At 68.5% G+C, this 55,639-nt stretch carries 56 protein-coding genes (2 of these 56 running past the window's edge); 38 read left to right on the top strand and 18 right to left on the bottom strand.

Translation table 11 applies throughout. The features are described 5' to 3' along the window. A protein-coding gene (locus tag ACZYZ3_RS08400; protein ID WP_463963422.1) for a histidine phosphatase family protein crosses the window boundary here: on the bottom strand, positions 1-440 show its 5' portion. Its footprint begins 310 nt before the window's first position; the window shows 440 of its 750 coding nt (coding positions 1-440); its start codon is at positions 438-440; the stop codon falls past the left edge of the window. Between the two features lie 146 nt (positions 441-586). Between ACZYZ3_RS08400 and ACZYZ3_RS08395 the strand changes: the two genes are divergently transcribed. After that, positions 587-1,711: a glycerate kinase gene (locus tag ACZYZ3_RS08395; protein WP_463963364.1), complete on the top strand. Its 1,125-nt coding sequence runs from the start codon at positions 587-589 to the stop codon at positions 1,709-1,711. A 34-nt stretch (positions 1,712-1,745) separates the two neighbouring features. Here the strand turns inward: ACZYZ3_RS08395 and ACZYZ3_RS08390 are convergent, their stop codons facing one another. Both ACZYZ3_RS08390 and ACZYZ3_RS08385 read right to left on the bottom strand, forming a co-directional pair. After that, a complete protein-coding gene (locus ACZYZ3_RS08390) occupies positions 1,746-2,456 on the bottom strand; it encodes a DUF6766 family protein (protein ID WP_463963363.1) in 711 nt (236 codons plus the stop codon). Position 2,457: 1 nt separating this feature from the next. Then, on the bottom strand, positions 2,458-2,931 hold the full coding sequence (locus ACZYZ3_RS08385; protein ID WP_463963362.1) for a DUF6328 family protein: 474 nt from the start codon (positions 2,929-2,931) through the stop codon (positions 2,458-2,460). A 286-nt stretch (positions 2,932-3,217) separates the two neighbouring features. On the opposite strand from ACZYZ3_RS08385, the gene ACZYZ3_RS08380 reads away from it, so the two are divergent. Then, positions 3,218-4,117, top strand: a complete 900-nt coding sequence (locus ACZYZ3_RS08380; RefSeq protein WP_463963361.1) for an SDR family oxidoreductase — start codon at positions 3,218-3,220, stop codon at positions 4,115-4,117. 70 nt (positions 4,118-4,187) lie between these two features. After that, complete coding sequence (locus ACZYZ3_RS08375; RefSeq protein WP_463963360.1) at positions 4,188-4,706, top strand: hypothetical protein; 519 nt, start codon at positions 4,188-4,190, stop codon at positions 4,704-4,706. 108 nt (positions 4,707-4,814) lie between these two features. On the opposite strand, the gene ACZYZ3_RS08370 is transcribed toward ACZYZ3_RS08375, so the two are convergent. Beyond that, entirely contained in the window at positions 4,815-6,152 is a 1,338-nt protein-coding gene (locus tag ACZYZ3_RS08370) for a uracil-xanthine permease family protein (RefSeq protein ID WP_463963359.1), read from the bottom strand. Positions 6,153-6,367: 215 nt separating this feature from the next. Here ACZYZ3_RS08370 and ACZYZ3_RS08365 point away from each other — a divergent pair, with 215 nt between their 5' ends. Together ACZYZ3_RS08365 and ACZYZ3_RS08360 are read left to right on the top strand one after the other, a co-directional pair. Then, positions 6,368-6,532: a nitroreductase family protein gene (locus tag ACZYZ3_RS08365; protein ID WP_463963358.1), complete on the top strand. Its 165-nt coding sequence runs from the start codon at positions 6,368-6,370 to the stop codon at positions 6,530-6,532. Positions 6,533-6,869: 337 nt separating this feature from the next. After that, positions 6,870-8,033: a GGDEF domain-containing protein gene (locus tag ACZYZ3_RS08360; RefSeq protein ID WP_463963357.1), complete on the top strand. Its 1,164-nt coding sequence runs from the start codon at positions 6,870-6,872 to the stop codon at positions 8,031-8,033. 140 nt (positions 8,034-8,173) lie between these two features. Here ACZYZ3_RS08360 and pgm read toward each other — a convergent pair whose 3' ends face one another. Continuing rightward, positions 8,174-9,847 carry a phosphoglucomutase (alpha-D-glucose-1,6-bisphosphate-dependent) gene (gene pgm / locus ACZYZ3_RS08355; RefSeq protein WP_463963356.1) on the bottom strand — a complete coding sequence of 558 codons (1,674 nt, stop codon included), beginning with the start codon at positions 9,845-9,847 and terminating at the stop codon, positions 8,174-8,176. Positions 9,848-9,981: 134 nt separating this feature from the next. Between pgm and ACZYZ3_RS08350 the strand changes: the two genes are divergently transcribed. Then, a complete protein-coding gene (locus tag ACZYZ3_RS08350) occupies positions 9,982-10,572 on the top strand; it encodes a DUF4190 domain-containing protein (protein WP_463963355.1) in 591 nt (196 codons plus the stop codon). A gap of 61 nt (positions 10,573-10,633) precedes the next feature. On the opposite strand, the gene ACZYZ3_RS08345 is transcribed toward ACZYZ3_RS08350, so the two are convergent. The 5 genes from ACZYZ3_RS08345 to ACZYZ3_RS08325 all read right to left on the bottom strand — a co-directional run bounded on the left by ACZYZ3_RS08345 (position 10,634) and on the right by ACZYZ3_RS08325 (position 15,780). Further along, a complete protein-coding gene (locus ACZYZ3_RS08345; protein ID WP_463963354.1) occupies positions 10,634-10,768 on the bottom strand; it encodes a hypothetical protein in 135 nt (44 codons plus the stop codon). Positions 10,769-10,847: 79 nt separating this feature from the next. Then, a complete protein-coding gene (locus tag ACZYZ3_RS08340) occupies positions 10,848-11,474 on the bottom strand; it encodes a phosphotransferase (RefSeq protein ID WP_463963353.1) in 627 nt (208 codons plus the stop codon). Between the two features lie 4 nt (positions 11,475-11,478). Next, positions 11,479-12,948: a peptide MFS transporter gene (locus ACZYZ3_RS08335; RefSeq protein ID WP_463963352.1), complete on the bottom strand. Its 1,470-nt coding sequence runs from the start codon at positions 12,946-12,948 to the stop codon at positions 11,479-11,481. Positions 12,949-13,135: 187 nt separating this feature from the next. Continuing rightward, entirely contained in the window at positions 13,136-14,248 is a 1,113-nt protein-coding gene (locus ACZYZ3_RS08330) for an alcohol dehydrogenase catalytic domain-containing protein (RefSeq protein ID WP_463963351.1), read from the bottom strand. 92 nt (positions 14,249-14,340) lie between these two features. Next, the gene (locus ACZYZ3_RS08325) at positions 14,341-15,780 is read right to left on the bottom strand and encodes an amidase (protein ID WP_463963350.1); all 1,440 of its coding nucleotides are present in this window, start codon (positions 15,778-15,780) and stop codon (positions 14,341-14,343) included. Between the two features lie 384 nt (positions 15,781-16,164). Here ACZYZ3_RS08325 and ACZYZ3_RS08320 point away from each other — a divergent pair, with 384 nt between their 5' ends. The 3 genes from ACZYZ3_RS08320 to ACZYZ3_RS08310 all read left to right on the top strand — a co-directional run bounded on the left by ACZYZ3_RS08320 (position 16,165) and on the right by ACZYZ3_RS08310 (position 17,817). Then, a complete protein-coding gene (locus ACZYZ3_RS08320; RefSeq protein ID WP_463963349.1) occupies positions 16,165-16,491 on the top strand; it encodes a rhodanese-like domain-containing protein in 327 nt (108 codons plus the stop codon). Between the two features lie 18 nt (positions 16,492-16,509). After that, entirely contained in the window at positions 16,510-17,490 is a 981-nt protein-coding gene (gene pheA, locus ACZYZ3_RS08315; RefSeq protein ID WP_463963348.1) for a prephenate dehydratase, read from the top strand. A 93-nt stretch (positions 17,491-17,583) separates the two neighbouring features. After that, positions 17,584-17,817, top strand: a complete 234-nt coding sequence (locus tag ACZYZ3_RS08310; RefSeq protein WP_463963347.1) for a hypothetical protein — start codon at positions 17,584-17,586, stop codon at positions 17,815-17,817. Here the strand turns inward: ACZYZ3_RS08310 and ACZYZ3_RS08305 are convergent. Beyond that, entirely contained in the window at positions 17,814-18,878 is a 1,065-nt protein-coding gene (locus ACZYZ3_RS08305; protein ID WP_463963346.1) for a diacylglycerol/lipid kinase family protein, read from the bottom strand. The two genes, ACZYZ3_RS08310 and ACZYZ3_RS08305, sit on opposite strands and share 4 nt — an antisense overlap. 78 nt (positions 18,879-18,956) lie before the next feature. Here ACZYZ3_RS08305 and serS point away from each other — a divergent pair, with 78 nt between their 5' ends. From serS to ACZYZ3_RS08285, 4 genes are all read left to right on the top strand, one after another. Next, a complete protein-coding gene (gene serS / locus ACZYZ3_RS08300; protein ID WP_463963345.1) occupies positions 18,957-20,237 on the top strand; it encodes a serine--tRNA ligase in 1,281 nt (426 codons plus the stop codon). A gap of 134 nt (positions 20,238-20,371) precedes the next feature. Beyond that, positions 20,372-21,244 carry an HAD family hydrolase gene (locus tag ACZYZ3_RS08295; protein ID WP_463963344.1) on the top strand — a complete coding sequence of 291 codons (873 nt, stop codon included), beginning with the start codon at positions 20,372-20,374 and terminating at the stop codon, positions 21,242-21,244. A gap of 51 nt (positions 21,245-21,295) precedes the next feature. Further along, positions 21,296-22,228, top strand: a complete 933-nt coding sequence (locus ACZYZ3_RS08290) for a DUF6597 domain-containing transcriptional factor (protein WP_463963343.1) — start codon at positions 21,296-21,298, stop codon at positions 22,226-22,228. Positions 22,229-22,279: 51 nt separating this feature from the next. Further along, positions 22,280-22,672: a DUF1761 domain-containing protein gene (locus ACZYZ3_RS08285; RefSeq protein ID WP_463963342.1), complete on the top strand. Its 393-nt coding sequence runs from the start codon at positions 22,280-22,282 to the stop codon at positions 22,670-22,672. Positions 22,673-22,713: 41 nt separating this feature from the next. Here ACZYZ3_RS08285 and ACZYZ3_RS08280 read toward each other — a convergent pair whose 3' ends face one another. Together ACZYZ3_RS08280 and ACZYZ3_RS08275 are read right to left on the bottom strand one after the other, a co-directional pair. Further along, the gene (locus ACZYZ3_RS08280; RefSeq protein ID WP_069950283.1) at positions 22,714-23,313 is read right to left on the bottom strand and encodes a MarR family transcriptional regulator; all 600 of its coding nucleotides are present in this window, start codon (positions 23,311-23,313) and stop codon (positions 22,714-22,716) included. Next, positions 23,301-23,939 carry a hypothetical protein gene (locus ACZYZ3_RS08275; RefSeq protein WP_463963341.1) on the bottom strand — a complete coding sequence of 213 codons (639 nt, stop codon included), beginning with the start codon at positions 23,937-23,939 and terminating at the stop codon, positions 23,301-23,303. The genes ACZYZ3_RS08280 and ACZYZ3_RS08275 overlap by 13 nt, the downstream gene beginning before the upstream one ends. Before the next feature lie 11 nt (positions 23,940-23,950). On the opposite strand from ACZYZ3_RS08275, the gene ACZYZ3_RS08270 reads away from it, so the two are divergent. Together ACZYZ3_RS08270 and ACZYZ3_RS08265 are read left to right on the top strand one after the other, a co-directional pair. After that, a complete protein-coding gene (locus ACZYZ3_RS08270; RefSeq protein WP_463963340.1) occupies positions 23,951-24,136 on the top strand; it encodes a hypothetical protein in 186 nt (61 codons plus the stop codon). A 253-nt stretch (positions 24,137-24,389) separates the two neighbouring features. Next, on the top strand, positions 24,390-26,816 hold the full coding sequence (locus ACZYZ3_RS08265; RefSeq protein WP_463963339.1) for a phosphoketolase family protein: 2,427 nt from the start codon (positions 24,390-24,392) through the stop codon (positions 26,814-26,816). A 24-nt stretch (positions 26,817-26,840) separates the two neighbouring features. On the opposite strand, the gene ACZYZ3_RS08260 is transcribed toward ACZYZ3_RS08265, so the two are convergent. The 3 genes from ACZYZ3_RS08260 to ACZYZ3_RS08250 form a co-directional block, all read right to left on the bottom strand. Continuing rightward, positions 26,841-27,602 (bottom strand): DUF429 domain-containing protein, encoded by a 762-nt coding sequence (locus tag ACZYZ3_RS08260; RefSeq protein WP_463963421.1) that lies wholly within the window; start codon positions 27,600-27,602, stop codon positions 26,841-26,843. A gap of 37 nt (positions 27,603-27,639) precedes the next feature. After that, the gene (locus tag ACZYZ3_RS08255; protein ID WP_463963338.1) at positions 27,640-28,974 is read right to left on the bottom strand and encodes a carboxylesterase family protein; all 1,335 of its coding nucleotides are present in this window, start codon (positions 28,972-28,974) and stop codon (positions 27,640-27,642) included. A 147-nt stretch (positions 28,975-29,121) separates the two neighbouring features. Continuing rightward, positions 29,122-29,610 (bottom strand): inorganic diphosphatase, encoded by a 489-nt coding sequence (locus ACZYZ3_RS08250; RefSeq protein WP_282378589.1) that lies wholly within the window; start codon positions 29,608-29,610, stop codon positions 29,122-29,124. A 158-nt stretch (positions 29,611-29,768) separates the two neighbouring features. On the opposite strand from ACZYZ3_RS08250, the gene dacB reads away from it, so the two are divergent. The 15 genes from dacB (at position 29,769) to ACZYZ3_RS08175 (ending at position 45,213) form a co-directional block, all read left to right on the top strand. Then, entirely contained in the window at positions 29,769-31,274 is a 1,506-nt protein-coding gene (gene dacB, locus ACZYZ3_RS08245) for a D-alanyl-D-alanine carboxypeptidase/D-alanyl-D-alanine endopeptidase (RefSeq protein WP_463963337.1), read from the top strand. 170 nt (positions 31,275-31,444) lie between these two features. Beyond that, complete coding sequence (locus tag ACZYZ3_RS08240; protein ID WP_463963336.1) at positions 31,445-32,557, top strand: zinc-dependent metalloprotease; 1,113 nt, start codon at positions 31,445-31,447, stop codon at positions 32,555-32,557. 110 nt (positions 32,558-32,667) lie between these two features. Beyond that, positions 32,668-33,705, top strand: coding sequence for a tRNA lysidine(34) synthetase TilS (gene tilS / locus ACZYZ3_RS08235; protein WP_463963420.1), 1,038 nt, complete (start codon positions 32,668-32,670; stop codon positions 33,703-33,705). A gap of 29 nt (positions 33,706-33,734) precedes the next feature. Next, entirely contained in the window at positions 33,735-34,286 is a 552-nt protein-coding gene (gene hpt, locus ACZYZ3_RS08230) for a hypoxanthine phosphoribosyltransferase (protein WP_282378583.1), read from the top strand. 214 nt (positions 34,287-34,500) lie between these two features. Continuing rightward, positions 34,501-36,570, top strand: a complete 2,070-nt coding sequence (gene ftsH / locus ACZYZ3_RS08225; RefSeq protein WP_463963335.1) for an ATP-dependent zinc metalloprotease FtsH — start codon at positions 34,501-34,503, stop codon at positions 36,568-36,570. 9 nt (positions 36,571-36,579) lie between these two features. Then, positions 36,580-37,221, top strand: a complete 642-nt coding sequence (folE, locus tag ACZYZ3_RS08220; RefSeq protein ID WP_463963334.1) for a GTP cyclohydrolase I FolE — start codon at positions 36,580-36,582, stop codon at positions 37,219-37,221. Between the two features lie 11 nt (positions 37,222-37,232). Beyond that, entirely contained in the window at positions 37,233-38,177 is a 945-nt protein-coding gene (gene folP / locus ACZYZ3_RS08215; RefSeq protein WP_463963333.1) for a dihydropteroate synthase, read from the top strand. Between the two features lie 14 nt (positions 38,178-38,191). Further along, complete coding sequence (folB, locus tag ACZYZ3_RS08210; RefSeq protein WP_463963332.1) at positions 38,192-38,560, top strand: dihydroneopterin aldolase; 369 nt, start codon at positions 38,192-38,194, stop codon at positions 38,558-38,560. Then, complete coding sequence (folK, locus tag ACZYZ3_RS08205; RefSeq protein WP_463963331.1) at positions 38,557-39,084, top strand: 2-amino-4-hydroxy-6-hydroxymethyldihydropteridine diphosphokinase; 528 nt, start codon at positions 38,557-38,559, stop codon at positions 39,082-39,084. The genes folB and folK overlap by 4 nt, the downstream gene beginning before the upstream one ends. Then, the gene (locus tag ACZYZ3_RS08200) at positions 39,084-39,605 is read left to right on the top strand and encodes a DUF3180 domain-containing protein (RefSeq protein WP_463963419.1); all 522 of its coding nucleotides are present in this window, start codon (positions 39,084-39,086) and stop codon (positions 39,603-39,605) included. The genes folK and ACZYZ3_RS08200 overlap by 1 nt, the downstream gene beginning before the upstream one ends. Next, positions 39,586-40,098 carry a PH domain-containing protein gene (locus tag ACZYZ3_RS08195; RefSeq protein ID WP_463963330.1) on the top strand — a complete coding sequence of 171 codons (513 nt, stop codon included), beginning with the start codon at positions 39,586-39,588 and terminating at the stop codon, positions 40,096-40,098. Before ACZYZ3_RS08200 ends, ACZYZ3_RS08195 begins: the two co-directional genes overlap by 20 nt. A 36-nt stretch (positions 40,099-40,134) precedes the next feature. After that, entirely contained in the window at positions 40,135-41,715 is a 1,581-nt protein-coding gene (locus ACZYZ3_RS08190; protein WP_463963329.1) for a PH domain-containing protein, read from the top strand. Next, the gene (locus tag ACZYZ3_RS08185; RefSeq protein ID WP_463963328.1) at positions 41,708-42,616 is read left to right on the top strand and encodes a Rossmann-like and DUF2520 domain-containing protein; all 909 of its coding nucleotides are present in this window, start codon (positions 41,708-41,710) and stop codon (positions 42,614-42,616) included. The genes ACZYZ3_RS08190 and ACZYZ3_RS08185 overlap by 8 nt, the downstream gene beginning before the upstream one ends. Positions 42,617-42,630: 14 nt before the next feature. Continuing rightward, positions 42,631-43,530, top strand: coding sequence for a pantoate--beta-alanine ligase (gene panC / locus ACZYZ3_RS08180; protein ID WP_463963327.1), 900 nt, complete (start codon positions 42,631-42,633; stop codon positions 43,528-43,530). Between the two features lie 207 nt (positions 43,531-43,737). Further along, positions 43,738-45,213 (top strand): DHA2 family efflux MFS transporter permease subunit, encoded by a 1,476-nt coding sequence (locus ACZYZ3_RS08175; RefSeq protein ID WP_463963326.1) that lies wholly within the window; start codon positions 43,738-43,740, stop codon positions 45,211-45,213. A gap of 93 nt (positions 45,214-45,306) precedes the next feature. Here the strand turns inward: ACZYZ3_RS08175 and ACZYZ3_RS08170 are convergent, their stop codons facing one another. After that, complete coding sequence (locus ACZYZ3_RS08170) at positions 45,307-46,140, bottom strand: alpha/beta fold hydrolase (RefSeq protein WP_463963325.1); 834 nt, start codon at positions 46,138-46,140, stop codon at positions 45,307-45,309. Between the two features lie 101 nt (positions 46,141-46,241). Beyond that, positions 46,242-46,868 (bottom strand): thymidine kinase, encoded by a 627-nt coding sequence (locus tag ACZYZ3_RS08165; protein WP_463963324.1) that lies wholly within the window; start codon positions 46,866-46,868, stop codon positions 46,242-46,244. 125 nt (positions 46,869-46,993) lie between these two features. Here ACZYZ3_RS08165 and lysS point away from each other — a divergent pair, with 125 nt between their 5' ends. The 8 genes from lysS to dhaK form a co-directional block, all read left to right on the top strand. Then, entirely contained in the window at positions 46,994-48,526 is a 1,533-nt protein-coding gene (lysS, locus tag ACZYZ3_RS08160; protein WP_463963323.1) for a lysine--tRNA ligase, read from the top strand. Between the two features lie 2 nt (positions 48,527-48,528). Continuing rightward, the gene (locus ACZYZ3_RS08155) at positions 48,529-48,717 is read left to right on the top strand and encodes a hypothetical protein (RefSeq protein ID WP_463963322.1); all 189 of its coding nucleotides are present in this window, start codon (positions 48,529-48,531) and stop codon (positions 48,715-48,717) included. A 137-nt stretch (positions 48,718-48,854) separates the two neighbouring features. Beyond that, entirely contained in the window at positions 48,855-49,181 is a 327-nt protein-coding gene (locus ACZYZ3_RS08150; RefSeq protein ID WP_463963321.1) for a histone-like nucleoid-structuring protein Lsr2, read from the top strand. A 397-nt stretch (positions 49,182-49,578) separates the two neighbouring features. Then, positions 49,579-52,071 carry an ATP-dependent Clp protease ATP-binding subunit gene (locus ACZYZ3_RS08145; RefSeq protein WP_463963320.1) on the top strand — a complete coding sequence of 831 codons (2,493 nt, stop codon included), beginning with the start codon at positions 49,579-49,581 and terminating at the stop codon, positions 52,069-52,071. A 136-nt stretch (positions 52,072-52,207) separates the two neighbouring features. After that, positions 52,208-54,343: a S9 family peptidase gene (locus ACZYZ3_RS08140; protein ID WP_463963319.1), complete on the top strand. Its 2,136-nt coding sequence runs from the start codon at positions 52,208-52,210 to the stop codon at positions 54,341-54,343. An 82-nt stretch (positions 54,344-54,425) separates the two neighbouring features. Next, positions 54,426-54,935, top strand: coding sequence for an amino-acid N-acetyltransferase (locus ACZYZ3_RS08135; RefSeq protein ID WP_463963318.1), 510 nt, complete (start codon positions 54,426-54,428; stop codon positions 54,933-54,935). A gap of 120 nt (positions 54,936-55,055) precedes the next feature. After that, a complete protein-coding gene (locus ACZYZ3_RS08130; RefSeq protein WP_463963317.1) occupies positions 55,056-55,304 on the top strand; it encodes a hypothetical protein in 249 nt (82 codons plus the stop codon). Between the two features lie 143 nt (positions 55,305-55,447). After that, a protein-coding gene (dhaK, locus tag ACZYZ3_RS08125) for a dihydroxyacetone kinase subunit DhaK (RefSeq protein ID WP_463963316.1) crosses the window boundary here: on the top strand, positions 55,448-55,639 show its 5' end (the start). Its footprint extends 810 nt past the window's final position; the window shows 192 of its 1,002 coding nt (coding positions 1-192); the start codon lies at positions 55,448-55,450; the stop codon falls past the right edge of the window.

The raw sequence follows: 55,639 nt of genomic DNA, 5'->3' as shown, positions 1-55,639 counted from the left end.
GCCCACGACTCCCCGCCGGGCGGGCGGTAGTAGAACTTGCCCAGCCAACGCCGACGCTCCGCTTCCTGGGGGAGTCGGGCCTCCACCCCGGCCGAGGTAAGCATGTCCAGGATGCCGAGCTCACGGTCACGGAGGCGTTCGTCCAGCAGGACCTGCGTAGTCCAGCCGCCGGTGTGGACTGCCAGTTCCGCCGTCTGGCGCGCCCGGAGATACGGGGAGCTCCACACGGCGGCACGCCCGTCCGCCGGGAACCCGGCGAGCAGGCCGCCCAGCGCCAGCGCCTGCTTGCGCCCGGTTCCGGACAGCTCCACGTCGGCGTCGCGCGCGGGAACATTGATGACGTGTGCCCCGGACTGGTGCGCCAGCGTGGCGGCGACGTTTCCCTGGCTCTCGCCGTGCCGGACGAGAAGAAGCTCGGCCATGCCTGGCAGACCGGTCATTCGCTCGCGGGTCGCAACGTTGTCATTCACTGCTGCCCCCTGGGTCCTTGCTGACTGAAGTGTGGCTGCCACCTTACTACCGGCGCCATCGGCTGTCGCCGGTGTCCCGGCGCCGGCCGCGGCGCCGCGACTGGCAGGATGGACTCATGCGCATTCTGATCGCCCCGGACAAGTTCAAAGGCTCCCTTACCGCCGCCGAAGCCGCCGCCGCCATCGCCGAAGGGGCCCTGCGCGTCTATCCCGACGCCGAGGCCATCCAGTTTCCCGTGGCCGACGGCGGCGAGGGAACCCTCGAGGCGGCCGTCGCGGCCGGGTACGAGGAGCGGCTGAACGCCGTCGTGGGCCCGATCCTGGCACCGGTTGGCGCCGCTTGGGCGATCCGCAAGGATGCCTTCGGCGGGACCACCGCCGTGATCGAAACCGCGCAGGCCTCCGGGCTGGCGCACATGGAACCCACTCCGGCCAACGCCCTGCGCGCGCACAGCTACGGCTGCGGTCAGCTCATCGCCGCCGCCCTCGACGCGGGCGCGACGGAGATCGTGCTGGGCCTGGGCGGCTCGGCCATGAGCGACGGCGGCAGCGGGGCCCTGCGGGCACTGGGCCTCAAACCGCTCGACGCCGCGGGCAATGTGGTGCCGCTGGGCGGCGGCTCGCTCGCCGAGGTGGCGCAGCTCGATGTCAGCGGCCTCGACCCGCGGCTGGGCTCGGTGACGTTCCGGATCGCCGTCGACGTGCAGAACCCGCTCGTGGGCGGCGACGGCGCAGCCCACGTGTTCGGCCCGCAGAAGGGCGCCGACGCGGACGCCGTGGAACGGCTCGACGCCGGGCTCCGCAACTGGGCCTCGGTGCTGCGCCAATCCACCGGCCGGGACGTCAACGTCCCCGGGGCCGGGGCGGCCGGCGGCTTCCCGGCGTCGTTCCTGGCCTTCAGCAACGCGGCGCTGGAAGGCGGCTTCGAACTGGTCGCAGGACTCACCGGGCTGGCCGACAAACTCGCGCAGGCGGATCTTGTAATTACCGGTGAAGGCTCGCTGGATTCGCAGTCGCTGACCGGCAAGGCGCCCATTGCGCTCGCCGACGCCGCCCAAAGCTTCGGCATTCCCGTGATTGTGGTCGCGGGACGGATCCTGGTCACCCCGGAGGACCTCGCCAAGCACGGTGTGGTGGCCGCGGCGCAGCTGCTGGATCTGGCCGGGAGCCCGGACGACGCCGTCGCCAACGCCGCGAAGTACCTCACCTGGGCCACCAGCCAGGTGCTCGAGGGCGCCTGAGCGCCCCGACGCCGGTCTCCCAGGCGCCGGCTTCTCAGACGCCGGTTTCATAGTGCGGCTCCGCGACGGGTTTGGATTCGGGGGAGCCCCGCTCGCGCAGGTACACCGAGGCGCCGACTAGGACGGCGACGGCCAGGAATTCACTCTGCCAGTTCTGGAACGACTCGAACCAGAAGCGGCTCGTTGCCAGGTACGCCAGCACGGTCACGGGCGGCTCTCCGTGGCTCTGCTGCTCGGAACTGTAGTCCTCGCTGCCGCCGACGGCGTGGAGGGCGAAGGAAGCTAGGAACAGCAGCAGGAACATGATCGACAGGGAGTGTTCATAGATCTTGAGGACCCAGCCCCCGCGCCGCACTGGCCACGGGCTGGCGGCCTTCAGGGGCGCGTCCCGGGGGTCCTCATCCTGCGGGGCATTCCCGTCCACGGGCTTCGACTCCGAGGATCCTTTCTGGAATAGGAACACCGTCAGGATGACGTACATGCCCATCTGCAGGAACTCGGACTCCCAGTTCTCAAAAGTCGCCTCAAGGAACGCCCCGGTGCCGAGGTACCCCGGCACCGTCACTCCCGGCCCGCCGTGGGCCAGCTGGTCCTCGCTGTACTCGGCGGCTCCGCTGACGATCATGCCGAGGAAGAAAACCAGGAACAGGCCAGTATTGACCAGCAGGAGGCCGTGCTCCTTTACCCATTCGCCCAGGCTTAACCCTGGCTGGGTGCCGCGTTGTTCTCTTGCCGCGGTCGCCATCTCAGGTCTCCTTTTCGGCCTGCCGGCGGAGCCTGCTCGGCACGTAAACCAGCAGGATCAGCAGCACCGCCAGCAGCACCGCGCCGGCAGTCAGCCCCGCCGCCCGGCCCGCCGTGACATCGAAAACCAATGCTGAGGTGCCGACGCTGAGCAGTCCGATGCCGGCCAGGGAAACCTTCGCGATCCTGTCCGCACTGGACACGAGGGCCGCCCGGAGGTGCAGGCGGAACAGGCGGCGGTGCACGCTCACGGGCAGCAGGATCAGGGCCGTCGTAAGGGCGGCCAGCGCCACGTTGGCCAGGTAGAGCGTGGTCTGGAAATCGTCCAGCGTCTCGAACCTCGACTGGAAGGGCAGGGTCAGGAGGAACCCGGCGAGGATCTGCACGCCGGTCTGCAGCACCCGCAGCTCCTGCAGTAGTTCCATCCAGTTCCGGTCCAGCTTTTCAACGGCGGACTCGTTCCTGCTGCCCTGCATGGACCGTTCCTGCCCGGAACCAGTCGGGGCGGACCCGTCTGGTGCGGACGCAGACTCTGGAAAGGACAACGGAACGCCTCCGGTGGATGAGGAGCAGGCTGCGGTGGCAGTCAACACTCAACCTAGGCGTGAGCTTTGCGAAATTCAACCCGTTACTAAGGTTGCTGATGAATTTCCGGGTAGGGTGGAATTGTTTACTTCGTGCGGTCAGCTTCGCGGGACCGGGTCAGCGCCCGCGGCCCGGGGAGCGGCCCCTGGAAAACCGACACATTTGGGCAGGTGGACTATGAGTGATTCAACCAAACAGCCGGACCAGCCGCGGGACCCCCGGGGCGGCTACTACTCCGGGTCTTTCCCGGAGCAGGTGCAGGAACAGCCGGGCCTTACCGCGCCGATGGACCCCCAGCCGGACCACGGCGAGCAGAGCTACCAGGGCAGTGGCGCCCTCAAGGGCAAGGCGGCGCTGATCACCGGCGGGGACTCCGGGATCGGCAAGGCGGTCGCCATCGCCTTCGCCCGCGAGGGGGCCGACGTCGCCATTTCCTACCTGCCGGAAGAGGAAGCCGACGCCGAGGACACCGCTGCGTGGATCCGCAAAGCAGGCCGCAAGGCGCTGCTGATGGCCGGCGACGGACGCCGGGAGGATTTCGCCACCCGGATCGTGGATGACACGCTCGCCGAGTTCGGCCGCCTGGACGTTGTCGTGCTGAACGCCGCGTACCAGAAGAACCGCGACAGCTTCGAGTCCCTCCCCACCGAGGAGTTCGAGCGCGTTTTCCAGACCAACCTTTATTCGCTGATCTGGACCGCCCGGGCGGCGGTGCCGCATCTGAAGGCGGGCGCGTCGGTCATCACGACGGCTTCGATCCAGGCGTTCAACCCCTCGCCCGAGCTTATCGACTACGCCATGACCAAGGCCGCCCAGGTCGCCTTCACCAAGGCACTGGCCCAGGAGCTCGGCCCGAAGGGGATCCGCGTCAACGCCGTGGCCCCCGGCCCGATCTGGACGCCCCTGATCCCGGCGACCGAGTGGCCGGAGAAGCTGCCGTCCTTCGGCCAGGACACCCCGCTGCAGCGGGCGGGACAGCCGGCGGAACTCGCGCCGGCCTACGTCCTCCTGGCCTCCGACCAAGGCTCCTACATTTCCGGCGCCGTCCTGCCCGTCACGGGCGGCAAAGGCCTCTGAGCTGCCGTCACGCATTTCCGGCAGACCCAAGAAACCACGCAGATCACGATTCCGGCACGGAAGGAACAGCATGACCCAGCAGAAACAGCAGGAGCCGATCGAAGAAGCCGGCGGCTACGGGATCCCCACCGCGGAGCAGGAGCTGCCCGGCGGGGACACAAAGAAGTTCGCCCAGCCCCGTGAGGAAGAAGCTTTCGACGCCGCAGGGCTCAGCCAGGACAGCCCGGACGGGGAAACCTACCCGGCCGGCGCCCCGGACCTAAGTCAGTTCGGCGCCGAAGACCAAGACAGTGCAGGAGAACCCGGAGCAGGACGCTTCGGAGGAACGGAGGAACAAATGAGTTCGGAAAACGCCAGCACCACCCCCGGATACGACGCCGACGCCTCGGAGAATTCCGAGGCAGAGATGCCGTCCTCGGAGGCGGAGATGGACGCGTCCAACACCGAAGAGCCCGACGCCGGCCGGCCGTTCTCCTCGGAGCCCGGCCAGGACGCGGCCGGCCTGCCGGACGGATCGGGAACGGACCTGCCGGATGACAAGTCCCCCAGGGACCGCGGCGACGAGGAGGAAGCCTTCGACGCCGGCTAGATCCGCCACCCAGGCAGGGAAGGCCGGGACCCGGACACCCACTTGGTGTCCGGGTCCCGGCCTTTCGGCTGCACCGCGGCGGGCAGTCAGCGGTCGGTTAGCGTGCGGTTAGCGGCGTTTCTTCGGAGGGCGCTTCGCGGCGGCGGCGGCCGCGGCCACGGGGCCTTCCGTTTCCGGCTCCGCAACCGTGCCGCGGACCTTAGCTATCGCGCTCATGCCGTGGTAGATCACCAGGGCCGCCGCCGAGCCCAGGGCGATCCCGGTGAAGACCAGGTCGCCGATGGTCCAGGTGTAGTCGGCGATGCCGACAATGAGTGCGACGGCGGCGGTGGTCAGGTTGATCGGGTTGGAGAAGTTGACCTTGTTCTGCACCCAGATCTTGACGCCCAGGACACCGATCATGCCGTAGAGCATCGTCGCGGCGCCGCCCAGCACGCCGGCCGGGACGGTGGCGATGAGTTCCCCGAACTTCGGTGAGAAGCTCAGCACCACGGCGAAGACACCGGCCACCCAGTAGGCCGCCGTCGAATAGACCTTGGTCGCAGCCATCACGCCGATGTTTTCCGCGTAGGTCGTGGTGCCGGAGCCGCCGCCCATGCCGGCCAGCACGGTGGCGGCACCGTCGGCCATCAGCGCGCGCCCGGAGACGCCGTCGAGGTTCTGGCCGGTCATGGCGGACACCGACTTCACGTGGCCGATGTTCTCCGCCACGAGCACCAGCACTACCGGCACGAACAGGCCAACGACGCCGAGGTGGAATTCGGGGGTCTGGAAGAACGGCAGCCCTACCCAGGCGGCGGCGTCCACCTTGGAGAAGTCCACTTCGCCGCGGATCATCGCCACAATGTAGCCGACCACGACGCCGACCAGGATGCTCAGCCGGCCCAGGATGCCGCGGAAGAAGACGCTGACCACGATGATCGTGGCCAGGGTGATGAGGGCCGTGATCGGGGCCGCGTCGAAGTTGTTTTTCGCAGCGGGCGCGAGGTTGAGGCCGATCAGCCCCACGATGGCACCGGTCACGATCGGCGGCATCAGGCGGTTGATCCACCCGGCGCCGAACTTCTGCACCACGGCGCCGATCATCGCCAGCCCGAGGCCGGCCAGCACCACGCCGCCGAGTGCGCCGGCGACGCCGTACTGCTGCTGCGAGGCCATGATCGGCGCGATGAACGCGAAGCTGGACCCGAGGTAGCTCGGCACCTGGCCCCGGGTGATGACCAGGAACAGCAGCGTGCCGATGCCGGAGAAGAAGAGGGTGGTGGCCGGCGGCATGCCGGTGATGATCGGGACCAGGAAGGTGGCGCCGAACATGGCGACAACGTGCTGCATCCCGACGCCAATGGTCAGCGGCCACGCAAGGCGCTCATCCGGCTTCACGACCTCGCCCGGGCGGATGGACTTGCCGTTGCCGTGGAGCTTCCATTTGGTACCGAGCATGCTCATTGCCGGGGCCTTTCAGAGAATGTGTGGCGGGGCGGGAAGGAATCTTCCGGAGCAACTTTACCGCGCCGGTGTTTCCGGCATGCGTCGGCGGCGGCGCCGCTGTGCCGGACATCACGGGGCGGGACGGGAAGCAGAAGGGATAAGTTCAAGCTGCAACCAAAGACAGGAATGCGTGGCCGCCGCCCCCGGCGGGCATGCCCAGCGAAAGGGCGCCCATGACCACCGCCCATGACGAAGCAGTAATCGACGCCATTGACGCGGCGTTTTTCCCGGCGGCGGCCAGAAGCTTCCTCGTGGTCAATGTAGGACAGTCCGCGGCCGACGCCTGGGGTGCGGCCAAGCCGAAATTCGCTTACGAGGACGTCGTCCGCACCGTCTGACGGGAATGAACCGCGGACGCGGAGGTGCCTGCTGGGCTGTACTGGCTGCGGCGGTGCCTGCGGTGCTGGGCTGGCGCGGAGGTGCCTCCGGCACCATGGGGGACAGGCCGGAGGCACTCGGGACGCAATTCTGCGGTTGAGCACAAGGCCGCATCCGGGGCCGCTTCCCAGTTTAGTCCGCTTCGAGGCCGATACCACAGGGCCGTCGGGCCCTTTTGTGGGCGTAGCGTACGAGACCGCGGTCACAATTCCATGCCGCGGGGTGCAATACTAAGGTCATCTGCGGCGCGGAGTCGACGCAGATCGGGCTATTGCGAGCGGACCGGGGGGCCACTACATGATGCTTGACATCGCAACCCTGCGTGTCGCCCTGGCGGTGGTCGATCTGACCCTGCTGCTGCTGTTCTACTTCATCACCTTCCGCCGGACGCGTTCGACCTACAGCGGCTGGTGGTGCCTGGCCCTGTTGTTGTTTCTGTCCGGCAATGCGGCGTACCTGCTGGACGGCACACCACACCAGGTCTGGACCAACCCGCTCGGGAACGTGTTTCTCGTGGCGGGCGCGGCCAGCATCTGGGCGGGCGCCCGTTCGCTGCGGACCACGGTGCCGAAAGTCTGGTACCTCGCCGCCGGGCCAGCCATCACTGCCGTGGCGTCGGCGCTGGACCAGCCGGCCACCAACGTGTGGTCAGGCGCCCCGGCCTATCTGGGATTCATGGGTCTGCTGATCGGCCTCGGCTGCCGGGAACTGTTCCTGCTGGACCGGCACTATTCGCGCGTGCATCTCACCCTGGCCGTGGGTTCCGGCCTCCTGGCCACGTTCTATCTGGGCCGCTTTGTCACATTTGTGCTCGAGGGTCGCGACGGGACGGTGTTCCTGACCGTCTTTGGATCCGTTCCGATGACAATCTGTTCGGCCGTGATCATGGTGGTGGCGTCCTTCACGATGGCAGAACTGAGCTACGAGCAACAGACCCAGGACCTCCGGGCCCGCGCCACGGTGGACGGGCTCACCGGGCTGCTGAACCGCACGGCGTTCCTGGACCTCGCCGAGAACGAACTGCGCCGCCTCAAACGGGCCAGGACCACGGCGTCGCTGATCCTGGCCGACCTGGACCATTTCAAGGGCATCAACGACGAGTACGGCCACTCGGCCGGCGACGCCGCGCTGCAGGCGTTCGCGGACGCCTGCACAACCACGGTCCGCTCTTCCGACCTTGTGGGCCGCTACGGCGGCGAGGAATTCATCATCCTCCTGCCGGGCGTGACGCCCAAAAGGGCCGGGGAAATCGCCTCGGACATCAGCGCCCGGATGCAGGCCTCGACGTCGGTGGTGATCCCGCGCCTGCCGACCGCCAGCTATGGCATCGCCTCGACCGCACCCGGCCGGGTGGACCTTGACGCAATGATCGTCTCCGCGGACGCCGCCCTCTACCGCGCCAAGACCCTGGGCCGGGACCGCTCCGTCCTCGCCGGCGGTCTCGATGAAGAGTCGGCCTGACCGGACGGCGGTCCCGACCGGCGCCTCGAACGAGTCAGCCCGGCGCCTCGAACAAGTCAGCCCGGCGGCTCGCACAAGTCAGCCCGAGGGCTGAACGAGTCAGCCCTCGGGCGGGTGCCTGAAGGATTCAGCCGGGGCGGCTAGGAAATGACTCCGTCCACCAGCGCCTTTGCCTCGGCCTGAACCTGCTTGAGGTGTTCGGCTCCCTTGAAGGACTCGGCGTAGATCTTGTAGACGTCCTCAGTGCCGGATGGGCGGGCAGCGAACCACGCGTTCTCGGTGACTACCTTGAGCCCGCCGATCGCCGCCCCGTTGCCCGGCGCCTCGGTCAATTTGGCGGTGATGGTTTCACCCGCAAGTTCGGTGGCGGTGACGTCCGACGGCGAGAGCCTGCCCAGGGCCGCCTTCTGCTCGCGCGTTGCCGCGGCGTCGATCCGCGCGTAGACGGGATCGCCGAACTGGTCGGTGAGGCCCTTGTACAGCTGCGACGGCGACTTGCCCGTGACGGCCGTGATCTCCGAGGCCAGCAGCGCCAGCAGGATGCCGTCCTTGTCCGTGGTCCAGACGCTGCCGTCCATCTTGTTGAACGAAGCGCCGGCGGACTCCTCGCCGCCGAACGCCCCCTCGCCGGACAGCAGCCCGGGGACGAACCACTTGAAACCCACCGGCACCTCAACGAGCTTGCGGCCCAGGCTTTCGGCCACACGGTCGATGATCGAGGACGAGACAAGGGTCTTGCCGATCACGGATTGCGGGTTCCACCCGGTCCGGTGACGGTACAGGTAGTCAATTGCTACGGCGAGGTAGTGGTTCGGGTTCATCAGCCCGCCCTGTCCATCAACAAAAGGCGTGACGATGCCGTGCCGGTCGGCGTCGGCGTCGTTGCCGGTGGCGATGTCGAACACCGGTTTGCCGGAGCCAGCCTCCGACATCCTGTTGATCAGGGAGGCCATCGCCGAGGGCGAGGAGCAGTCCATCCGGATTTTCTCGTCCCAATCGAGCGTCATGAAGGCCCACTGCGGATCGACGATGGGGTTGACCACCGTGAGGTTCAGGTGGTGGCGTTCGCCGATCTCGCCCCAGTAGTCCACCGACGCTCCGCCCATCGGGTCGGCGCCGATCCGGACGCCGGCCTCACGGATGGCATTGAGGTCCAGGACGGAGGGGAGGTCGTCCACGTAGCTGCTGAGGAAGTCGAATTTGCCCGTGGTGCCGGCGCTGAGGGCATTGGCGATGGGAATCCGTTTGACCCCGCGCAGGCCGTTTTCCAGCAATTCGTTGGCGCGGTTGGCGATCCAGCCGGTGGCGTCCGAGTCGGCTGGTCCGCCGTGCGGGGGGTTGTACTTGAAACCGCCGTCGCCGGGCGGGTTGTGGCTGGGGGTCACCACGATCCCGTCCGCCTGCGGAGCCCCGGCGGGGGAATTGTTGTTGTGCGTCAGGATGGCATGGCTCAGCGACGGCGTGGGGGTGTAACCGTGGCGGGCGTCGATCAGCACGTTGACGCCGTTGGCTGCGAGGACTTCCAGGGCAGTATTCTGGGCCGGTTCGCTTAGCGCGTGGGTGTCTTTGGCGAGATACAGCGGCCCGGTGATGCCTTGGCCCGCCCGGTACTCCACGATCGCCTGGGTGATAGCGAGAATGTGGGGCTCGTTGAAGGACGCTTTCAGGCTCGAGCCCCGGTGCCCGGAGGTGCCGAAGGCCACCCGTTGGCCGGGGTCGCCAAGATCCGGGGAAACGTCGTAGTACGCATCCAGGAGCGCAGTGAGATCAACAAGGTCTTGGGGTTGGGCAACAGTGCCCGCGCGGCTAGCCATGGCACCAGCATGCCAGACAGGCGTGGCAGTCAACATGATTTCCGCGCATTACGGCCCCTGTGACGCAACAAATATCCTGCTTGCCGCAATGGGATGGCGGTAGGCTGAATCCACAACGTCCAAAGGGGAAAAGCATGACTGACCAGCCGAAACCGGAGAAGGGCGGGACGCCGGAGGGCTACCAGCCGCCGTCGTACATTCCCGGCCAGGACTCCGGCGAGCAGTACCGCCGGCCAGCCGCCGACTACAGCCAGCCCACGGTGCCGTCCGGCACGCCGGAGGGCGCGGCACCGCAGAAGCCCTACGGCTACCAGGCCCAGCAGCCCTACGGCGACCAGGCCCAGAAGCCCTACGACTACCAGGCCCAGCAGCCCTACGGGCAGCAGTACGGCGCGCCGGCTCAGTACGGCCAGCCGGGCACCGCGTTCAACGCCTACGGCCAGCCGGCCTATTACGGCCTGCCTCCGGAGCCCAAGGGCCTGAGCATCGCCAGCCTGTGCTGCGGTGTCGCAGCCTTCATCGGGCTAGGCATCTTCCTCTTGCCGCAGCTCGCGGCGGTTATCCTCGGGCACATGGCCCTCAAGCGCGAACCGTCGGGCAAAGCCATGGCCATTGCCGGACTGGTGCTCGGTTACGTGGGGATCGCGCTTGCCCTGCTGGTATTCGTGCTCATCGCGGTGGGGCTGGCCATCAGCAGCTCAAGTTACCAGGGCGTCGGGGCCTAGGCTCAGCCGGCCAGCCCGCCGTCCGCGGCCCGCCGGCCGGTCGCCCGTTAGCGGTAACCGGTCAGCGGGTAAGCGCCGCCGGCAGCGGCCCGGCGTTGGCCTCGAGCCAGTCGCTCCGGCGGCGGATCATGCCGCCGACCCCGTCGTCCCACATCCGCGCCCAGCCGCCGCCGAGGACCCGGGCATTGTGTTCCATCCGCTGGTGGCTCAGCGCCGTCGCCTCGACCCCGAATGCCGGCAGGCACCGCCGTTCCTCCTGGCTCCAGCCGTAAGCGTCAGCGAAGATCCGGAGCCGCCGGAACGGGTCGGTCCCCTCCCAGCCCGGCCATGCGTCGGCCGGATCTCGGAGCGACCCAGTGCATCGCGGTGTTGAAGGAGTCCTTGAGGGCGGTGGTGGACCCGGCGAGGTCGAAGTCCACCAAGCCGGCGCGGCCGTCCCGGACCACGACGTTCTGCGGGGTGACGTCCAGGTGGCAGACGAGTTCTGCCGGGTCCTGGCGGACCGGGCGGGGAGGGAACGGATGCGCGTCAGCCGCGAACCCGGCCGAGGCCGTGTGGAGCCGGCGCAGCAGCTCCGCCACGGAAACCAGGAGCTCCTCGGACTGCGCCCAGGCCTCCGGGACGGGCCCGACGCACCGCCCGGGCAGGAACGTCAGCACGTCCCTGCCCTCGGCGTCCCGGCCCAGGAACCGCGGGGACCCGTCGAAGCCGGCGTCTTCCAGCCAGTCCAGATACGCGGCGACGGCCAGTGATTGCTGCTGGTGCGGACGGCGGATGGTCCTGCCGACCCGCACCACACCGTCGGCGACATCGCCCGCCGCCATGAGTTCGACGTCGGACGCCTCGCCTGCGGCGGGGACGTACACGCGGGACTCAAGCGGTGCGCGGTCCCTGGAACTCATCGGCTCAGCGTACGCCGCCCATGAGCTTCTTGATCGCCGGCGAGGCCGCGGCCAGGCCAACGGCCAGCAGCAAGGCGGTGCCGCCGATGCCGATGAAGTACGGCAGCTCGTCCTGCGGGTTGTACAGGCCGGACAGGATGCCGGCCAGCGTGGTGCCCAGCGACACCGAGAGGAAGAACAGCGCCACCATCTGGGTGCGGAAGGCCTCCGGAGCCAGCTTGGTGGTCACTGACAGGCCGATCGGGGACAGGAACAGTTCCGCGAGCGTAAACAGGAACAGGATCCCCACCAGCGCCAGCAGTGGAGTCTTGCCGTCCCCGGCCAGCGGGATGAACGCAAGGAACGCCAGACCCATGACGAAGAGGCCGATCGAGAACTTCAACGCCGAGCCGGGCTGCTTCCGGCCCAGACGGGTCCAGAGGGCAGCCATGATGCCGGCAAAGACGATGATGAACACGGGGTTGATGGACTGGACCCAGGCGGCCGGCATTTCCCAGCCGAACAGGTTCCGGTCCAGCTTCTCCTCTGAGTACACGGCGATGAAGGTGAACTGCTGCTGGAACAGGGCCCAGAACGCGGCCGAGGCGATATACAGCGGAATGAATGCTGCCACCCGGCGGCGTTCGGTCCCGTTGACCTTCTTGCTGCTGAAGATCAGGGCGAAGTAGAGCACGGACGCGGCGATGGCAGCGTAGGCCATGGACATGGCCAGGTTCTCGGCATTGACGATGCCCGTGGCCAGCAACATGGCGATGACCGCGGCGATTGCAGCGAAGCGCAGGCCATACCTGGTGCGCTCGGCGGCAGGCAGCGGGTTGTGCACCCGGTGAGCCTCCTCCGGCAGGTTCTTGCGGCCCAGTGCGTAGATGACCAGGCCCACGGCCATGCCGACGGCGGCGGCGCCGAAGCCCCAGTGGAACCCGTGGCTTTGCTGCAGCCAGCCGGTCACCAGCGGGCCGATCAGTGCGCCCGCGTTGATGCCCATGTAGAAGATGGAGAAGCCGGCGTCGCGGCGTTCGTCCTTGCCCCGGTAGAGGCTTCCCACCAGGGCGGTGGCGTTGGCCTTCAGGCCGCCGGAGCCGACGCCGACCAGCACCAGGCCCGCGATCAGGCCGGGAATGCCGGGCACGAAGGCGAGGGCGATGTGGCCGGCCATGATCAGGACGGCGGAGCCGAACAGCACCTTTTCGGAACCGAGGAGCCGGTCCGCGAGCCAGGCGCCCAGGATGGTGGAGAGGTAGACGCCGCCGCCGTAGGCGCCGACGAGGCCGGCGGCCAGGCCCTGCTCAATGCCCAGGCCGCCCTCGGCGGCCGTGAAGTACATGTAGTAGAGCAGGATGCCCTGCATTCCGTAGAACGAGAAGCGCTCCCACATTTCTACGGAGAAGAGGCTGGCCAGCATCTTTGGGTGGCCGAAAAAGGACGTGTCGCCCGGCGTTGTAGCGGTGGGCTGAGGTAAATGAGTAGTGCTCATTTACTTAATGCTGACAGTGCGGCGCGGGATTGTCACATTCGCGGCGGCCCGGGGCAAGCCAGCCGCCCGGCGCTTTGTTGCCGCTTTCCGCCCGTTGCGCTATCAGACAACGCGGCTGTGGAGCCGGAATGGCAGCATTGTCTGATAGCGCAACGGGGGCTGGGGCCGGGTGGGACGGCTGCCGGGGCTAGCCGGCGTCGAACATGATGACCTGGCGCACTGCTTTCCCGTCGGCCAGCTGGTCCATGGCCTGGTTGATGTCAGCCAGCGCGATACGCGCCGAGATCAGCTCCTCGACCGGCAGTTTTCCTTCCCGCCAGAGCTGGGCGTATTTGGGAATGTCCCGGGACGGCACCGCGGAGCCAAGGTAGCTGCCGACGATCGTCCGGGCCTCGGCCGTGATGGTCAGCGGCGAGATCTGCGCGCGGGCGTCCGGGTGAGGCAGGCCCGCGGTGATCGTGGTTCCGCCCGCCGCGGTCGCGGCGAAGGCGGTTTCGAAAGCACGCGGGTTCCCGGCGCACTCGATCACGTACCTGGCCTTGACGCCCTGCTCGAGGACCTGCTGCGGGGTGTACGTTTCGTGGGCGCCCAGGCGGCGGGCGTGGTCGAGTTTTTCCTCCAGCGTGTCCACGGCAACGATCCGCGACACACCCTGGGAGACCGCCGTGATCAGCGCGGCCATGCCGACCCCGCCGAGCCCGACAATCATGATGCTGTCCTGCGGCCGGGGCCGGGCCGCGTTGAGGACGGCACCGCCGCCGGTCAGCACGGCGCAGCCCAGGACGGCGGCGACGTCCGCGGGGACGTCATCGCCGACCGGCACGGCCGAGGCGCGGTCCACCACGGCGTGGGTGGCGAAGCCGGAGACGCCCAGGTGGTGGTAGATCCTTTCCCCGCCGCGGTGCAGGCGCATCGATCCGTGCAGGAGGGTCCCGTCGCCGTTGGTCTTGGTACCCGTGGAGCAGGGAAGCCGGCCGTCCTCGGCGCAGTTCGCGCACTGCTCGCAGCGGGGCAGGAAGGACATCACCACGCGCTGGCCCGGCGCCAGGTCCGTGACGTCCGAGCCGACCTCGACGACGCGTCCGGCGGCCTCGTGCCCCAGCAGCATCGGCACCGGGCGGACCCGGTTGCCGTCCACCACACTCAGGTCCGAGTGGCAAATGCCGGCGGCCTCGATCCGCACCAGGACCTCAGTGGGTCCGGGGCCCTCCAGCTCCAGCTCGGAGATGGTGATGGGCCGGGAGTCCGCGAACGGGTGGGGACGGCCAATTTCCTCAAGTACTGCACCGGTGATCTTCATCGATCCCTTTCGTGTCGTTTCCAGCTAGCGTCGTTTCGTGGCGGTGGGGGGCTGCCCGGCTGGGCATGTCCACCGTACGACTGCACCCCATGCTAGAACCCCAGCTGCGCGGACAGCTGCAGCAGCAGCGCCTCAGAACCCATCGGCCCGATCAGCTGGATGCCCATCGGCAGTCCGGCACCGCTGGCGCCGCCGGTCCAGTGCACCGGAATGCTGATCGCGGGCAGCCCGCACACGTTCACCATGGAGGACCAGGGCGCGTACTCGCACTGCTTGCGGTAGTCGCCGTCGGCATCCCCCGTCCAGTTGGCCGCGGGAAAGTAGCCGTCGCCGTGGGCCGCTCCGGTGAACCAGCCCACCGGGCGGGGCGTCTGGGCCAGCGCCGGCACGAGCAACAGGTCCCACGCGGCGTACTGGGCGATGGTGTCCCGCTGGAATTGGCGCAGAAACCCGATGGATTCGGCGAGTTTCGCGGGCCCGCGCTGCTGGGCTCGGCGCCGGAACGTGCGTGTCAGCGGGGTCAGGAGCGCCTCGCGCTGGGGAACGATCCGGGCATCCCCGACGGCGGCGGTCCAGGCCGTGGTGAAGGCGGCAGGGTAGCGATTGTCGTAGCGGATGGAGGCGTCCGAGGTTTCGTGGCCGGCCGCCCCCAGCAGCCGGATCCCTTCGGCGAGGGCGTCGAGCGCCTCGGGGTCCGGGGTGAAGGGGAAAATCGTCTGCCAGGGGCTGTCCAGGCTCACGCCGATCCGCAGCCTGGGCGGGTCCTGGGCGGCGAGGTTCAGGTAGCTGGGAGCCGGCCGGGCAAACAGACCCGCGGGGCCGGGCACCATCGCATCAAGCAGCAGGGCTGCGTCCGCGGCGGAGCGGGCCAGCGGGCCGGACACGACCAGGCCGGCCGGATCACCGGTGCTTTCACCGGCCGGGACCAGGCCGCGGCCGGGTTTCAGGCCCACGAGCCCGCACGCGGCGGCCGGGATGCGGACCGAACCGCCGCCGTCGGAGCCGGGGGCAAAGGGAACCAGCCCGGCGGCCACCGCCGCGGCGCTGCCGCCGGTGGAACCACCCGAGCTGCGGCTGAGCGCGTGCGGGTTCCGCGAGGGCGGGGCAATCCGGTTCTCGCTGTACGCCGTCAGGCCGAACTCCGGGACCTGTGTTTTGCCCAGCGAGACCACACCTGCGCTCTTGAGCCTCGCGACGAGGGCGCCGTCGGCCAGCGCCGGCTTGTGGTCCAGGGCAGCGCTGCCGTGGGTCGTGACAACTCCGGCGACGTCCGTCAGGTCCTTGAAGGCCACCGGCATGCCGTGCAGCAGCGCCGGTTCGGTCCCGGCGCGGGCGGCCCGGGCATGGGACTCGTCCGCTGCGCCTGCGTCCCGCAGGGCCTGCTCCGCGGTGACGGTGATGAACGCGCCGAGGTGCCGGTTTTCCGCGGCGATGCGGTCCAGGAAATGCCCCGTGACCTGCCGCGAGGACAGCTCGCCCGAGCGGAGGGCGTCGCGGAGGTCCACGGCGGAGAGCTCGTGGATCTCAGCCACGGTGGCGCGGCTCCAAGACGTTTACCGCCCGCCGTCCGGGGGGACATGTCCGGTGCTGGCGAGGGCGGGTGGACATGGTGGCATTGTGCCCGGTGTTGGTGGCCAGGGGAGGGCATGTCCCGCGGGTGGGGCCGAGACGCTCCGGGGGACATGTCCAGTGCTGGCGAGGGCGGGTGGACATGGTGGCATTGTGCCCGGTCTTCGGAGCCAGGGGAGGGCATGTCCCGAAATGCCGGGGGCGGGCAGCCGGAATCGTGCGACCGTGAGCTGCCGGGGATCTCCTGTGCGCCATCCCAGAAGCGTAACCTGCAGCCGGGCAGGGGTGCGGCACCGGTGGCTGGCGATACGCTGGAGGCAGACCATGCATTCTGCGGAAGGACGACCATGAGCGACTTTGACACCGTGACCGTGTCCGGTATCCCCGAAGGGGCCAGAATCCTTGACGTCCGCGAGGACTACGAGTGGGTCGCGGGCCACGCCCCCGGGGCGCTGCATATCCCGCTGGACCAGCTCCCGGCCCGGCTCGAGGCGCTCGATCCCGACGAGGACCTCTACGTTATCTGCCGCACCGGGGGACGCTCCTTCCGAGCGGCCCAGTGGCTCTCCGGTCAGGGGTATTCCGCCCTGAACGTGGCCGGCGGCATGGACCAGTGGCTGGAAACCGGAATGCCACTGGTGTCCGACAACGGACTCAAACCCGTCATCCTGTAGTTGAAGAGAGAAGCGCCGATGCCCGCAACACCCGTCACTTACACCTTCCTCGGACCCGCGGGCACCTTCACCGAGGCAGCCCTGATGCAGGTTCCCGGAGCGGGGGACGCGATCCGCGTTCCGTCGACAAACGTCAACACGGCGCTGGACAAGGTCCGCGACGGCTCGGCAGACGCCGCCATGGTGCCGATCGAAAACTCCGTGGAGGGCGGCGTCACTGCCACCCTGGACGCGATCGCCACCGGCCAGGAGCTGAGGATCCTGCGCGAGGCCCTCGTGCCGATCAGCTTCGTGCTGGTGGCACGGCCCGGGATCCGGCCCGAGGACATCCGCCGGATCTCCACCCACGGCCACGCCTGGGCTCAATGCCGGTTGTGGGCCGAGAAGAACATTCCGAATGCAGAATATATCCCGAGCTCCTCCACGGCCGCGGCGGCCATGGGGCTCCTGGAGGGCGACACGCACTACGACGCGGCGATCTGTGCCCCGATAGTGGCCACCGAACAGCCCGGCCTCGCCGTGCTCGCGGAGAACATCGGGGACAACCCCGGTGCGGTCACGCGGTTTGTGCTGGTGGGCCGGCCCGGTGCACTGCCGGAACCCACGGGCGCGGACAAGACCACCGTCGTCGTCCCGCTGCCCGAAGACCGCCCCGGCGCCCTGATGGAGATTCTCGACCAGTTCGCGACCCGCGGCGTGAACCTCAGCCGGATCGAGTCACGGCCCACCGGCCAGTACCTGGGCCATTACTTCTTCAGTATCGACGCCGACGGCCATGTGGCCGACGCGCGCGTGGCCGATGCCCTGGCGGGCCTGCACCGGATCAGTCCGGCAACCCGCTTCCTGGGTTCCTACGGGCGCGCGGACGGCCACCGGACCGTCGTGGAGCCGCACACCTCCGATCAGGCTTTCCGGGCGGCGCATGCCTGGGTCAGAGACATACTGTCGGGGGCATCTGTGGTGCCGGAATATATGTCCAAGGCTTCGCCCACAGCGTAGACAAATGCCACATCCGGCACTTCCGCCCCTCAGAAACTGTGCGTATGCTTGCCTGATCCATATTGGGGAAGTCCTCTACCGAGGGAGCAGGACATGGCAGACACCAGCCTTGAAAATGACGGCCAGGGAATGATCGTGAATCCCAAGCCGACCGCTGAAAACCAGGACTGGGACGGCGACGACGCCGACCGTGCAGACCGGCTGCGCTTCGAAGAGGAGCAGGCCATGATCCGCGAGCAGTCCGAGGCCCGTGCCGCCAAGGCCGCCGCGGAAGCGAAAAAGGGCACAGCGCACAAGGAAGCAGCCGCGAAGGAAGCCGGCGCCTAGTCTTGCTCGGTGCCGTCCTTGACCCGGACGAGCAGCGAGCCGGGGGCAACCTGCACGGTGACCTTCGTGGCCGCCCCGGTCGGATCCCCGTCGACCTGCGTGGGCATTGGCTCCGCGCAGCTGATGACGATCTTCCCGGAGCGGTAGTACGTCATCACCGGCAGGTTTCTTTTGTGCTTCAGCACGATTTTCCAGTACATCGCCAGCCAGCCGATCGCGCTGCGCGGACTCATCACAACAACGTCGAGCATCCCGTCATCGATCATGGCCTGGGGGATGAAATCGATCCCGCCGGGGATCAGGCCGCAGTTGGCGAACAGGACGCTGCGGATCTTCCGGCTCTGTTCGGGCTGGTCGTCCAGCGAAATGGACACCTTCTTGCGGCGGCCGGGAAGGTGCCGCACGCCCGCCTCGGTGTAGGCGAGCCAGCCCACAGCCTTCTTCAGCCCGGCGCTGGTGTCGCCCACCACTTCTGCGTCCATGCCAATGCCGGCAATGACCAGGAAGGTGTGCTCCGAGGACTCCTTGGTGCGTGAGTTCTCCACCCTCATCCGCGCCGTGTCGATGAAGCGCTGGTGGCCGAACAGGGCGGTCTGGACGCTGCCGTGCAGGTCGCCCATATCGAGGTGGATATTGCGGGCCAGCAGGTTTCCGGTGCCGAGCGGGATCAGGCCCATGGCGATGTCCGTGCCGGCAAGAATGTCCGCCACCACCCGCACTGTGCCGTCACCGCCGCCCACGAGGACGACGTCGGCGCCGTACTCGACGGCGGCCCGCGCCTGGGCGAATCCGGGGTCCTCGGCGGTGGTGTCGAAAAACCGCGGCGGCTCCCAGCCAGCCGCGGCGCACGCCTCGTCGATCAACGTCCGTGCCTCGTCCGACCTGGCCTTGATCGGGTTCATCACCACGGCGACCTTCTGCTGGCCCAGGCCCGGACTGTGCGTTTCCTCCCACACGGCGCTGCGCGTGTGCCGGTCCCTGAGCTTGCGCACTCCCCACCAACTGGAGACGGCAAACGCCAGGACTCCAGCGATGACGAGGTAGGGCAGCCAGTCGCGCATTGTGCTCCAACACTATCCCGCCGGTGGCCGGCGCCCCGATTGCCCGGGAACGGCGGCCGGATTGGATAGTCTTGTCAGGTGATCGACGTAAAAGACCTCAGCGAAAATCCGGACAAGTTCCGGGCCAGCCAGCGCGCCCGCGGCGCCGACGAGTCCGTGGTGGACGCGATCATCGCCGCGGACTCGGCCCGGCGTGCCGCCCTGATCCGCTTCGAAAACCTCCGGGCCGAGCAGAATGCCTTCGGCAAGAAGGTGGCACAGGCCAAGGGCGAGGAAAAGCAGGCCCTGCTCGCAGAGGTCAAGGTCCTCGCGGGCCAGGTCAAGGCCGCTTCCGCCGAGGCCGACGTCGCCCAGACCGCCCACGGGGAACTGCTGCGCACCATCCCCAACCTCATCGAGGACGGCGTTCCGGCGGGCGGTGAAGACGACTACATCGTGGTCAAGACCGTCGGCGCCCCCCGCGAATTCACCGACTTCGAACCCAAAGACCACCTGGAAATCGGTGAGCTGATCGGCGCCATCGACATGGAGCGCGGCGCCAAGGTCTCCGGTTCACGGTTCTACTTCCTGCGCGGCGCCGGCGCCCGGCTCGAAATGGCGCTGCTGCAGATGGCCATGGAGCAGGCGATCGACGCCGGCTTCGTGCCGATGATCACCCCGACCCTGGTGCGCCCGGAGACCATGCAGGGCACCGGGTTCGACGTCAAGCACGACGCCGAGATCTACCGGCTCGCCGAGGACGACCTTTACCTCGTGGGCACCTCGGAAGTGGCCCTGGCCGGCTACCACGCGGACGAAATCCTGGACCTGTCCGCCGGCCCGGTCCGCTACGCCGGGCAGAGCTCCTGCTACCGCCGCGAGGCCGGCTCGCACGGCAAGGACACCCGCGGCATCATCCGGGTCCACCAGTTCAACAAGGTGGAGATGTTCATCTACACCACGGTCGAGGAGGCCGCGGCCGAGCATGCCCGGCTGCTGGCCTGGGAAGAGGAGATGCTGGCCAAGTGTGAACTGCCCTACCGGGTCATTGACACCGCCGCCGGGGACCTGGGCAACTCCGCCGCCCGCAAGTTCGACTGCGAGGCCTGGGTGCCGACGCAGGGCGCCTACCGCGAGCTGACCTCGACCTCCAACTGCACCACCTTCCAGGCGCGCCGGCTCAACATCCGCGAACGGGTGCTGAATGAGGACGGGGCCCCCATGGGCACCCGGGCCGTGTCCACGCTCAACGGCACCCTGGCCACCACCCGCTGGATCGTCGCCATCCTGGAGCACCACCAGAATCCGGACGGCTCAGTCAACATCCCGCAGGCCCTGCAGAAGTACCTCGGCGGCATGACGGTCTTCCCGGTCATCTGAGCCGCCGTTTCCCGGCCCCTGACCCCCGCTAAGTGCCGCGGGACCAGGGGCGTCGATAGCTGTTCACCCCGGGTTCACCGGACGCTGTGGCCTGCGTCCTAGCGGCTGTCGGGGGTGTCTGTTCTACTTGTGAGATGACAACATTGACTGAATCCTCAGTCGCCGGCAACGATGACCGGCGAAACAACACCCGGAACAACGGAACCACCGCAGCCCACAAGCTGATGGTGGCTCTCGACGTCGACGGCACCCTCGTGGACCACGACGGCCACATGTCCGTTCCCGTCCGGGAGGCCGCCCAGGACGTCGTGGCCGCCGGCCACCACGTCACCATCGCCACCGGCCGCTCACTGAACGCGACCCTGCCGATCATCGAGCACATCGGCATCGACAACGGCTATGCCGTGTGCTCCAACGGCGGGGTCACCCTGCGGCTGGATTCCGGACTGCCGGACGGCTACGAGATCGTGCACAAGGCCACGTTCGACCCGGGCCCCGCGCTCCGGGCACTGCGCAAGCGACTGCCCTCGGCCAAGTACGCGCTGGAGGATGAGAACGGCAACTTCCTCTCCACCGAGCGCTTCCAGGACATGAGCTTCGGGGTGGAGGCAATCGGCGTCGACTTCCAGACCATGCTGGAAGCCACCGCGGTCCGCGTGGTGGTCTTCAGCGCCGAGAACACTCCCGAGGAGTTCAACACCGCAATCCGGCACATCGGCCTGGCCGGCGTGACCTACTCGGTGGGGTGGACGGCGTGGCTGGACATCGCCGCCGCCGGCGTGACCAAGGCCAGCGCCCTCGAGCACCTCCGCGGCCGGCTGGAGATCGAGGCGCACCGCACCGTCGCCGTCGGCGATGGCCGCAATGACATTGAAATGCTCACCTGGGCCGCCCGCGGTGTGGCCATGGGCCAGGCTCCCGAGGAAGTCATCGCCGCCGCGAACGAGGTAACGCACTCCGTGTTCGACGACGGCGCCGCCCACGTGCTGCGCAGCCTGCTGCTCTAGCCTCTTCGTCCCGGACGGGCAGGTTGCTGGGACCCGTCCTAGACTGGGGCTGTGCTTTATGAGCAGTGTCCCGCGCCGCCAGCCCTGCAGCCCTTCGTAGTTGCCTTCTGGCTGGTCCGCGGCCGATCAGCCGCCCGCTTCGAGAAGATCCTGCCCGGCCCCTCGGCGCATCTCGTGCTCAATCTCTCGGAGCCCTACCGCTTGATCGTGTCCGAGCCGCGGGATCCCGCTTCCGGCGGCACAGGAGGCAGTGTTGCCGCGGACGTGGCCCATGGCTTCTATTCCGGGCTGCAGCGGAGCTTCCTCATCAGCGAGAACCCGGAGAAGATCTTCAACATCGGCGCCGTACTGGCGCCATTCGGGCTGGCCGCCTTCACCGCGGAGCCGCCCGCGTCGCTACAGGGCACGGTGGTCGACGCGGAGCGCATATTCCCCGGTTTCAGCTCGTTGCGCGCGGGGCTGAAGGACCCGACGTCGGCGCAGGCCTTCGCTGCGCTCGGCGCCTTCCTTGCCGGAAGGCTGCGCCCCGGGTTCGCCGCCGACAACCGGGTCGTCAGCGCGGCGGCCGCCCTGGCCGAGGAAGACGTGCGGGTGGCGTCGCTGGCCGCCCGGCTTGGCGTCAGCGAATCGACTTTGGAACGGATCATGCTCCGTGGCTGCGGTGTCAGGCCCAAAACCTACTCAGACGTCTGCCGCTTCCACCGCTTCGTCACCGCGGCCGCGGCGCTCCCGAAAGGGGCCGCTGCCGGACGCGAACTGTTGGCGCTGGCTGACTATTACGACCAGCCCCACCTGATCCGGGCGTTCCGGCGCTTCGCCGGGTACACGCCGGTCGAATATCTGAAGGTGGTGCATGACTACGGCCCCAAATACGCCACGTTTGTGCCGCTCGAAGACGTGCCGGGCATGGCAGCGGCGGAGCGGGCGGGCAGTGTCCCCGGCGGTGCCGGATTTATACAAGACCGACGAATGGCCGGCCGCTAGCGTGGAGGCAGCGCCCGATCCGGAGGCGACCCACACGCTGGAGGGCGAATAATGAACATCAACATCAGCTGGCTGGCGGTTCTGCTGGCTGCGCTGGCAGGTTTCCTGGTGGGCGGGCTCTGGTATTCCGTCCTGTTCGCGAAGGTTTGGCAGCGCGCAGCCGGCGTCAGCGATGAACAACTCACGCGCGGCACGGTCAGGGTCTTTGCGGGCTCGTTCCTGCTCTCCGCGGTGGCGAGTGTGGTGCTGGCCGCATTTATCGGCGCAGCCGACGTCGGGTTCGGGGCGCTGGCCGGGCTGGCTGTCGGGGCCGGTTGGGTGGCTGCCGCGGTAGGCATCAACTATCTCTTTGAACGGCGGAGTCTGACGCTGTTCGCCATCAACGCCGGCTACAACGTCGTGACCTTCACGGTGATGGGCGCCATCATCGGCGCTCTGCAGTAGACGCCGGCCTGCAGTGGACGGCAGCCCCGGGACCGCGGCTCTCAGCGCACCTCGAGGATGAGGCCCAGCAGCCTGGCCGCGGCGGGCCGCGCCGCGTGTTCCTCATTCCACTGCGCCCGGGCCACGGCCTTGCTGACCGCCTGGGTGGTGATGCCGAGTTCCTCGGCCACGGCCTTTTGCTGTCCGCGGACCCCGGGGGTCAGCAGGTCCAGGACCCGCCATTCCGCCGGGCTGCGGTCGTGCACAATGTGCCCCAGCAGCCGCAGCACGGCCTCGGACTCCGCGGCGAGGTCCGCAAGCGGGCCCTCCACGGCCACCGGGATCCGGTCCTTGCCGTTGCGCAGCCGGTCGACGGCCCGGCGGGCGTAAATCAGCCCGTGGCCGGAGGCGTCCTTGATTTGGTTCGGCAGCGGTTCATTGACGGGCCCGACACCGATCCCGACGTACCAGCTGCCGGTCCGCAGCGCGATCATCGCCGCTTCGACTGCCTGCTGCGGGGAGTCGACAATGCCCTGGACCTCGTCCTCAACCGAGCGGTCGAAATCCAGGCGCGCCGGGATGTGCCGCAGGTCCTTGAGGAGCTGCGGCACGCAGTCGCCGTCGCGCCGGCTGTCGGTTTGGTTGATCGTCAGCGTGAACATTCTGGATCCACACTACCCGGTGGTACTTCCGTGGCACATGTCTTAGTCCAGCCTCGTCGCTTGGCTGAGGGGGTCGGTGGCAGCGCAGAATCGGACGCCCCGGCGGCCGGCGGGAGACCGGAGTCTGAGATCGCCCGCTCAATGGCCCTGACCAGGCTGGCCGGGGATTCCTTTGTGCCGAAGGTGAAGAAGCGGGGCTGGTCGTTTCCGCCAGCCGTCCGCGGATTGAGCGCGGAGTCCGTTCCGCGGAACACCACCGCATACCGTCCGTGCACGCCCAGCGAGGTCTTCCCGCTGCGCTCGAGGGTCTGCAGCAGAGCGTCCGCCTCGGTCCCGGGCGGGGCTTCGACGGCCCGGAGGGAGCCGGGCACGATGTCCTGCCAGTGGATGGCCCCGGCCGCATGTTTCTGGGCATAGCCGAACAACAGGCCGTGGTCGAACACCAGCAGCCGGCGGAAACTCCACAACAACGTCATGGACCACCAGATCAGTCCGGTGCCGAGGCTCGTCAGAAGGTAGAGCGGGAGGTCGGAGAACGGCGCCGGATCCCGTGACGACGTCGGCTGCCCGGTGAACTGGGCGACGGCGCCGAAGACGAACCCGCCCTCAGGAACCCCGGGAGCCACTTCCAGCCAACATGCCAGGAAAGCCCGCTGGACCTGAACCGGCCAAGCCGGCCACCGTACAGCCGTTCGGCACACCGGACGAGCCCCGCCAGCCGCCCAGCCAGCCGCCCGACGTCGTGCCGTCGCTGATGCGGACGGACCGCGTGCCCGCGGCGGCGTCACCGACGCTGCCCAGGGAACCCCAGACCATCCCGTAGGCGAAGATGACGACGAACCAGACCGTCGCCAGCGCCGCGGCGAAGCGACCCGTGCTCTCCAGGAGGGCGAAGGACAGCGGGCCCCCAGAAGTGGGCCCATCCGGGTTTTGGCACGTAGAAGGCGCCGGATGCCGTGTGCCGGCGGGTTCCACGATGGCGACACGTGCCCATGCCAGGGCGGACCGGGCTGGTAGCCTCAACTGCTCAGGGATGTTGCGATGGAGGCTGAGCCGCCGACGGAGGCCCGAGTGAGATGAGGACTGCAGTGATACGTGACGCGAATGATGCCCGGCCCGGCGGCACCGAACTGGAGCTCGTAGACCGCTGGTGGCGGGCCGCCAACTACCTGTCCGTGGGGCAGATCTATCTCCGCTCCAACCCCCTGCTGCGGGAACCCCTCAGCTCCGGCGACACCAAGTCCAGGCTGCTGGGCCACTGGGGCACCACGCCGGGACTGAACTTCGTCTACGCCCACCTGAACCGCGTCATCCGCAGGGACAGCCAGAGCATGCTGTTCATTGCCGGACCCGGGCACGGCGGCCCCGCCGTCGTGGCGAACGCCTGGCTGGAGGGCACTTACTCCGAGATTTACAGCAATGTCGGCGACGACGGGCAGGGCATGGCTGAGCTCTTCCGGCAGTTCTCCTACCCGGGCGGAATCCCCAGCCACGCGGCCCCGGAAACCCCGGGCTCCATCAGCGAAGGGGGCGAGCTCGGGTATTCCCTGGCGCACGCCTACGGCTCCGTCTTCGACAATCCGGACCTGATCACCGCCGTCGTCATCGGCGACGGCGAGGCCGAAACCGGGCCGCTCGCGGCGAGCTGGCACTCCCACAACTTCCTGGACCCGGTCCATGACGGTGCGGTGCTGCCCATCCTGCACCTGAACGGCTACAAGATCGCCAACCCCACCATCCTGGCCCGCATGCCCGAAGCCCAGCTGGAACAGCTGCTGCGCGGCTACGGGCACGAGCCGCACTTCGTGACCGTGGGCCATCCGGACGACACGGCGGCCGCACACCGGGACTTCGCCGCTGTACTGGACGACTGCCTCGCGGAGATCCGGGCAATCCAGTCCGCCCGCCGAAGCGGTGCGGCCCGCCCCGCCGACGGCGATGCAACAGCCGGCGCCCCGGCCGCGCGCTGGCCCATGATCGTGCTGCGTTCGCCAAAGGGCTGGACCGGCCCCAAAGTCGTCGACGGGCTGCAGGTGGAAGGAACGTGGCGGAGCCACCAGGTGCCGCTGTCCGAAGTGCGCACCAACCCGGAGCATCTGGCGCAGCTGGGGGAGTGGCTCGAATCGTACCGCCCGGCTGGGCTCTTCGACGACGCCGGGCGCCTGCGGCCGGAGGTCGCGGCGAACGCGCCCGAGGGCGCCCTCCGGATGAGCGCCTCCCCGTACGCGAACGGCGGCGTGCTGCTGCGGGACCTCAAACTGCCGAAGTACGAGGACCATGCCGTCCCGGTGGCGCAACCCGGTGTCGAGCGGGTCAGCGCCATGGTCACGCTGGGGTCCTGGCTGCGCGACGTGATCAGCCAGAACCCCGAGACGTTCCGGCTGTTCGGCCCGGACGAGACGGCATCCAACCGCCTGCAGGACGTCTATGAGGTCACGGACAAGGTGTGGCAGTACCGGATCGAGGAACTCGATGAGCATCTGGCCCGCGCCGGACGGGTCATGGAAGTCCTCAGTGAGCACCTCTGCCAGGGCTGGCTGGAGGGGTACCTGCTGACCGGCCGGCATGGCGTGTTCAGCTGCTATGAGGCGTTCATCCACATCGTGGATTCCATGTTCAACCAGCACGCCAAGTGGCTCAAGGTGCACCGTGAACTGCCCTGGCGCCGGCCGGTCGCCTCGCTGAACTACCTGCTGTCCTCGCATGTCTGGCAGCAGGACCACAACGGCTTCTCACACCAGGATCCCGGCTTCATTGACCATGCCGTGAACAAGAAAGCCGAGGTCATCCGCGTCTACCTGCCCCCGGACGCGAACACGCTGCTCTCCGTGATGGAGCACTGCCTCGATTCACGGGACTACGTCAACATCGTGGTCAGCGGCAAGCAGCCCTCGCCGACCTGGCTGGGCCCCGCCGACGCCGCGCACCACTGCCAGCGCGGCCTGGGAATCTGGGAATTCGCCGGCTCCGAGGTCCCGGGCGAGGAACCCGACGTCGTGCTGGCCTGTGCCGGGGACGTGCCCACTGTCGAGACAGTTGCCGCGGCGGAACTGCTGAAGGCCGGTGCCCCCGGGCTGAAGATCCGGGTGGTCAACGTGGTGGACCTGATGCGGCTCCAGGACGCCAGCGAACACCCGCACGGCCTGACGTCGCGGGACTTCGACGGGATCTTCACGGCGGACAAGCCCATCATCTTCGCCTACCACGGCTATCCGTCCCTGATCCACCGGCTGGCGTACCGGCGGACCAACCAGGAGGGGCTGCACGTCCGCGGCTACAAGGAGGAGGGCACCACCACCACGGCCTTCGATATGGCCATGCTCAACGGGATTGACCGCTTCCAGCTCGCCATCGACGCGATCGACCGGGTGCCGGGCCTGGCGGAGAAGCATTCACTGCTGCGGCAGGCCCTGCAGGACAGCCGGATCCGGGCGCACAACCACACCCGGGACCACGGCGAGGACGCGGAGGACATCAGCAGCTGGACCCTCGGCCGGGAGTAGCCCCGCTGCCGGCAGCGGCCCCCGCTACAGCTGGGTGCCGGGGAGCCCGTCCAGCCCGCCGGTGGGCAGGTGGATCCAGCCTTCGGTCCGGGCAGCCCCGGCGTGCGCCGCATCCGGGCGGAGCGTTCCGCCGAGCGCCACGGCGCGGGCCGTGAGGGCGGCGATGAGCGCGTCGAACATGTCATCGGAACCGGCCAGCCGGTCCTCGTGGCCTGCCAGGTCGAGCCAGGGTGCTGCCTGCTGCAGCGCGTCAAGGACGCCAGCCAGCCGCTGCGTTTCCGCCCCGCCGCGCCCCTTGTAGCCGCGCGCCAGCAGGCCCCAGGATTTCAGCGACGCCGCCGGGTAGACCTCGGCGAGCCGGCCGCTGCCGTCCCGGGCCTGGCGGCCGTGGTCCCGGGAGATCTTGGCCTGGATGACGGCGCAGCGCATCGCCGGGTGGGCCAGCCGGTCGGCGGAGACGCTGAGCGGGATCAGGCCCGTGCGGGCGGTGACGAAACGGTCCGTGTCCCGGTAGGCCAGCAGCCGGCGTCCCTCAAGGCCGTCATAGTCCAGCACGGGGTGCGGCTCGAAGGCCAGATGCCCGGCCAGGAAGGGCAGGAAGGCGTCCGGCCAGCCCACGGGGCAGTCGATCCCGGTCATGGCGCTGGCGTCGAAGAGCCGCACGATCTCCTCGTCGCCGACGTCCAGGGCCAGGTGCGCCAGGCGGGCCGTGCCGTTGCCCCATTCGAGGACGGCGGCCGCGGTCTTCCGGGTGGCCGCGGCGAGGTCGACGCCGAGGGTCCTCACCGCGGCCCGCACGGGACGGCTACCGGAAGTCTGCACGCTATCCGCCCCGGACCGAGCGGTACCGGAGGGCGCCGGGCAGCCCGCCCGGGCTGTCCAGGCCCTCCCCGGCGGCGAAGCGGGCCCACACGGCCCGGAGGGCCCGGCCGTGGTTGTTGATTTCCTCCCAGCTGGCGCCCGTGAGCAGCCCGGCGCCCGCCCAGGTCTGTTGGTCCCCGAACAACAGCGGCAGGTCGACGGTGTGCGCGGCACCGTAGAAGTTCCCCGGTGCCGCCCAGGAGAGCACGTAGCTGTAGGCCGTGCCGCCGGCCTGGGCGTGCCGGCGGGCGAACTTCCTGGCGGCCCGGCTGTACACCGCCTCGGTCACGGCCCAGCTGATGGCCTTGACGACGGCGGTCCCGAGCACCGGGACCTTGGCCAGCCGGCCGACGACCGGGTTGCGCGGCAGGAACAGCCGGGCTTCTTCGGACGTGTGACCGATCAGGACCTCGATCCCCGGCGCGGTGGCGTTCCAGGCGTCCTCAATGCCGGATTCCGGCGGCAAGGGGGAGTGCCCGTACTGGGTGCCGAACGGCATGGCCGCGATCAACCCGAACTTCCGGGCCACCTGCGACACGTGCCCTTCGATCTCCACAACGTCCATCGCCGGCGTGTCTTCGGTGACGTGCTCCGCCGCGATGCCCATCGCGGCGCTCATCTTTTCCCGGCCCCGGGTGATGCCCAGGGGCGCGCTCTGAATGATGGCGCGCTGGAACAGGGAGGGAGCCTCCGGCGTCGCCATGAGGTGGGCGACGGCGTCGCCTCCGGCGGACTGCCCGAAAGCCGTGACCCGTCCCGGGTCGCCGCCGAAGGCGCTGATGTTGCGCTGGACCCAGCGGAACGCCTCGAGCTGGTCCAGCAGGCCGAGGTTCGCGGGCCGGCCCGTGCCCGTCGCGAGGTAGCCGAACAGGCCCAGGCGGTACGTCACGGACACCACGATGACCCGGTTTTCGGCGACGAGGGCCTTGGGATCGAAGATGGCCAGGTCACCGGAGCCGGAGGTGTAGGACCCGCCATGGAGCCACACCATCACGGGGACCCGGTCGTCCGCGCTGAGGCCGGCCGGAATGGTGATGGAGAGCCGCTGGCAGTCCTCGCTGCCGGGGAGCTCCCCGTAGCGGGTGCCGAGGATGTCGTCCAGGAACGGCACGGGGGCCTGCGGGCACGCCGGGGAGAGGGACGTGGCCGCGAGGACCCCGCTCCGGTCCGGTGCGCTCACCGGAGGCTGGAAACGTCCCGCGGCGGCATAGGGGATGCCGGTGGCCCGTACGACGTCACCGTCACGCCATCCGGTGACCGGACCGCAGGGAGGACTAAAGGCAGGCTCGGCGTTCATAAGCCCACGATTTCACACATTCCTGATCCGTCACTGACAGCGGCACGCGGGCCCGGCCAACACCTTAAACAGCAACGCGGGGTCACTTACGGCCCATATCCGGCGTCCGGATGGGCGGTAAGTGACCCCGCGTTGGAGTTGGGGACGTTAGTGCGTGTGGGGGACGTAACGCTTGATGGATGCCTCAAGCTCGGCCTCGGCGGCGGCACGGTCGCCCCAGCCCTCGGCCTTGACCCACTTGCCCGGCTCCAGGTCCTTGTAGCGGGTGAAGAAGTGCTCGATTTCCTTGATCAGGAATTCGCTGACGTCACTGATCTCGTTGATGTGATCGAAGCGCGCGTCGACCGGCACGCAGAGCACCTTGGCGTCGCCGCCGCCGTCGTCGGTCATGTTGAACACGCCGATGGGGCGGGACTCAACAATGACGCCGGGGTGCAGGTCGAAGTCCTGCAGCAGCACCAGGGCGTCCAGCGGATCGCCGTCTTCGCCCAAAGTGTTCTCGAAGAAACCGTAGTGCGTGGGGTACTGCATCGAGGTGAACAGGACCCGGTCCAGACGGACGCGGCCCGTTTCGTGGTCGACTTCGTACTTGACGCGTGATCCCTTGGGGATCTCGATGGTCACGTCATGCTTCATGGACTGCTCCTTGAGAAATTCAGGGGATGCGCGGTTTTCGGGGTGCGCGGCACGCACAACATGCTGCCGGTGCCGCCGACTACTATTGAGGATATAGCGAGAGGCCCAGGTTTCAGGAACTTGCGGGGACATTTCAGGACTAAAGGACCAGCAGCGGCATGAAACGCAGAACGAGCCACCCGGACACTGACCCGGTGGCCGGGCCGCTCCGGCGGAGCCTCCCGCTGCTGCTCCAGACCCTGCTTGTCGCCGCGCTCGCCCTCCCCGCCGGAGTTGCCGTCGCCCCCGCCTTCCTCGGACCCGGACCCTCAGAAACCGCCGCGCAGACCACCCCGCCCTGGCACCGGGCCCCCGGCACACTGGCCGCCCGCGGCGGTGCGGCGGCCGGCACCGCCCCGGACGGCATCGGACCGCTCTCGGCCACCGCCCCCGTGCCGCACCCCGGTCCGCTCACGGCCCAGCTCAACGAAACGCTGAAGACCGACGGCGCCGGGAACTTCACCGGCGTCGTGCAGGACGCCCTCACCGGGGAGGTCCTCTTCGACCGTTCCGGCGACGAGGTCCGGGTCCCGGCCTCCAACATGAAGCTCCTCACGGCCGCCGCGGCCCTGCGCACTCTCGGCCCGGAACGCCGCTTCAGCACCCGGGCTGTGGCCGGGGCGGCCCCCGGGTCAGTCGTGCTCACCGGCGGCGGGGACGTGCTCCTCGGCGCCGGCGAATCGGTGCCCGGCGCCGTGCTGGGCCATGCCGGGCTCGCCAGCCTGGCGCAGTCGACCGTCCGGGCCCTGCAGGACGACGGCATCTCCGCCCCCTTGACGGTCCAACTGGACGACTCGCTGTTTACCGGCCCCGCGCTGAACCCGGCCTGGAACCTGGAGGACGTGGCCGCCGGCGAGATGGCCCCGCTGTTCCCGCTCGCCTTAAACTCGGCCCGCTACGACCCGGCCACCACCACCGGCCCCCGCCCCCAGGACGCCGCGATGAGCGCCGCCGAGGCGTTTTCCGCCCAGCTCGCGGCGGCGGCCGGCGCGGCCGGACTGACGGTGGCCCCCGGCGTCGAGCGGGTCCCCGCCGGAACGGGCGACGGCGGTACCCGGGTCCTGGCCGAAGTCCAGTCCGCCACGGTGGGCCAGCAGGTCGACCTGATGCTGCGCACCTCGGACAACTACCTCACCGAGGCGGTCGGCCGCATGGCGGCGCTCGCGGCCGGACAGCCCGGCAGCAACGACGGCGCCGTCGCAGCCGTGCTGCAGCAGCTGGGAGACCTGAAAATCCCCGCCGCCACGCTGCGCGCCGCCGACGTCTCCGGGCTGGCCCTGGCAAACCGGGTCTCCGCCCGGCAGCTCGCTGAAGTGGTCCGGACCATGACCTCGGGCGCGGACACCCGGCTGCGCGCCGGCCTGGCCGGATTCCCGGTCGCCGGGCTCACCGGAACCCTGGGGGACCGGTACGTGGACGACGCGGCGACGGCCGGCGGTGCAGGCCTGGTCCGCGCCAAGACCGGCACGCTGAACACCGTTATCGCCCTGAGCGGCTACGTCGTCGACGCCGACGGCCGGCTCCTGGTATTTTCCTTTATCGGCAACGGGCTGACCCCGGGGGCGGGGAACAAAACCGCGCTGGACCGCACCGCCTCCGTCCTGGCCGGCTGCGGCTGCCGCTGACCCCTGCGGCCAACTTCGAACCGTCGACTGCTCCATAGACGCCCTTTTGGACCCCGAAAACGGCAGTTACGGAGCAGCGGATGGCCTAGACGGCGGCGTTGCGCCCGGCGGCCGTTCGCCGCCCGCCGAATTTAAGGCGCATGTCAGCCCGCTGTGGTCTGATGGAGCCTATGGAGCCCTCTGCCCGCGAGACATCAGCCCAAGCCCAAGCCCTGATCAACTGGGAGCTAGCCGCCTCCACCGCCGCCCGCCTGGCGCCCGCCGGTCCGGTGCTGGGATCGGCGGAGATCGGCGCCGCCGTCGACAACCTGCGGCTGATGGCGGACATCTCCGTGCCCCACGTCCATGACATCACCGGCCTGGAGGCCGCCCGCGACCTGCGCGATTCCTCAGTCCTGGTGGTGGACCGCGCCTCCTGGTCCAAGGCCAACACCCAGAGCTTCGCCGTGATGCTCCAGCCCGCGATGGAAAAGATGCTCGAGAGCCGCAGCGGCACCATCAACCCGGGCACGGCCAGCGTCAGCGGTGCCATCACCGGCAGCCAGCTCGGCGCCATCCTCGCCTTCCTCTCCAGCAAGGTCCTGGGCCAGTACGACCCCTTCTCCGCGCTCGCAGAGAACTCCACCGCCCCCGCCGGCGGCCGCCTGCTCCTCGTGGCGCCGAACATCATCTCGGTCGAGCGTGAAATCAACGTTGAACCCGAAGACTTCCGGCTCTGGGTCTGTCTCCACGAACAGACCCATCGGGTGCAGTTCGCCGCGGCACCCTGGCTGCGGCACCACATGCTGGAGGAGATCGACAGCCTCAGCGGGCAGCTGCTCGGCAACGTCGACTCCCTGATGGAGCGGGCCTCGGCTGCCGCAAAATCGCTCAAGGACCGCAGCGCGTCCGCCCCCAGCCGGGGCGCCATCCTCGACCTGCTGCAGAACCCCGAGGAAAAGGCCGCGATCTCGCGCCTGACCGCCCTCATGAGCCTGCTCGAAGGCCACGCCAACGTGGTGATGGACGCCGTCGACTCCAGCATTGTGCCCTCCGTGAAGACCATCCGGCAGCGCTTCAACTCCCGGGCCCAGGACCGCGGCGTGATCGAAAAATTCATCCGCAGCCTGCTCGGACTGGACGCCAAGATGCGCCAATACAGCGACGGCTCCAAGTTTGTCCGCGAAGTCGTGGACGTGGCCGGAATGGAGGGCCTCAACCGGGTCTGGGAGTCCGCTGACCACCTGCCGACCGAGGCCGAAATCCACAATTCCCGGCTCTGGCTCGAGCGGATGGGGCACTAGGTCCCGTGACATCCCGTCCCGTTTCCAGTGGAGAACTTCCCGGCGGAGACCTTCCCAGCGGACGACGCCGGCCCGGCCGGCTGGCGCCCGTCGTCGGCACGGCGCGGAAGCTGCTGCAGGAAACGCTGGCCGGAGCGGGCTACCCGGAACGGATCCTGGTCGCCTGCAGCGGCGGACCCGACTCGCTGGCCCTCGCCGCCGTCGCCGCCCACTTCGCCCGCCGCGGGCACGTCGACGGCCACCCCGTCTCCGTGGGCGCCGCCGTCGTGGACCACCAGCTGCAGCCCGGATCCGCCGAGGTCGCCGCCGCCACCGCCGTGACGCTGCGGGAACTGGGGCTCTCGCCCGTGCAGGTCAGGACCGTCGAGGTTGAATCCACCGGGATGGGGCCGGAGGCGGCTGCCCGGGATGCCCGGCACGCCGCCCTGGAAGCCGCCGCCGACGGCACCGGCGCCCAGGCCATCCTGCTCGGACACACCCTCGATGACCAGGCCGAACAGGTGCTGCTGGGGCTGGCCCGCGGCTCCGGAACCCGTTCCCTGGCGGGCATGCGGCCCGCCCGCGGCCGCCTGCTGCGGCCTTTCCTGGGACTGCGCCGCGCGGATACCCTCGAGATCTGCGAGGTCGAGGGCCTTGACCCCTGGCATGATCCCAGCAACGCGGATCCGGCGTTTGCGAGGTCCCGGACCCGGGTGGAGGTGCTGCCGCTGCTCGAGGAGAAGCTGGGGCCGGGGGTGGCCGAATCGCTCGCGCGGACTGCCGCGATCCTGCAGCTGGACGCCGATTACCTCGAGGACGTGGCCAAGGACACCTTTGTCCGGCTGCGGGAACAGTCCGCCGGCACCATCAGCCTGCCGGAGGAAGCCCTGCGGGAGCTGGCACCGGCCGTAAGGTTCCGGGTTATCGCGAAAGCCGCGGCCGCCGTCGGGGGCCAGCAGCCCAGTTACCAGCGGCTGCTCGCCGCGGAAGCCCTGCTCCGCCGGCAGGGATCGGCGGGTCCTGTGGAGCTCCCCGGCGGCGTCAGTGTCTACCGGCTCTCGCTCGCCGAGCTCCTGGCCGAAGGGCAGTCCGGCCCCGGAGGTGTTCCCCGCGAGGCGGCCCGCTGTGGGAAGCTTGTATTCCGGCCTCAAAAACCGCCCAAAATATAGTTGCCCCCGCATCTACACAGGAGTTATTGGTGGATTCAAACGACGTCCAGGCAGATCTCAAGCACGTTCTGTACTCCAGGGAGCAGATCCAGACACGGATCACCGAACTCGCTGCCCAGATCGACAAGGACTACGAGGGCCGCGACCTGTTGATCGTCGGCGTCCTCAAGGGCGCCGTGATGGTCATGGCCGACCTCGCCCGTGCCCTTCACAGCCACGTTTCCATGGACTGGATGGCCGTGTCGTCCTACGGGTCCGGCACGCAGTCCTCCGGCGTGGTCCGCATCCTCAAGGACCTGGACACGGACCTGATGGGCAAGGATGTCCTGATCGTCGAGGACATCATCGACTCCGGCCTGACCCTGTCCTGGCTCAAGACCAACCTGGAATCCCGCGGCACGGCCTCGGTGGAAATCTGCACCGCGTTCCGCAAGCCCACGGCGGCGAAGGTCCAGATCGACGTCAAGTACGTCGGCTATGACATCCCCAACGAGTTCGTAGTCGGCTACGGCCTGGACTACGCCGAGAAGTACCGCAACCTGGACTTCGTCGGCACCCTGGCACCGCACGTCTACGAGTAGCCCGCGGCCGCTGCGTCCGGCAGGACAGGACCCCGGCGCGGGCCCGGCAGGGGGCCGGTCCCGCGCGGCCCCGCTACGCCCTCAGGGAACTTTTGGACTTCACCGTGCGTGAGCTAAGGCGACGGTGTATAGCTAGACACTGACGCAGCACCACACGCGCGCAGAACGGTCGCCGTGCAGCACTACCAGGAGGGACGGGGCCTGCCCCGAACAGATGAAAGCTAAGAGTTTCTTCAAGGGCCCGGGCATCTGGATTGTCGTTGTTGTTGGCATGCTCCTGCTGGCCTTTGCCACCCTGTCCCCGGCCGGGTCAGCCCGTGTCGACACGGACAAGGGCCTCGCGCTGCTGACCGACAAAGGCGGCAAGGTTGAACAGGCAAAGATCTTCGACGCGGAAAACCGTGTGGACCTGGTCCTGAAGGAAAACTTGCAGGTTGACGGCCAGGACAAGGGCAAGAACATCCAGTTCTACTATGTCAACGCCCGCGCGGACGATGTCGTCAAAGCCGTCACGGACTCCCGCCCGCCGAGCGGCTACACCGACCAGCCGGTCGAGAACAACTGGTTCGCCGGACTGTTCTCCCTCCTGATCCCGGTCCTCCTGCTTGGTGTCCTCTTCTGGTTCCTGCTCTCCCGCATGCAGGGCGGCGGCTCCAAGGTCATGCAGTTCGGCAAGTCCAAGGCCAAGCTGGTCAACAAGGACATGCCCCAGGTCACCTTCAGCGACGTCGCCGGAGCCGACGAAGCCGTCGAGGAACTCGAAGAAATCAAGGAATTCCTGCAGGAACCGGCGAAGTTCCAGGCCGTGGGGGCCAAGATCCCCAAGGGCGTGCTGCTCTACGGCCCTCCCGGCACGGGTAAGACCCTGCTGGCCCGGGCCGTCGCCGGCGAAGCCGGTGTCCCGTTCTTCTCTATCTCCGGTTCCGACTTCGTGGAAATGTTCGTCGGCGTCGGCGCCTCCCGCGTCCGCGACCTGTTCGAGCAGGCCAAGCAGAACGCCCCCGCCATCATCTTCGTGGACGAGATCGACGCCGTCGGCCGCCACCGCGGTGCCGGCATCGGCGGCGGCAATGACGAACGCGAGCAGACCCTCAACCAGCTGCTGGTTGAAATGGACGGCTTCGACGTCAAGACCAACGTCATCCTGATCGCCGCCACCAACCGCCCGGACGTGCTGGACCCGGCCCTGCTGCGCCCGGGCCGTTTCGACCGGCAGATCTCCGTCGAGGCCCCCGACCTGATCGGCCGCGACCAGATCCTGAAGGTCCACGCTAAGGGCAAGCCGATGGCTCCCGGCGTCGACCTGAAGGCCGTGGCCAAGAAGACCCCCGGCTACACCGGCGCGGACCTGGCCAACGTCCTCAATGAGGCCGCCCTGCTGACCGCCCGCTCCAACGCGAACCTGATCGACGACCGCGCCCTCGACGAGGCCATTGACCGCGTGATGGCCGGCCCGCAGAAGCGCAGCCGCGTCATGAAGGAACACGAACGCAAAGTCACCGCTTACCACGAAGGCGGCCACGCCCTCGTAGCCGCGGCGCTGCGGAACTCGGCCCCGGTCACGAAGATCACCATCCTGCCCCGCGGCCGCGCCCTGGGCTACACCATGGTGGTTCCGGAGAACGACAAGTACTCCATCACGCGCAACGAACTGCTCGACCAGATGGCCTACGCCATGGGCGGCCGTGTCGCGGAGGAGCTCGTCTTCCACGACCCGTCCACGGGCGCGTCCAACGACATCGAGAAGGCCACCGGGATCGCCCGCAAGATGGTCACCGAGTTCGGCATGAGCGAACGCGTCGGCGCAGTGCGCCTCGGCCAGGGCGGCGGCGAGCCCTTCCTGGGCCGCGACGCCGGCCACGAGCGCAACTACTCCGACCAGATCGCCTACATCGTCGACGAGGAAGTGCGCCGCCTGATCGAGGGCGCCCACGACGAGGCCTATGCCATCCTGGTTGAGAACCGCGACGTCCTGGACGAGCTGGCGCTCGAGCTGCTGGAACGCGAAACACTGAATCAGGCCGAAATCGCCCAGGTCTTCACGAACATCCGGAAACGTGATTTCCGCGAGATCTGGCTCTCCAAGGAGACCCGCCCGATCCAGGAGATCGGCCCGGTGGAATCCCGCCGCGAGAAGGCCGAACGCGAAGCGCAGGAAGAAGCCAAGAATGCCCGCCTCGAGGAACCGCTGGACACGTTCCCGCCGCACGCCCAGGGTGTCTCCGGACAGGAGCCGTTTAAAGGCGGTGTAACGGACCTCGGGCCCGACGGCCATCCCGGCTAGGCTTCTTTCGTGACTTCTTTCTTCAATGACGACGACGACGCTCCCGCCACCGATCCCCTGGCGGCGGGAGCGCCGGTCCCCGGCACCGTCGTGGACCAGCCCCGCATCCAGGCGGCTGTCCGTGAGATCCTGCTGGCCATCGGCGAGGACCCGGACCGCAGCGGACTGCTGGACACCCCTAGGCGGGTCGCGAAGGCCTACACCGAGATTTTCGCCGGACTCCACCACGATCCGGCTGAAATCCTGGCCACCCAATTCGACCTGGACCACGAGGAACTCGTCCTGGTCAAGGACATTCCGTTCTACTCGACCTGCGAGCACCACCTCGTTCCGTTCCACGGGGTCGCCCACGTGGGCTACATTCCCTCGCACGACGGGAAAGTCACCGGCCTGAGCAAACTTGCCCGGCTCGTGGACATGTTCGCCCGCCGCCCCCAGGTCCAGGAACGCCTCACCACCCAGATCGTCGAAGCCCTCGTCACCCATCTCAAGCCCCGCGGCGCCATCGTCGTCGTCGAATGCGAACACCTCTGCATGTCCATGCGCGGTATCCGCAAGCCCGGCGCAAAGACCGTCACCAGCGCCGTACGCGGGCAGCTCCATGACCCGGCCACCCGTGCCGAGGCCATGAGCCTCATCATCGGAAGGTAAGAACGCAGACCATGGATTCCCTAGCCGCAGCCCCCGGAACCGGACCGGCGACTTCGCCCCTGCCCGTCCTGCGCAAGCCCCGCCCGGCCGCCAAATTCGGGAACCTCCCTACGGACCGGACGCTCGTGATGGGGATCCTGAACGTCACCCCGGACTCCTTCAGCGACGGCGGCAAGCACGCCGCCGCGGACACCGCCATCGCCGCCGGCCTGCGGATGTTCTACGGCGGTGCCGACATCATCGACGTCGGCGGGGAATCCACCCGCCCGGGAGCGGTCGGCGTCGGCGTCGAGGAGGAACAGCGCCGGGTCCTGCCCGTGATCCAGGCGCTGGTGAAGGCCGGGGCCCTCGTCAGCATTGACACCACGCACGCCGCCACCGCCGCAGCGGCGCTGGACGCCGGCGCCGCCATCATCAATGACGTCTCCGGGCTGACCATAGAGCCCGGGATGGCCGAACTGGTGGCCCGCAGCAAAGCCCCCTACATCCTCACGCACCGCCGCGGCAACGCCAGCACCATGGACTCCCTGACCGAGTATGGCAACGTCGCGGAAGACGTGGCCGCGGAGCTCGCCGGCGTCCGCGACAAGCTTTACGCGGCCGGCGTCGCCCCGGAACAGATCATCCTGGACCCGGGTCTGGGCTTCGCCAAGAACGAGGAGCAGAACTGGGAACTGCTCTGCCGCCTCGACGTCCTGCAGGCCCTGGGCCACAGGGTGCTCGTAGCAGCCTCCCGCAAGCGGTTCCTGGGCAGCCTCCTGACCGTGGCCGGCAAGGCCGCCCCGCCGGCCGAACGCGACGCCGCCACCGCCGCCGTCACCGCCATCAGCGCCCACCGGGGCGCCTGGGCGGTCCGCGTGCACGACGTCGGTCCCAGCCTCGACGCCGTCAAGGTCGCCGCCCGCATGACCCCGGCGCATGCGCCAGCTGCGCCGCCCGCCGCCGGCGACAACTGAGCCGGCAGGCCACCATGGACCAGATCACGCTGAGCGGCGTCACCGCCGTCGGCCACCACGGAGTGTTGGACTTCGAGCGGCGCAACGGCCAGCCGTTCGTCGTCGATGCCGTACTGCACCTGGACTTCAGCGCCGCCGCCGCCTCCGACGACGTGCTCGACACCGCGCACTACGGTGAAGTGGCCGAATGCATCCGGGGCTGGATCACGGGGGAGCCGCTGAACCTGATCGAGGCGCTGGCCGTGCGGATCGCCGAGGACGTGCTGGGAAAGTTCCCCGTCGCCGCCGTGGACATCACCGTGCACAAACCCAAGGCCCCGATCGAAGTCGAATTCGGCGACGTGTCCGTCAGCGTCCGGCGGAGCCGGCAGGAACAGCCATGAAGTACACCCGCGCCGTGCTTGCGCTCGGCAGCAACCTGGGGGCGCGCAGCGACACCCTCTCGTCGGCCGTTGCGGACATCGTCGATCCGCCCGAGGTCCGCCTCCTGGCCATCTCGCCGATCGTGCAGACCAAAGCCGTGGGCGGGCCGGCCGGCCAGCCGGACTTCCTCAACATGGTGATCGCCGTGGAGACCACGCTGGCGCCCCTAGAGCTGCTGCAGCACTGCCACGCGGTGGAACAGAAACACCTCCGCGTCCGCGGCGTGCACTGGGGCCCGCGCACCCTCGACGTCGACATCATCACATACGGGGAACTGGCCAGTTCCGATCCCGAGCTGACCCTGCCCCACCCGCGCGCGGCCCAGCGGGCGTTCGTGCTCTACCCGTGGTCGCTCATCGACCCCGGCGCCGAGCTCGACGGCGAACGCGTCGGCGAACTCGCCGCCCGGGCCGCCGACTTCGCCGACCTCGTGCCCTTCGACGGCTTCGAAAACCTCCACGGCGTGGCCGGAGTGGTCGAATGATGAAGCTGACCAGCCCCCTGGTGCTGCTGGCGATCAGCGTGGCCGTGGGAATCCTGGGCTGGCTGGCCGCCCTGCTGAGCACCCGCTACGGGCTGAGCACCCCCGTGCTGCCCCTCACCGGACTCATCACGATGGGCGTGATCATGGTGCTCACCCTCGTGCTGGGCATCCGGGTGCTCCGCTGGCGGAACGGCAAAAAGAAGAAAATGCTCAACCCGATCCTGGCCGCCTTGACCCTCGTCCTCGCCCAGGCCTGTGCCTACACCGGGAGCGTGCTGCTGGGCTGGCATGCCGGGATCTTCCTTGACCAGCTGCGCCTCTGGAACCTGCGCAGTGACCAGAGCATCGCCTGGCAGGCCCTGGCCATGGCCGGCGGCGGCCTGGCCATGATCGGGGTCGGCCTGATGGTGGAACGGTTCTGCCGGATACCGCCCGAGAGCGGGGACGGCGAAACGGCCCCGGGACTCCAGGGCCAGCGCAAACCCAAATCGGAAGGCGAATATGCGTACCGAGGCGATTGACCCCCCGGGCATCACGTGGCTGCGCGTCTCGCCAAAGTACGTCACGGTGCGGCTCGCCAGCTGGGCGCTGGCCAACCTCGTCGTCGTCGGACTGCTGTTCGTTCCCCTGGTCCTGGTGCTCAACGGCTGGTGGGAGAACTTCCCGCTCTGGCTGGCTGTCGCGCTCCCAACCGTGATGCTGGTACTGGCCCTGTGGCGGCTCCTGCTCATTCCCCGCCAGGTGCGTGCCATCGGCTATGCCGAGCGTGAGGATGACCTGCTCATCCGCCGCGGCATCTTCTTCCAGCGCACCCTCGTGGTCCCCTACGGCCGGATGCAGTACGTGGACATCGGCGCCGGACCGGTGGAACGCGGCCTGGGCCTGTGCACGCTGAAACTGCACACCGCCTCCGCCGGCACCAACGCGGAAATCCCGGGCCTGCCCGCCGCGGAGGGCGCACGGCTCCGCGAGCAGCTCTCCGCCCGTGGTGAAGCCCGGCTGGCCGGTCTGTGACGGGCCCGCTGTGAGGCCCTCCGTTAGGGGAACCCAGTGAAGCCGGACGCGGCCCCGGAGGCGTCCGCCGGCGCCGACGCGGGAACCCCCGACGGCGCGTGGCTGCGCGTGCACCCGGCCTCACCGTTCGTGCGCGGCTGGGTGGCGCTGGCCGCCATTGCCTTCTTCTTCTTCCGGGACACCTTCGAGCGGATGCTCCAGGGCGGCCCCCTCGTCGATGAGCAGCTCGCAGGCCGGGCACCGTGGCTGCTGCTCGGCGGCGGCGTGCTGCTGCTGCTCACCGGGCTGGGCTACGTCCTGAGCTGGTACTTCACCCGCTACCAGGTGGCGGGAGGCTATGTCCGGATCAACACCGGCTTCCTCTTCAAACAGCAGCGGCAGGCCCGGCTGGACCGGGTCCAGGCGATCGACATCGTGCAGCCGCTGCTCGCCCGGATCTTCGGGCTGGCGGAGCTCAAATTCGAAGTCGCGGACGCCGGGGAGTCGGCGGTCCGGCTCGCCTACCTCCGCATGGACGAGGCGCGGCAGCTCCGGGCCACGATCCTGGCCCGCGCCGCCGGCGTGGTGCCGGATGCCGCGCGGCCCGGGGCCGTGGCAGCGGAGGCCCCCGAACACGTCGTGCTCACCGTCCCGCCCGGGCGCCTCATCGGGTCCCTGGTGCTGAGCGAGCAGAGCGTGGTCGTCGTCGTCGGCGGTCTGGCCTCCGTGGTGCTCTCCGCCGTCACCGAGAACCGAAGCCTCTATTTGGTCCTGATCCCGGCCGTGCTGGGCATGGTGGCCGCCTACTGGAACTCCATCAACAGGGGATACAACTTCACCGCGGCCGTTTCCCCGGACGGCATCCGGCTGCGCTACGGGCTGCTGGACACCCAGGCGCAGACCCTGCCGCCTGGGCGGATCCAGGCCCTGCGGGTCAGCCAGCCGCCGCTGTGGCGGGTCCTGGGCTGGTACCGGATCCAGGTCAATGTGGCCGGCTACGGCGCCGCGGGAAGCAACGGCGAGGCCTCATCCCGGACCACGCTCCTGCCGGTGGGGACCTTCCCCGACGTGCTCACCATGCTCTCCCTGGTCCTGCCCGACCCGGGCACCCCGGACCCGGTGCGGATCTTCACCGCCGGCGTCGACGGCCGGGCCCCCGCCGTGTCCGCGAAAAGCCCGGCGGGCGTTCCTGCCGGGGCGGCCGGTTCCGGGACCAACGACGGAGGTTTCGTCACCACCCCGCGGCGTGCCCGGCTGCTGGCTCCACTGGGCTGGCGACGCAACGGCTTCACCGCCACCGACACGGCCCTGCTGATCCGCTCGGGCCGCTGGTGGCGGCACCTCGTGGTGGTCCCGCACCAGCGCACCCAGTCATTGGCGCTGGAGCAGGGCCCCCTGGCCCGGCGCTTCCGGGTGGCTGACCTGGTGCTGCACACCACCGCCGGGCCGGTGACCCCGCGGCTGATCCAGACCGGCCTTGACGAGGGCCGCGCACTGCTGGATGCGCAGGCGGCCCGGGCGCGGGCCGCGCGCAAACGCCAGACCAGCGAGCACTGGCTGGACCAGGTCCGCCCGCTCGTGGCTGGGCCCTCCCACACCGAAGAACCCAACAGTCAGGAAGACCGGCAGCATGGCTAAACCAGGACGACTCGGCATCGGAATCATTGGCGCCGGCAAGGTCGGCGCCGTTCTGGGGGCGGCGCTGCGCGGCGCGGAACACGCCATCATCGGCGTCTCCGCGGTCTCGGACGCCAGCCGCGAACGAGCGGAGACCCTGCTTCCGGGTGTCCCGGTGCTGGACGTGCAGGACATCGTCGAGCGCGCCGAACTCGTGCTCCTGGCCGTCCCCGACGACGCCCTCGGCCCGCTCATCGAGGGCCTGGCGAAGCTCGGCGCCTGGCAGCCGGGCCAGCTCGTCGCCCACACCTCCGGCCGCTTCGGCGTTGGGATCCTGCATCCTGTCCGCGCCGCCGGCGCCATCCCGCTGGCGATGCACCCCGCGATGACCTTCACCGGGATGAGCCTGGACCTGACCCGGCTGCTGGACTGCACCTTCGGCGTCACGGCGGACGCCGCGATGCTGCCCATTGCCCAGGCCCTCGTGGTGGAGATGGGCGCGGAACCCGTCGCGATCGCCGAGGCCGACCGCACGCTCTACCACGCGGCCCTCGCGCACGGCTCAAACCACCTCGTCACCCTGGTGGCGCAGGCCTCGCAGCTGCTCCGGGAGGTCGGCGTCGAGGCCCCCGAACGCATGCTGGGACCGCTGCTGCGGGCGACCCTGGAGAACGCGCTCGCCTCGGGCGAGTCGGCTCTCACCGGGCCGGTGGCCCGCGGCGACGTGGGCACCGTTGCCGCGCACGCCGAGGCCCTGCGGGAGCACGACGGCGGCTCGGACGGCGATATTCTGGAGGCGTACCTGGCCATGGCCCGGGCGACCGCCCGCCGGGCAGGACGCCGGGGACTGCTGAAGCCGGAGCAACTCGGCGACATCACGCAGGCGCTCGAGGGCCCGGACCTCGACGGCCCGCAAACCTAAGGAAGGTCCCCAACTTGGCGATCCAACTCGTGACCACGGCTGCCCGGCTCCGGACCGAAAGCGCCCGCCTGCTCCAGGAGAGGGGCGGCTCCTCGCAGGGCCTGGTGCCCACCATGGGCGCCCTGCACGAGGGGCACGCCGAGCTGGCGCGCACCGCCGTCGCACAGAACGACGTGGTGGTGGTGAGCATCTTCGTGAACCCGCTGCAGTTTGGCGAGGCCGTGGACCTGGAACGCTACCCCCGGACCCTGGAGGCGGACCTGGCGCTGCTGGATGCGGTGGGCGTGGACCTGGTGTTCGCTCCGGACGTGGACGAGGTCTACCCCGGCGGGGCACCCCGCGTCCGGATCAGCGCGGGCCCGGTGGCCGAGAAGTGGGAGGGCGCATCCCGACCCGGGCACTTCGACGGCGCCCTGACCGTGGTGGCCAAGCTGCTCCACTACGGGACGCCCGGCGCGGCCGCGGGGCCGGAGCTGCCGGCCTACCGGGCGTACTTCGGCCAGAAGGATGCCCAGCAGCTGGCCCTGGTCCGGCGCATGGTGGCGGACCTGAACTTCCCGGTGGAGATCGTTCCCGTGCCGATCGTGCGCTCCGCGGACGGCCTCGCGCTGTCCAGCCGCAACCGCTTCCTCTCCGCCGAGGAACGCGAGGCGGCGCTGGTTCTCTCGCGCGCGCTGCGGCTGGTCGAGGAGCGGGCCAACGCCCGCCAGCCCCTGGACCTAGAGTCCGCCCGGGCCCTCGTGGAGTCCCAGCCTCTCGTGCACCTGGACTACTTCGAGGTGGTGGATCCCCGCACCCTGGACCCGCTGGCCGAGAACTGCCGGGACACCCCGTTCAGCGGCGAGGCCCTGGCAATCATCGCGGCCACGGTAGGCCCGGTCCGGCTGATCGACAACGTCCCGCTGGATTCCTAGGCCGAACCCCCCACCATAGAAACAACGCGGGGTCAGATACGGCCCATGCCGAGGCCGTCCATGGACCGTATCTGACCCCGCGTTGGATTTCGGGGCGCAGGACATTATCTGCAGCGCCGGGAATTACCGCGTCGGGTCGCCGGTTGGCACCTGATGTAGCGACGACGCTCGCCGACCCCACTTCGAAACTCCCTGAGGGAATCCCCTATGTCTACTGACGTCTCTTCAAAGCCCGCCGGCGATCCCGCGCAGGCCAAGGCCGCCGCGGAGGCCGCCGCCCCGCCGGCAAAGATGTCCCGGGAATCGGTCACCGTCATCGCCACCCTGCTGGTGGCCACCTTCGTGGTGATCCTGAACGAAACCATCATGAACGTCGCGCTGCAGCGCCTGATGGCGGATCTTGGCGTCACCGCCCCCACCGTGCAGTGGCTGTCGACCGGTTTTATGCTCACGATGGCCATCGTGATCCCCACGACCGGCTTCATCTTGCAGCGGCTGTCCACCCGCGCTGCTTTTATGCTGGCCATGGGCCTGTTCTCCGGCGGCACGCTGCTCGCGGCGCTGGCCCCCGGATTTGAAATCCTCCTGCTCGCGCGGATCGTCCAGGCCGCGGGCACGGCCATCATGCTGCCCCTGCTGATGACCACCATCCTCACGCTGGTCCCCGTGTCACGCCGCGGCTTCGTCATGGGAAACGTGAGCATCGCCATCTCGGTGGCGCCGGCCATGGGCCCCACGGTGTCCGGCCTAATCCTCGAGCACTTCTCCTGGCGCTTTATGTTCGTCTTCGTCCTGCCGATCGCGCTGGCCGCGTTCGCCATCGGCGCGCGGTTCCTGACCAACATCGGCGAAAAGGAAAAGACCCCGCTGGACGTCCCGTCCGTGCTGCTGACCGTTCCCGCATTCGGCGGGATCGTCTACGGGCTGAGCCAGATCGGCGGCGGCGAGTCCGGCCCCGGCTCGCCCGCCGTCGTCGCCCTGGCCGTGGGCGCCATTGCCATGGTGGCGTTTGTTCTCCGCCAGCTGCGGCTGCAGAAGTCCGAGGCGCCCCTGCTGGACCTGCGGGCATTCACCTTCCGGATGTTCACGGTGTCCGTGCTGCTGCTCGTCGTGGCCATGATCGCCCTGTTCGGCTCCGTGATCCTCCTGCCCCTGTACCTGCAGGAGGTCCGTGGGCTGACATCGCTGGAAACCGGGCTGACCCTGCTGCCCGGAGGCCTTGCGATGGGCCTGCTGGGCCCGTTTATCGGGCGGCTTTTCGACAAGGTCGGCCCGCTGCCGCTCGCTGTCACCGGCTCGTCCCTGCTCGTGGGGGCACTGTTCCAGTTCTCCCTGCTCGACGCCGGCACCCCGGTCGGGTGGATCATCGCGCTGCACGTGGGCCTCAGCCTGGGGCTGGCCCTGATTTTCACGCCGGCGTACACCACCGGATTGAACCCGCTGCCGCCGCACCTGTATTCCCACGGCTCGGCCATCATGAGTACCCTGCAGCAGGTGGCCGGTGCCGCCGGAACGGCGCTGCTCGTCTCGATCTACGCGGTGGTGTCCGCCGGCGGTGGAATGGTCGCGGGAATGCACGCGGCGTTCCTCACGGCGTCGGCCATCGCCGTCGCCGCCGTCGTCCTGTCCGCGCTGATGCGCAGGACCGCCGCGGCGGACCACCCCGCCCCTGCCCCCCACTAACCCGCTTGAACCAACGCGGGGTCACTTACCGCCCATCCCGAGGCCTCGGATGGGCGGTAAGTGACCCCGCGTTGCTGTGGTGCGGCGTGGTTGTTAGCTGGCGAAGAACTCGCTGAGTTCGGAGATGAGCTTGTCCGGTGCCTTGTTGACGCCGTCGTGGCCCATGCCCGGCAGGATCGTGTAGCTGGAGCCGGAGAGGACATCGTGGATCTGGGCGCAGGCCACACCGAAGTACGCCGGGCTCTTCTCGCCGACAATGATCAGCGTCTCCAGCGGCAGCTCCAGGAACGGCTCGGCCGGCATATCGGCGGCGATGATGGCCTTGATCTCCCGGACCCCCGTCTTCATCAGATCCCGCATCTGCTTGCCGAGCGGGGTGCCGGCGGCCAGCTTGTTCGCCAGCGTCAGCATCGACAGCGGCATCCGGGACAGGGCACTGCCGGTCTCGAGGCCCCGGAGCAGCACGGCGAGGGCGCGGTCGTCGTCGCCGGCCGCCGTCGCCTTTTCATATTCGGCGGTCCAGTCCGCGGTGACGCTGTGGTTCACCGAAACGGCCGGGTCGTACACGGCGAGACGCTCCACCGGCAGGGTGCGGGCGGCGTGCAGCGCCACCGCGCCGCCGAAGCTGTGCCCGAAAACGTCCGTGCTGGAGGTGTGCTTCATCACCGCGTCGAGGTCTTTGATGTCCACGTCGAGGGTGTAGTCCTCCGGCTGGGGCGACGAGGAGCCGCGGCCGCGCCGGTTAAAGGTGTGCACCGGGTGCCCCAGGGCCGCGCTGAGCTTCTGGGCGAAGCGGGTGTAGTCGACGGCAGTCACCATTGAGGCCGCGACGACGACGACGCCCGAGCCTGCCGAGGACAGTTCGGCACCCGTACTGAAAAGCTCGATCGTTCCGCCGTCGGGGGTTCTGATATTCTCGCGGGTCATGGTCAGAGCCTAGCCGAGGCTGCAGCTACGGCGCAGTAGGGTTCCGGGGCGCCGGGTCGTCAGGGGGCCCGCCGCGTCACCAACCGTCGTGGGCAATCCACCTAGCCGCCCAGCCGCCCGCCGGAGACCTCGAGGTAGCAGGAGCCGCACAGCGACTCGTACCAGACGTCCTGGCCGTCGATCGCGACCTGGTCGCCGTCGAAGACCACCTGGTCTCCGACCCGGCGGGTGTTGAAGATGGCCTTGCGGCCGCATCGGCAGATGGTCTTGAGTTCCTCGAGGGTGTGCGCGATTTCCAGGAGCCGCAGCGATCCCGGGAACGCCCGGGTGCGGAAGTCCGTGCGGATGCCGTAGGCCAGCACCGGAACGTTGTCCAGGACGGCGATCCGGAACAGGTCGTCCACCTGGGCCGGTTCGAGGAACTGCGCCTCGTCCACCAGCAGGCAGGCCACCGGCTGGGTGTCCACGTGCTCCAGCAGGGCGTCGGGGTCATCCCCGTGGGCCTGGGCGGTGAACAGCCCGCGGGCGGACGCCCCGGCCGGGATCAGGAAGTCCGCCGACCGGGTCATGCCCAGGCGCGACACGACGTCGGCGTCGCCCTTGGTGTCGACGTCCGGTTTGGCCAGCAGGACCCGCTGGCCGCGCTCCTCGTAGTTGAAGGCGGCCTGCAGCAGCCCCGTTGACTTGCCGGAGTTCATTGCGCCGTAGCGGAAGTAGAGCTTGGCCAAGGGGGTCCTTTCGAAGGGTTGCCCGCCGATTGTAAAGGTGCGGCGCTCCGCGGCCCAGCTATTCCGCAACCGCCCCTGGCTGGGAGGGACCGGCCTGGGTGGAATCCCCGGTAAACTTGGGGATTGTGACTTCCCAAAACACCTCCGCCCCGAATACCGCCGCCGATTCCCATGAAGCCAGCGAGCAGACGCGCATCCGCATGGAGAAGCGCGCCAAGCTGATCGAGCGCGGCGTCGAGGCGTATCCGGTCGGTGTTGAGCGCACCCATTCACTGGGTGAGATCCGGGAGAAGTACGCGCACCTCCAGGCCGACGAAACCACCGGCGACGTCGTCGGTGTGACCGGGCGCATCGTTTTCATCCGCAACACCGGCAAGCTCTGCTTCGCCACGCTCCAGGAGGGCGGCGTGGACGGCAAGGCCGTCCGCCTGCAGGTCATGCTGAGCCTGGCCAACATCGGCGAGGAAGCGCTCGCGGACTGGAAGGCCCTCGTGGATCTGGGCGACCACGTCTTCATCAAGGGCGAGGTCATCTCCTCGCGACGCGGAGAGCTCTCCGTTATGGCCGAGTCCTGGTCGATGGCGTCCAAGGCCCTGCGCCCGCTGCCGGTGCTGCACGCCGAGCTCAACGAGGAGACCCGGGTCCGCCAGCGCTACGTGGACCTCATTGTCCGCGACGAAGCCCGCGAAATGGTCTACACCCGGGCCGCGATCACCCGCTCCATCCGCGAGACCCTGCACCGCCAGGGTTACGTCGAGGTGGAAACCCCGATGCTGCAGCTGGTCCACGGCGGCGCCACGGCCCGTCCGTTCGAGACACACATGAACGCGTTCGACCAGAAGATGACACTGCGCATCGCCACCGAGCTGTACCTCAAACGAACCGTTGTCGGCGGGATCGACCGGGTCTACGACATGGGCCGCGTCTTCCGCAATGAAGGCGTCGACTCCACGCACAGCCCGGAATTCACCACCCTGGAAAGCTACGAGGCCTGGGCCGACCAGTTCGTCATGGCGGACCGGATCAAGGAACTCATCCTCGACGCCGCCGACGCCGCCGGAGTGGGCCGCGTCCTGCAGACCGAGGCCGGGGAGATCAACCTTGACGGCGACTGGGCCTGGATGGCGGTCTACCCGGGACTCTCCGAAACCGTGGGCCGGGAAATCACCCCGGAGACCCCGGCGTCGGAACTGCTGGCGCTCGCCGCCAAGCATGAGGTCAAGGTCGACGCCAACTGGGATGCCGAAAAGCTCGTGGTGGAACTCTTCGGCGAACTCGTCGAACCGACGCTGCTGAACCCGACCTTCGTTTACGACTACCCGCCCTCCGCCCAGCCGCTGGCCCGCCAGCACCGCGAGGACGACCGGCTGATCGAAGCATGGGATCTCATCATTGGAGGCATGGAGCGCGGCACGGCGTTCTCCGAACTCATTGACCCGGTGGTCCAGCGCGAACGGCTCACCGAGCAGTCCCGCCGCTCCGCCGCCGGCGACGTGGAGGCCATGCAGCTGGATGAGGACTTCCTGCGGGCCCTGGAGTACGGTGCCCCGCCGATGGGCGGCATCGGTCTGGGCATCGACCGGCTCGTTATGCTCTTCACCGGTGCCGGCATCCGCGAGACCATATTGTTCCCGCTGCTGAAGCCCGAGGGACACTGACCGTGGAGTACGTCGCCGTATTGCTTCCCTCCGTGGTTGTGGGCTTGATTTTCTGGTTCGCGATGAAATCGATTTTCAATGCCGACAAATCCGAACGCCAGGCCGAAGCGCGTGCCCAGGCGGAAGCTGACGAAAATGCCCAGGCGCCCGATACGCTCCGCAACGACGGCCATTCCAGCGACCCGCACTAATAGCGGGCTATTCGACCTTGGGTTTTCCTTCGGAAAGTCCTTATCACTTTGACTCGTTGCCATAAAGCGGAGGATACTTTTAAGCAGATAGATCCTGCTTTTCCTAAATACTCACCCTTTTGGAAAGAGAGTCTTTAATGGCACAGAAAGTAAAGATCATCCTGGTTGATGATCTAGATGGCGGATCCGCGGAGGAGACCGTCCGGTTCGGCCTCGACGGCGTCGGCTACGAAATTGACCTGTCATCGGAAAACGCTGCTCAACTGCGCTCTGCCGTTGAGCGGTTTGTAACCCACGCACGCAAGACCTCAGGCGGCCGCGCTACGCGAACCAAGATTGCCTCCGGCCGGAACCAGGACTCCGCCCAGATCCGGCAATGGGCCCGCGATAACGGCTATGCGGTAAACAGTCGCGGACGCATCCAGGCTGAAATTCAGGAAGCCTACCAAAAGGCGAATTCCTAGCCGTCAAGGCAAAATCCCGCGTCCTGGACACAGCGCCGCCGCGCAAATATCGATGACTTTGCCCCCGCTTTGGTCGGGGGCTTTGTCGTGGGTGGGGTCGGACGCTGGCAGGTCCCCATCGTGTCAGGGGCGCCAGCCGGCCGGACGCCTGGGTTGGGCCCTGATCCGGGCCGGCCCTGCGGCCGGACCGGCCCTGATCCGGATCGGCACCCGCCGTCGGGCCGGCGGCCGCTGCTGCGGGCCAGGCCGGCCGACCTGCCGGAGGTCCGGCGGGCCCGCGGGTGCGTCCCGATGTGACCCGGCGGCGGCGTCCCGGTTTCCCCTGTGGCGAACAAGCCCCAAATCTTCAACCCGGCCACGTAGCATCAAAGTACGTCGTAGCTAGGAGTGTGGCGAAATGTTTGAGCGATTTACGGACCGTGCCCGTCGCGTAGTTGTGCTTGCCCAAGAAGAGGCACGCATGCTGAACCACAATTACATTGGTACCGAACACATCCTCTTGGGTCTGATCCATGAAGGTGAAGGTGTTGCTGCCAAAGCCCTTGAGTCCTTGAGCATTTCGCTCGACGGCGTCCGCGAGCAGGTACAGGAGATCATCGGCCAGGGCCAGCAGGCCCCGTCCGGACACATCCCCTTCACCCCCCGCGCGAAAAAGGTCTTGGAACTCTCGCTCCGCGAGGCCCTGCAGCTGGGACATAACTACATCGGCACGGAGCACATCCTGCTCGGCCTCATCCGCGAGGGTGAAGGTGTTGCCGCCCAGGTGCTGGTCAAGCTCGGTGCGGACCTCAACCGCGTCCGCCAGCAGGTCATCCAGCTGCTCTCGGGCTACCAGGGCAAGGAAACCACTGGGGCCGGTGTTGGCCCGGGCCAGGCCGAAGGCACCCCGGCCGGTTCCGTCGTCCTGGACCAGTTCGGCCGCAACCTGACCCAGGCTGCGCGCGAGAACAAACTGGACCCCGTCATCGGGCGTGAATCCGAAATGGAACGCGTGATGCAGGTCCTGTCGCGCCGCACCAAGAACAACCCCGTGCTGATCGGTGAGCCCGGCGTCGGCAAGACCGCCGTCGTCGAAGGCCTCGCCCAGGCGATTGTCCGCGGCGACGTCCCGGAGACCATCAAGGACAAGCAGCTGTACACGCTGGACCTCGGGTCCCTCGTGGCCGGTTCACGCTACCGCGGTGACTTCGAAGAGCGCCTCAAGAAGGTCCTCAAGGAAATCCGCACCCGCGGCGACATCATCCTCTTCATCGACGAGATCCACACCCTGGTGGGTGCCGGTGCCGCCGAGGGAGCCATTGATGCGGCCTCGATCCTGAAGCCCATGCTGGCCCGCGGCGAGCTCCAGACCATCGGTGCCACCACGCTGGACGAGTACCGCAAGCACATCGAGAAGGACGCCGCGCTGGAGCGCCGTTTCCAGCCGATCCAGGTCAAAGAGCCCTCTGTCGCTCACGCGATCGAGATCCTCAAGGGCCTTCGCGACCGGTACGAGGCGCACCACCGTGTCACCATCACCGACGGCGCCCTGGCCTCGGCAGCGAGCCTTTCCGAGCGCTACATCTCGGACCGCTTCCTGCCGGACAAGGCGATCGACCTGATCGATGAAGCCGGCGCACGGCTGCGCATCCGCCGGATGACGGCCCCACCGGAGCTCAAGATCATGGACGAGAAGATCGCCGCCATGAAGCTGGAGAAGGAATCTGCGATAGACGCGCAGGACTTCGAAGGTGCCGCCTCGCTGCGCGACAAGGAGCAGAAGCTTATTGCCGAGCGTGCCGAGAAGGAACGCCAGTGGAAGACCGGCGGCATGGACGACATCTCCGAAGTTGATGAGGACCTGATCGCCGAAGTTCTGGCGAATTCCACCGGCATCCCGGTCTTCAAGCTGACCGAGGAAGAGTCCTCGCGACTGCTGAAGATGGAAGACGAGCTGCACAAGCGCGTTGTCGGCCAGAACGAGGCGATCAGGTCCCTGTCCCAGGCGATCCGCCGCACCCGTGCAGGTCTGAAGGACCCGAAGCGTCCGGGCGGTTCGTTCATCTTCGCCGGCCCCACCGGCGTCGGCAAGACAGAGCTCGCCAAGGCCCTGGCCGAATTCCTCTTCGGCGAGGAAGACGCCCTGATCACCCTGGACATGTCCGAGTACTCGGAGAAGCACACGGTGTCGCGTCTCTTCGGTGCCCCTCCGGGCTACGTGGGCTACGAGGAAGGCGGACAGCTGACCGAAAAGGTCCGCCGTCGTCCGTTCTCCGTGGTCCTGTTCGATGAAGTGGAGAAGGCGCACGCCGACCTTTTCAACTCGCTGCTGCAGATCCTGGAAGACGGCCGACTGACCGACTCCCAGGGCCGCGTGGTGGACTTCAAGAACACCGTGATCATCATGACCACCAACCTCGGCACCCGGGACATCTCCAAGAGCGTTGCCACCGGTTTCCAGTCCGGCACGGACACGCAGACCGGCTACAACCGGATGCGGGCGCGCGTCACGGAGGAGCTCAAGCAGCACTTCCGTCCCGAGTTCCTGAACCGTGTTGACGACGTTGTGGTCTTCCCGCAGCTGACCCAGGACGAGATCATCGAGATCGTGGACATGTTCGTGGGCCGGCTGGAGAAGCGCCTCAAGGACAAGGACATGGGCATCGAGCTCACGCCCGCGGCCAAGATCCTGCTCGCAACCCGCGGCTACGACCCCGCCATGGGTGCCCGGCCACTGCGCCGGACCATCCAGCGCGAGATCGAGGACCAGCTCTCTGAGAAGATCCTCTTCGGCGAAATCCACGCCGGCGACATTGTTGTAGTGGATGTGGACGGCGAAGGCGACGACGCCAAGTTCACCTTCGCAGGCAACACGAAGCCGCGCATCCCGGAGATCGCTCCGAGCGTCTAGGCATCGGCCCAAAGGCCCCGTCTTCCCGAATGGAAGGCGGGGCCTTCTGCGTCGGCCCCCGGTGCAGTCTGAAAGCAGTGTTTCACTGTCGGTGAAATTACTGTGATCCAGCGCACAGGGGGTGTTAAATCGGTGCATGGCTTCCCCCGATTCAGAGACCCTGGGCGAAAAACCCGAGACACCGTTCCACGACCTGGACCATTACCTGGCGATTCCTAGGGTGGCGGGACTGGCGTTGAGCCCGGACGGCAGGCGGCTCGTCACCACCGTCGCGACGCTGAACGCCAAAGGCACCGAATACGGCACCGCCCTGTGGGAACTCGATCCGGCCGGGCAGAAGCGGGCCCGGCGCATCACGCGCAGCGCCAAGGGCGAGGCTGGCGCCGTGTTTGCTGCCAGCGGCGAGCTGTACTTCACTTCCGCGCGCCCGGACCCGGAAACCCCCGACGCGGATCCGGTCAAAGCCCTGTGGGTGCTGCCCGCGGACGGCGGCGAGGCCCGCGTCGTGCTCACCCGGGCCGGTGGAGTCAGCGCGCTCCTGGCCGCAAGGGACACCGGCGCCCTTTTCGTCAGCGCCGCCGTGCTGGCAGGGTCCACGGATGAGCACGACGACGAGGAACGCCGCACCGCGCGCAAGGACAACAAGGTCGCCGCCATCCTGCACAGCGGCTATCCGGTGCGCTACTGGGACGCCGATCTGGGACCCGCCCAGCCGAGGCTCTTCGCCGTCGAACCCGGCGAGGAACGGGATCCGGGCAAGCCCACCACCGTCGACGCCGCTCCGCCGCTGCAGCTGCGGAACCTGACGCCCGACGCCGGTGCCGGACTTCGCGATGCAGAGTCTGTCGTCAGCCCGGACGGCAAGACCATTTACAGCAGCTTCGCAAAGCCGCTCGCGCGCGCGGATTCACGGTCCGTCCTCGTCGCAATTGACGTCGCCAGCGGCACCCGGACCGTCCTGCTGGACACCGACGGGATGAGCTACTTCCCCGGGCCGGTGAGCCCCGACAACCGCACCCTTGTGGTGCTCAGCGAGAGCGACACCACGCCCGACGCGGCACCGCAGGTCAGGCTGCACCTGCTCGACGTCGCCGGCCCCGCGTCCGCGGCAGTTACGGCAGCCTCCGCCATGCTGACGCCGCTGGCGCACGGCTGGGACCGCTGGCCGCGTCCCGCCGCCTGGCTTCCGGACGGATCAGCCCTGCTCGTGACCGCCGATGAGGACGGGGCCTCGCCGGTCTTCCGGATCAGCGTAAGCGGGGACGACGCCGGCGGCCAGATCACCCGCCTGACCGCCGATACCGCCGCCTACACCGACGTCGTGGCCGCCCCGGACGGCCGCACCGCCTATGCGCTGCGCAGCTCCTACGAATTCCCGCCGGAAGCGGTGCGCATCGACCTCGCAAGCGGTGACACTGTCAGGCTCCCTGCCCCCGCTGAACGCCCGCAGTACCCGGGCTCGCTGGAGCGGGTGGAGACGACGGCGGCAGACGGCACCCGCGTTCCGGCGTACCTCGCGCTCCCTGACGGCGCGTCGGCCGGCAGCCCGGCGCCCCTGCTGCTCTGGATCCATGGCGGTCCGCTGGGTTCCTGGAACGCCTGGACGTGGCGCTGGAACCCCTGGCTCCTCGTGGCGCGGGGCTACGCCGTGCTGCTGCCGGACCCGGCGCTTTCCACCGGGTACGGCCAGCGCCACATCCAGCGCGGCTGGGGCGCGTGGGGCAAGGCCCCGTTCACCGACCTGATGGCCATCACCGACGCCGTGGTGCAGCGGCCGGACATCGACGAGACCCGCACCGCGGCCATGGGCGGTTCCTTCGGCGGCTACATGGCCAACTGGGTGGCCGGCCACACGGACCGGTTCAAGGCGATCGTCACCCACGCCAGCCTCTGGGCCCTGGACCAGTTCGGCCCCACGACGGACGCAGCGCAATACTGGCTCAAGGAGATGACGGCCCAGATGGCGCTGGAGAACTCCCCGCACCTTCACGTGGAGAACATCAGCACCCCCATGCTCGTCGTCCACGGCGACAAGGACTACCGCGTCCCGATCGGCGAAGGCCTGCGCCTCTGGTACGAACTCCTCTCCAGGTCCCTGCTCGCCGCCGACGAGAACGGCGAGACGGAGCACCGGTTCCTCTATTTCCCGGACGAGAACCACTGGATTCTGCAGCCGCAGCATGCCAAGGTCTGGTACGGCGTGGTCGAGCACTTCCTCGCCCGGAACCTGCTGGACAAGGATCTGCCCGTGCCCGCTGAACTGGGCCTCTAGCCCGCTGCCGCCCGGATCGGAGGTTGTGGGTCAGGCGCCATTTTCAAAGGACCAAGGCTTGTGGTCCCCGTAGGATTGGGCTGTGACTGACACAATCCGCATCCGCCCTGCCCGCACGAGCGATGTCGGGGCGATCAAGATGCTTGTGGCGCCGCTGGCCGAGCAGCGGATCCTGATGGCCAAGGAAACCGTGGCCTACTACGAGAGCCTGCAGGAGTTCCGGATCGCAGAGTCGCCGGACGGCGAGGTGATCGGCTGCGGCGCGCTGCACGTCATGTGGGAGGACCTCGCCGAAGTGCGCACCCTCACGGCTTCGGACGCCTGGCGGGGAAAGGGCGTGGGCCATGTGCTCGTTGAGCGCCTGCTGGAGGACGCCAGGGCGCTGGGGGTCTCCCGCGTGTTCTGCCTGACCTTCGAAGTGGACTTCTTCAAAAAGCACGGCTTCGAGGTCATGGCCGACCAGACCGCCGTCGACCCCGTCGTGTATTCGGAGCTGCTGCGCTCGCACGATGAGGGCGTTGCCGAGTTCCTCGACCTGGCCCGCGTGAAGCCCAACACCCTCGGCAACACCCGAATGATCAAAACCCTCTAAGACGGCGGCCGGAGATGCCGCCAGGGCCGGGTCTTCCCATTCATAAATTTGATGGATAAACTGATCCCGGTCCAGGGGGTGGACCACCCGAGATCCGGAGGCAACAAATTGCACGATCGCGTGACGTTTCCAGATTTCTCCGCATTCCAAATGACCATTGCCGGCGGGGCCGGTGCCCGGCACGCCACGGCTCCGGGCGCCCGGGAGGACGCCGCCGAGGGCCAGTCGCCGGAGCATCGCCCGAACCTTGCGTCCGGCCCCGGGCCGGCGCCCGGAACCGATCAGGGGCGGCCCAAGGCGCCGCCGTTCTCCTGGCTTGGCAGCGGCGCCTGGCCGAACTTCCCGCTGTGGGCGGATAAACCACGCTGAGGCGCCGCGGATCCGGGGGGAGCGGCCGTGCGGCCGCACCCCGATTCCGCTCCAGAGGTTGTGAATCCGGAGCCTACCGCTGGAAGGGCCCCCGGTAGTAGGGTCTAACCAAAGCAGCCAGGACACCATCCAGGGAGCACGCCATGAAGAAGCTCATCAATGATCCCCGCGCCGTGGTTGACGAGTCAGTGGAGGGCTTCGGGCTAGCCCATGCCGACCTCGTGACCGTCTTTGCGGACCCCAAGTACATCGTGCGCAAAGACGCGCCGGTGGCAGGAAAAGTCGGGCTGGTGTCCGGCGGCGGCAGCGGGCACGAACCCCTGCACGGCGGCTAC

This window comes from Pseudarthrobacter linnaei (assembly GCF_055412825.1).
The sequence above is the reverse complement of the archived record's forward strand: the minus strand, read 5'-3'. Positions and strand labels throughout refer to the sequence as shown.

Bases quoted from the DNA above. Each gene is read 5' to 3' on its own strand.
- ACZYZ3_RS08395 (WP_463963364.1), top strand. From the start codon at position 587: ATGCGCATTCTGATCGCCCCGGACAAGTTCAAAGGCTCCCTTACCGCC.
- ACZYZ3_RS08390 (WP_463963363.1), bottom strand. From the start codon at position 2,456: ATGGCGACCGCGGCAAGAGAACAACGCGGCACCCAGCCAGGGTTAAGC.
- ACZYZ3_RS08385 (WP_463963362.1), bottom strand. From the start codon at position 2,931: ATGCAGGGCAGCAGGAACGAGTCCGCCGTTGAAAAGCTGGACCGGAAC.
- ACZYZ3_RS08380 (WP_463963361.1), top strand. From the start codon at position 3,218: ATGAGTGATTCAACCAAACAGCCGGACCAGCCGCGGGACCCCCGGGGC.
- ACZYZ3_RS08375 (WP_463963360.1), top strand. From the start codon at position 4,188: ATGACCCAGCAGAAACAGCAGGAGCCGATCGAAGAAGCCGGCGGCTAC.
- ACZYZ3_RS08370 (WP_463963359.1), bottom strand. From the start codon at position 6,152: ATGAGCATGCTCGGTACCAAATGGAAGCTCCACGGCAACGGCAAGTCC.
- ACZYZ3_RS08365 (WP_463963358.1), top strand. From the start codon at position 6,368: ATGACCACCGCCCATGACGAAGCAGTAATCGACGCCATTGACGCGGCG.
- ACZYZ3_RS08360 (WP_463963357.1), top strand. From the start codon at position 6,870: ATGATGCTTGACATCGCAACCCTGCGTGTCGCCCTGGCGGTGGTCGAT.
- pgm (WP_463963356.1), bottom strand. From the start codon at position 9,847: ATGGCTAGCCGCGCGGGCACTGTTGCCCAACCCCAAGACCTTGTTGAT.
- ACZYZ3_RS08350 (WP_463963355.1), top strand. From the start codon at position 9,982: ATGACTGACCAGCCGAAACCGGAGAAGGGCGGGACGCCGGAGGGCTAC.
- ACZYZ3_RS08345 (WP_463963354.1), bottom strand. From the start codon at position 10,768: ATGGAACACAATGCCCGGGTCCTCGGCGGCGGCTGGGCGCGGATGTGG.
- ACZYZ3_RS08340 (WP_463963353.1), bottom strand. From the start codon at position 11,474: ATGAGTTCCAGGGACCGCGCACCGCTTGAGTCCCGCGTGTACGTCCCC.
- ACZYZ3_RS08335 (WP_463963352.1), bottom strand. From the start codon at position 12,948: ATGAGCACTACTCATTTACCTCAGCCCACCGCTACAACGCCGGGCGAC.
- ACZYZ3_RS08330 (WP_463963351.1), bottom strand. From the start codon at position 14,248: ATGAAGATCACCGGTGCAGTACTTGAGGAAATTGGCCGTCCCCACCCG.
- ACZYZ3_RS08320 (WP_463963349.1), top strand. From the start codon at position 16,165: ATGAGCGACTTTGACACCGTGACCGTGTCCGGTATCCCCGAAGGGGCC.
- pheA (WP_463963348.1), top strand. From the start codon at position 16,510: ATGCCCGCAACACCCGTCACTTACACCTTCCTCGGACCCGCGGGCACC.
- ACZYZ3_RS08310 (WP_463963347.1), top strand. From the start codon at position 17,584: ATGGCAGACACCAGCCTTGAAAATGACGGCCAGGGAATGATCGTGAAT.
- ACZYZ3_RS08305 (WP_463963346.1), bottom strand. From the start codon at position 18,878: ATGCGCGACTGGCTGCCCTACCTCGTCATCGCTGGAGTCCTGGCGTTT.
- ACZYZ3_RS08295 (WP_463963344.1), top strand. From the start codon at position 20,372: ATGACAACATTGACTGAATCCTCAGTCGCCGGCAACGATGACCGGCGA.
- ACZYZ3_RS08285 (WP_463963342.1), top strand. From the start codon at position 22,280: ATGAACATCAACATCAGCTGGCTGGCGGTTCTGCTGGCTGCGCTGGCA.
- ACZYZ3_RS08280 (WP_069950283.1), bottom strand. From the start codon at position 23,313: ATGTTCACGCTGACGATCAACCAAACCGACAGCCGGCGCGACGGCGAC.
- ACZYZ3_RS08270 (WP_463963340.1), top strand. From the start codon at position 23,951: ATGCCAGGAAAGCCCGCTGGACCTGAACCGGCCAAGCCGGCCACCGTA.
- ACZYZ3_RS08265 (WP_463963339.1), top strand. From the start codon at position 24,390: ATGAGGACTGCAGTGATACGTGACGCGAATGATGCCCGGCCCGGCGGC.
- ACZYZ3_RS08255 (WP_463963338.1), bottom strand. From the start codon at position 28,974: ATGAACGCCGAGCCTGCCTTTAGTCCTCCCTGCGGTCCGGTCACCGGA.
- ACZYZ3_RS08250 (WP_282378589.1), bottom strand. From the start codon at position 29,610: ATGAAGCATGACGTGACCATCGAGATCCCCAAGGGATCACGCGTCAAG.
- dacB (WP_463963337.1), top strand. From the start codon at position 29,769: ATGAAACGCAGAACGAGCCACCCGGACACTGACCCGGTGGCCGGGCCG.
- ACZYZ3_RS08240 (WP_463963336.1), top strand. From the start codon at position 31,445: ATGGAGCCCTCTGCCCGCGAGACATCAGCCCAAGCCCAAGCCCTGATC.
- ftsH (WP_463963335.1), top strand. From the start codon at position 34,501: ATGAAAGCTAAGAGTTTCTTCAAGGGCCCGGGCATCTGGATTGTCGTT.
- folP (WP_463963333.1), top strand. From the start codon at position 37,233: ATGGATTCCCTAGCCGCAGCCCCCGGAACCGGACCGGCGACTTCGCCC.
- folB (WP_463963332.1), top strand. From the start codon at position 38,192: ATGGACCAGATCACGCTGAGCGGCGTCACCGCCGTCGGCCACCACGGA.
- folK (WP_463963331.1), top strand. From the start codon at position 38,557: ATGAAGTACACCCGCGCCGTGCTTGCGCTCGGCAGCAACCTGGGGGCG.
- ACZYZ3_RS08200 (WP_463963419.1), top strand. From the start codon at position 39,084: ATGAAGCTGACCAGCCCCCTGGTGCTGCTGGCGATCAGCGTGGCCGTG.
- ACZYZ3_RS08195 (WP_463963330.1), top strand. From the start codon at position 39,586: ATGCGTACCGAGGCGATTGACCCCCCGGGCATCACGTGGCTGCGCGTC.
- ACZYZ3_RS08185 (WP_463963328.1), top strand. From the start codon at position 41,708: ATGGCTAAACCAGGACGACTCGGCATCGGAATCATTGGCGCCGGCAAG.
- ACZYZ3_RS08175 (WP_463963326.1), top strand. From the start codon at position 43,738: ATGTCTACTGACGTCTCTTCAAAGCCCGCCGGCGATCCCGCGCAGGCC.
- ACZYZ3_RS08170 (WP_463963325.1), bottom strand. From the start codon at position 46,140: ATGACCCGCGAGAATATCAGAACCCCCGACGGCGGAACGATCGAGCTT.
- ACZYZ3_RS08150 (WP_463963321.1), top strand. From the start codon at position 48,855: ATGGCACAGAAAGTAAAGATCATCCTGGTTGATGATCTAGATGGCGGA.
- ACZYZ3_RS08145 (WP_463963320.1), top strand. From the start codon at position 49,579: ATGTTTGAGCGATTTACGGACCGTGCCCGTCGCGTAGTTGTGCTTGCC.
- ACZYZ3_RS08140 (WP_463963319.1), top strand. From the start codon at position 52,208: ATGGCTTCCCCCGATTCAGAGACCCTGGGCGAAAAACCCGAGACACCG.